At 60.3% G+C, this 55,842-nt stretch carries 41 protein-coding genes (1 of these 41 only partly in view); 23 read left to right on the plus strand and 18 right to left on the minus strand.

The features are described from left to right. From EB809_RS12620 to EB809_RS12630, 3 genes are all read left to right on the plus strand, one after another. Positions 1-301, plus strand: the final stretch of a protein-coding gene (locus EB809_RS12620; RefSeq protein WP_123635178.1) for a c-type cytochrome. 314 nt of this gene lie to the left of the window's left edge; 301 of the gene's 615 nt are visible here — the last part of the coding sequence; its start codon lies beyond the left edge, outside the window; it ends in the stop codon at positions 299-301. A 195-nt stretch (positions 302-496) separates the two neighbouring features. Beyond that, positions 497-1,129 carry a thiol:disulfide interchange protein DsbA/DsbL gene (locus EB809_RS12625; protein WP_123635179.1) on the plus strand — a complete coding sequence of 211 codons (633 nt, stop codon included), beginning with the start codon at positions 497-499 and terminating at the stop codon, positions 1,127-1,129. 35 nt (positions 1,130-1,164) lie between these two features. Further along, positions 1,165-2,034, plus strand: coding sequence for an endonuclease/exonuclease/phosphatase family protein (locus EB809_RS12630; protein ID WP_123635180.1), 870 nt, complete (start codon positions 1,165-1,167; stop codon positions 2,032-2,034). Positions 2,035-2,123: 89 nt separating this feature from the next. Here EB809_RS12630 and rpmG read toward each other — a convergent pair whose 3' ends face one another. The 3 genes from rpmG to radC all read right to left on the minus strand — a co-directional run bounded on the left by rpmG (position 2,124) and on the right by radC (position 3,413). Next, entirely contained in the window at positions 2,124-2,279 is a 156-nt protein-coding gene (gene rpmG / locus EB809_RS12635) for a 50S ribosomal protein L33 (protein ID WP_123635181.1), read from the minus strand. Positions 2,280-2,290: 11 nt separating this feature from the next. After that, on the minus strand, positions 2,291-2,527 hold the full coding sequence (rpmB, locus tag EB809_RS12640; protein WP_004579959.1) for a 50S ribosomal protein L28: 237 nt from the start codon (positions 2,525-2,527) through the stop codon (positions 2,291-2,293). A 208-nt stretch (positions 2,528-2,735) separates the two neighbouring features. Continuing rightward, on the minus strand, positions 2,736-3,413 hold the full coding sequence (radC, locus tag EB809_RS12645; protein ID WP_123635182.1) for a RadC family protein: 678 nt from the start codon (positions 3,411-3,413) through the stop codon (positions 2,736-2,738). Positions 3,414-3,639: 226 nt separating this feature from the next. On the opposite strand from radC, the gene coaBC reads away from it, so the two are divergent. The 4 genes from coaBC to argB all read left to right on the plus strand — a co-directional run bounded on the left by coaBC (position 3,640) and on the right by argB (position 9,082). Beyond that, entirely contained in the window at positions 3,640-4,851 is a 1,212-nt protein-coding gene (gene coaBC / locus EB809_RS12650) for a bifunctional phosphopantothenoylcysteine decarboxylase/phosphopantothenate--cysteine ligase CoaBC (protein ID WP_123635183.1), read from the plus strand. Between the two features lie 25 nt (positions 4,852-4,876). Continuing rightward, positions 4,877-5,338 carry a dUTP diphosphatase gene (gene dut, locus EB809_RS12655; RefSeq protein WP_123635184.1) on the plus strand — a complete coding sequence of 154 codons (462 nt, stop codon included), beginning with the start codon at positions 4,877-4,879 and terminating at the stop codon, positions 5,336-5,338. A gap of 80 nt (positions 5,339-5,418) precedes the next feature. Continuing rightward, positions 5,419-8,061: a phosphomannomutase/phosphoglucomutase gene (locus tag EB809_RS21250; RefSeq protein ID WP_123635185.1), complete on the plus strand. Its 2,643-nt coding sequence runs from the start codon at positions 5,419-5,421 to the stop codon at positions 8,059-8,061. 124 nt (positions 8,062-8,185) lie between these two features. Beyond that, entirely contained in the window at positions 8,186-9,082 is an 897-nt protein-coding gene (gene argB, locus EB809_RS12665) for an acetylglutamate kinase (RefSeq protein WP_123635186.1), read from the plus strand. Between the two features lie 8 nt (positions 9,083-9,090). Here argB and EB809_RS12670 read toward each other — a convergent pair whose 3' ends face one another. Beyond that, a complete protein-coding gene (locus tag EB809_RS12670; protein ID WP_123635187.1) occupies positions 9,091-9,528 on the minus strand; it encodes a PilZ domain-containing protein in 438 nt (145 codons plus the stop codon). Positions 9,529-9,688: 160 nt separating this feature from the next. On the opposite strand from EB809_RS12670, the gene EB809_RS12675 reads away from it, so the two are divergent. From EB809_RS12675 to argA, 3 genes are read left to right on the plus strand one after another with little or no spacing between them, the layout of a single operon-like run. Further along, on the plus strand, positions 9,689-11,068 hold the full coding sequence (locus tag EB809_RS12675) for an acetylornithine deacetylase (protein ID WP_123635188.1): 1,380 nt from the start codon (positions 9,689-9,691) through the stop codon (positions 11,066-11,068). Next, positions 11,043-12,227: an acetylornithine deacetylase gene (gene argE / locus EB809_RS12680; RefSeq protein ID WP_123635189.1), complete on the plus strand. Its 1,185-nt coding sequence runs from the start codon at positions 11,043-11,045 to the stop codon at positions 12,225-12,227. Before EB809_RS12675 ends, argE begins: the two co-directional genes overlap by 26 nt. Positions 12,228-12,259: 32 nt before the next feature. After that, positions 12,260-13,567: an amino-acid N-acetyltransferase gene (gene argA / locus EB809_RS12685; RefSeq protein WP_123635190.1), complete on the plus strand. Its 1,308-nt coding sequence runs from the start codon at positions 12,260-12,262 to the stop codon at positions 13,565-13,567. Here argA and EB809_RS12690 read toward each other — a convergent pair. Beyond that, complete coding sequence (locus tag EB809_RS12690; protein WP_123635191.1) at positions 13,564-14,664, minus strand: aminopeptidase; 1,101 nt, start codon at positions 14,662-14,664, stop codon at positions 13,564-13,566. The two genes, argA and EB809_RS12690, sit on opposite strands and share 4 nt — an antisense overlap. A 207-nt stretch (positions 14,665-14,871) precedes the next feature. On the opposite strand from EB809_RS12690, the gene EB809_RS12695 reads away from it, so the two are divergent. Together EB809_RS12695 and EB809_RS12700 are read left to right on the plus strand one after the other, a co-directional pair. After that, positions 14,872-18,633, plus strand: a complete 3,762-nt coding sequence (locus EB809_RS12695; RefSeq protein WP_123635192.1) for a DUF1631 family protein — start codon at positions 14,872-14,874, stop codon at positions 18,631-18,633. A gap of 153 nt (positions 18,634-18,786) precedes the next feature. Beyond that, entirely contained in the window at positions 18,787-19,653 is an 867-nt protein-coding gene (locus tag EB809_RS12700; RefSeq protein ID WP_123635193.1) for a phosphoribulokinase, read from the plus strand. Positions 19,654-19,920: 267 nt separating this feature from the next. Here EB809_RS12700 and EB809_RS12705 read toward each other — a convergent pair whose 3' ends face one another. The 4 genes from EB809_RS12705 to EB809_RS12720 form a co-directional block, all read right to left on the minus strand. Further along, on the minus strand, positions 19,921-20,766 hold the full coding sequence (locus tag EB809_RS12705) for a pirin family protein (RefSeq protein ID WP_123635194.1): 846 nt from the start codon (positions 20,764-20,766) through the stop codon (positions 19,921-19,923). Between the two features lie 39 nt (positions 20,767-20,805). Next, the gene (locus EB809_RS12710; RefSeq protein WP_123635195.1) at positions 20,806-21,408 is read right to left on the minus strand and encodes an FMN-dependent NADH-azoreductase; all 603 of its coding nucleotides are present in this window, start codon (positions 21,406-21,408) and stop codon (positions 20,806-20,808) included. A gap of 154 nt (positions 21,409-21,562) precedes the next feature. Further along, the gene (gene speD / locus EB809_RS12715) at positions 21,563-22,357 is read right to left on the minus strand and encodes an adenosylmethionine decarboxylase (RefSeq protein ID WP_123635196.1); all 795 of its coding nucleotides are present in this window, start codon (positions 22,355-22,357) and stop codon (positions 21,563-21,565) included. Positions 22,358-22,639: 282 nt separating this feature from the next. Beyond that, on the minus strand, positions 22,640-23,062 hold the full coding sequence (locus tag EB809_RS12720) for an OsmC family protein (protein WP_123635197.1): 423 nt from the start codon (positions 23,060-23,062) through the stop codon (positions 22,640-22,642). A 324-nt stretch (positions 23,063-23,386) separates the two neighbouring features. Between EB809_RS12720 and crp the strand changes: the two genes are divergently transcribed. Further along, positions 23,387-24,028, plus strand: coding sequence for a cAMP-activated global transcriptional regulator CRP (crp, locus tag EB809_RS12725; RefSeq protein WP_004579976.1), 642 nt, complete (start codon positions 23,387-23,389; stop codon positions 24,026-24,028). A 368-nt stretch (positions 24,029-24,396) separates the two neighbouring features. Here the strand turns inward: crp and EB809_RS12730 are convergent, their stop codons facing one another. Further along, on the minus strand, positions 24,397-25,461 hold the full coding sequence (locus EB809_RS12730) for a beta-N-acetylglucosaminidase domain-containing protein (RefSeq protein WP_123635198.1): 1,065 nt from the start codon (positions 25,459-25,461) through the stop codon (positions 24,397-24,399). A 57-nt stretch (positions 25,462-25,518) separates the two neighbouring features. Further along, positions 25,519-26,085, minus strand: a complete 567-nt coding sequence (locus tag EB809_RS12735) for a helix-turn-helix domain-containing protein (RefSeq protein WP_123635199.1) — start codon at positions 26,083-26,085, stop codon at positions 25,519-25,521. 124 nt (positions 26,086-26,209) lie between these two features. On the opposite strand from EB809_RS12735, the gene EB809_RS12740 reads away from it, so the two are divergent. From EB809_RS12740 to EB809_RS20950, 7 genes are all read left to right on the plus strand, one after another. After that, positions 26,210-27,385: a benzoate/H(+) symporter BenE family transporter gene (locus EB809_RS12740; RefSeq protein WP_123635200.1), complete on the plus strand. Its 1,176-nt coding sequence runs from the start codon at positions 26,210-26,212 to the stop codon at positions 27,383-27,385. A gap of 122 nt (positions 27,386-27,507) precedes the next feature. After that, positions 27,508-28,224, plus strand: a complete 717-nt coding sequence (locus EB809_RS12745) for a YebC/PmpR family DNA-binding transcriptional regulator (RefSeq protein ID WP_123635201.1) — start codon at positions 27,508-27,510, stop codon at positions 28,222-28,224. A gap of 124 nt (positions 28,225-28,348) precedes the next feature. Further along, positions 28,349-28,924, plus strand: a complete 576-nt coding sequence (locus tag EB809_RS12750) for an NnrU family protein (RefSeq protein WP_123635202.1) — start codon at positions 28,349-28,351, stop codon at positions 28,922-28,924. A 159-nt stretch (positions 28,925-29,083) separates the two neighbouring features. Next, a complete protein-coding gene (locus tag EB809_RS12755; RefSeq protein ID WP_123635203.1) occupies positions 29,084-41,158 on the plus strand; it encodes a putative Ig domain-containing protein in 12,075 nt (4,024 codons plus the stop codon). A 6-nt stretch (positions 41,159-41,164) separates the two neighbouring features. Beyond that, entirely contained in the window at positions 41,165-41,503 is a 339-nt protein-coding gene (locus tag EB809_RS12760; RefSeq protein ID WP_123635204.1) for a hypothetical protein, read from the plus strand. Positions 41,504-41,683: 180 nt separating this feature from the next. Continuing rightward, positions 41,684-42,169, plus strand: coding sequence for a hypothetical protein (locus EB809_RS12765; RefSeq protein WP_123635205.1), 486 nt, complete (start codon positions 41,684-41,686; stop codon positions 42,167-42,169). A gap of 157 nt (positions 42,170-42,326) precedes the next feature. Continuing rightward, entirely contained in the window at positions 42,327-42,482 is a 156-nt protein-coding gene (locus tag EB809_RS20950; RefSeq protein ID WP_165495659.1) for a hypothetical protein, read from the plus strand. A gap of 58 nt (positions 42,483-42,540) precedes the next feature. Here the strand turns inward: EB809_RS20950 and EB809_RS12770 are convergent, their stop codons facing one another. The 3 genes from EB809_RS12770 to EB809_RS12780 form a co-directional block, all read right to left on the minus strand. Further along, a complete protein-coding gene (locus EB809_RS12770; RefSeq protein ID WP_123635206.1) occupies positions 42,541-43,185 on the minus strand; it encodes a SagB/ThcOx family dehydrogenase in 645 nt (214 codons plus the stop codon). 45 nt (positions 43,186-43,230) lie between these two features. Then, positions 43,231-43,662: a GNAT family N-acetyltransferase gene (locus EB809_RS12775; RefSeq protein ID WP_123635207.1), complete on the minus strand. Its 432-nt coding sequence runs from the start codon at positions 43,660-43,662 to the stop codon at positions 43,231-43,233. Between the two features lie 94 nt (positions 43,663-43,756). Then, the gene (locus EB809_RS12780; RefSeq protein ID WP_123635208.1) at positions 43,757-45,463 is read right to left on the minus strand and encodes a GGDEF domain-containing protein; all 1,707 of its coding nucleotides are present in this window, start codon (positions 45,461-45,463) and stop codon (positions 43,757-43,759) included. 198 nt (positions 45,464-45,661) lie between these two features. Here EB809_RS12780 and EB809_RS12785 point away from each other — a divergent pair, with 198 nt between their 5' ends. From EB809_RS12785 to EB809_RS12795, 3 genes are all read left to right on the plus strand, one after another. Next, complete coding sequence (locus EB809_RS12785; RefSeq protein ID WP_123635209.1) at positions 45,662-46,762, plus strand: M14 family zinc carboxypeptidase; 1,101 nt, start codon at positions 45,662-45,664, stop codon at positions 46,760-46,762. 9 nt (positions 46,763-46,771) lie between these two features. Beyond that, positions 46,772-47,557 carry an alpha/beta fold hydrolase gene (locus EB809_RS12790; protein WP_123635210.1) on the plus strand — a complete coding sequence of 262 codons (786 nt, stop codon included), beginning with the start codon at positions 46,772-46,774 and terminating at the stop codon, positions 47,555-47,557. Between the two features lie 90 nt (positions 47,558-47,647). Further along, positions 47,648-48,265 carry a glutathione S-transferase family protein gene (locus EB809_RS12795; RefSeq protein WP_123635211.1) on the plus strand — a complete coding sequence of 206 codons (618 nt, stop codon included), beginning with the start codon at positions 47,648-47,650 and terminating at the stop codon, positions 48,263-48,265. A 478-nt stretch (positions 48,266-48,743) separates the two neighbouring features. Here the strand turns inward: EB809_RS12795 and EB809_RS12800 are convergent, their stop codons facing one another. The 4 genes from EB809_RS12800 to EB809_RS12815 form a co-directional block, all read right to left on the minus strand. Further along, complete coding sequence (locus tag EB809_RS12800) at positions 48,744-49,139, minus strand: hypothetical protein (protein WP_123635212.1); 396 nt, start codon at positions 49,137-49,139, stop codon at positions 48,744-48,746. After that, positions 49,139-53,932 carry an RHS repeat-associated core domain-containing protein gene (locus EB809_RS12805; RefSeq protein ID WP_411711070.1) on the minus strand — a complete coding sequence of 1,598 codons (4,794 nt, stop codon included), beginning with the start codon at positions 53,930-53,932 and terminating at the stop codon, positions 49,139-49,141. The genes EB809_RS12800 and EB809_RS12805 overlap by 1 nt, the downstream gene beginning before the upstream one ends. A 20-nt stretch (positions 53,933-53,952) precedes the next feature. Then, positions 53,953-54,729, minus strand: coding sequence for a DUF4123 domain-containing protein (locus EB809_RS12810; RefSeq protein WP_190294893.1), 777 nt, complete (start codon positions 54,727-54,729; stop codon positions 53,953-53,955). Then, positions 54,722-55,842: type VI secretion system Vgr family protein (locus tag EB809_RS12815; protein ID WP_123635215.1), on the minus strand; the 1,121-nt coding region annotated here is incomplete at its 5' end. The genes EB809_RS12810 and EB809_RS12815, both read right to left, overlap by 8 nt.

Raw genomic sequence — 55,842 nt, forward strand, 5'->3', positions numbered from 1 at the left:
GATCGGCAAGGCCAATCCGGATCTGGTCAAGAAAGGCGAGCAACTCTATCGCGGCGGCAACCTGGCCAGCGGCGTGCCGGCCTGTGCCGGCTGCCACAATCCCAAGGGTCTGGGTAACGAGCCGGGCGGTTTCCCGCGTCTGAGCGGGCAGCACCCGGACTATGTGATCAAACAGCTCAAGGCCTACCGGGCTGGCGATCGCAGCACCGGCGCCATGAGCCAGATCATGATGGACGTGGCTTCCCGACTCACCGAAGAAGAGATGGCCGCCGTCGCCAGTTACGTCTCCGGCCTGCACTGATCGGGTTCTGGCGATCGCATCACTGGGAACCCTCGCTTCGGCGGGGGTTTTCTGTTTCGGGTCGCGACGTTGCGTACCCGCCGCTGAGCCGTAATAATGCCACCCATTCATACCAGTCCGTGCTGCGGCGCGTGGCGAACTTTCCCGCAGGTTTGAGGTCACAAGCCCCTGCGACGACAACGATAGGAGTGAATAATGTCGACATTCTGGAAAGGCTGGCTTTGTGCGCTGCTTCTCCTGCCGCTGGCGGCCACCGCCCAGGCGGCACAGTTTCAGGAAGGTCAGGATTACGAGCGGCTGAGCTCACCGCTGCCTACCCAAAATCCCGACCACATCGAAGTCACCGAAGTCTTCTGGTATGGCTGCCCCCACTGCTACGCGTTCAAGCCCCTGATCGAAGACTGGGCCTCGAAGAAGGCGGATGATGTCGATTTTGTACTGGTGCCGGCGGCTCTGGGGCGGACCTGGGATGTCCACGCCCGTGCTTTCTACACCACCAAGGCCATGGGCGTGTTCGACAAGACGCACGATCTGCTGTTTGATGCCCTGGCGCGGGACCACAAACGTCTCAACAACGGCGAAAAGATTGCTGACTTCCTGGCTGACCACGGTGTGGACAAGGACGCGTTCCTGAAGACATTCAACAGCTTCGGCGTGAATGCCAAAATGCAGCAGGCTGAGGCCTATGTTCGGGGTGCACGGATCACCGGTGTTCCGACTATCATTGTCAATGGGAAGTACAAAGTCAGCGCATCCATGGCTGGCAGTCACGAGAACATGATCAAGGTGATCGACTACCTGGTCGACAAGGAGCGCAACGCGCAGTAACGCCTTGTCGCGGGCGGTTCGAAGGTCAGCAGGGCATGTACGAGCGAATTCGCAAACAGCTCAACGAGTTGATCGGTAATGCGCCGGTTCGGAGCGCCAGTGTCGGCGCCTGTTCCGGCACCGAACACGTGCCCGATTTCGAGCCGCACCGGCATATCCGTCTGCTGACCTACAATATCCAGGTGGGTATCAGCACCTCATCCTACCGTCATTACTTCACGCGCAGCTGGCAACACATCCTGCCCCACCGTCGGCGCATCGAGAATCTGGACAAGATTTCCCAACTGCTGCGCAATTACGATGTGGTGGCGCTGCAGGAGTGTGACGGCGGCAGTCTGCGCAGTGGCTTCATTAACCAGGTGCAGTACCTGGCCGAAGCCAGCGGCATTCCTTACTGGTATCAGCAGCTCAATCGTAACCTCGGTCGACTGGCCCAGCACAGCAACGGCTTGCTCAGCCGCTACCGACCGCTGGATGTCACCGAGTACAAATTGCCGGGCCTGATTCCCGGGCGGGGCGCTATCGTTGCTCGCTACGGCGACCCCAACGATCCCCTGGTGCTGGTGATGATGCACCTGTCCCTGAGTGCCCAGGCCCAGAATCGACAGCTGGGTTTTGTGCGCGACCTGATTGGCGAGTACCAGCACGTGGTCCTCATGGGCGATATGAACAATCACGCCGAGCAATTGCTGGGCAACACGCCGCTGTCGGAAACCGACCTGGTGCCGTTGCCGGAAACCGCCCACAGTTTCCCCAGCTGGCGGCCCGAGCGGGCGCTTGACCACATTCTCGTGAGCCCCTCGCTGGAAATCCGGCGCGCCGAAGTCATCAATCACCCGGTCTCGGATCATCTGCCCATCGCCATGGACATCGCCCTACCGTCCGGCTACGTCGCGAAATTCTGAAGCCCCTCTGAATCGGTTACCGGTCAAACAGGCACAAAAAAGCCGACGGTCACGAGGTGAGCGTCGGCTTTTTCGAAAGCGGATCAAGATTACTTGATCTTGGCTTCCTTGTAGGCAACGTGCTTGCGAACAACCGGATCGTACTTCTTGATCTCGATTTTCTCAGGCGTGTTGCGCTTGTTTTTGTGGGTCGTGTAGAAGTGACCCGTACCTGCAGATGATACCAGCTTGATCTTCTCGCGCATGATGCGGCTCCTTATACCTTCTCGCCGCGGGCACGAAGGTCGGCCAGCACAGCGTCAATGCCTTTTTTGTCGATGATACGCATACCTTTGGTAGAGACGCGCAGCTTCACAAAGCGCTTTTCAGTTTCTACCCAAAAGCGATGGTTCTGCAGATTCGGCAGAAAACGACGCTTGGTGTGGTTCATCGCGTGAGATACGTTATTACCGGTGACCGGCCGCTTACCGGTAACCTGACAGACTCTGGACATGTTTGCCTCCGACCTGAGCTCTTAAGTCCTGAAATACAGAATTCGTTATTTCGCGCCTCTGGGTGCTCGCCAGACGCCGCCAGAAAGGGACGCTTTTATACCAGAATGCCCAGGCCAACGCAAAAAATTGTTGGGAATTTGGCCAGTTTTTTCGGGCATTACTCATATGGGGGGCTGAATGACGGCGTTTTGTCGTCTGTATGGCGCTTTACAGGAGGCCCCGTTCGGCCAGCGACACCACCTCGCCATGTCCCACCACCATGTGATCCAGCACCCGGATATCCAGCAACTGTAGCGCGTCGGACAGGCGACGGGTCAGGCTGATATCGGCCTGGCTGGGTTCGGCCACGCCGGAGGGGTGATTATGGGCGAAAATTACCGCCGCTGCATTGTGATCCAGGGCCTGGCGGACCACTTCTCGCGGGTAGACGGCCGCGCCGTCGATGGTGCCGCGGAACAGCTCCTCATACCGGATGATGCGATGGCGATTGTCCAGAAACAGGCCGGCAAAGACTTCATGGGGATAGTGGCCCAGCCGGCTGCTGAGGTAGCGGCGAGTGTCCTCCGGCGAGCGCAGCGGATCGCCCTGGTGCAGGGGCGCATCGAGAACCCGCCGGGCCATCTCCATGGCGGCCTGGACCTGGGCGTATTTGGCGGTGCCCAGGCCGCGGATCTGGCAGAACCGATTGGCGGAGGCGGTCATCAGCTCCCGCAGACTGCCAAATTCATTGAGCAGCGACCGCGAAAGGTCCATCACGGGCTGGCCGGTGGTACCGGTGCGCAGGAAAATGGCGAGCAACTCGGCATCGCTGAGACTGCCAGGGCCGTGCTTGAGCAGACGCTCACGGGGCCGTTCATCCGTCGGCCAGGCGGTTGGTGTGGTCATCCCGATTCCCTCCGGGTCAATGCGTCCCCGGACCACAACGGCACTCCAGCGGGGGCCGTGTGATGAATATCGGGGCGCTGTGGCTTCCTTATAGATGCAGTGGGCGAATCCGTCGCCGCGGGGCAGCTTACCATGGTCGCCGGGCTGTCGGGAGGGTGCCTGTGGTGCTATCTTATGGCGTTTATGATGGCCCCGTTGTGTGGACCGGAACGAGATGGGAGAGGGCATGGCGCAGAAAAACATCCTGCTGGGCGTGACAGGCGGTATTGCGGCGTACAAATCTGCCGAACTGGTGCGGCTGCTGAAAAAGGCCGGACACGCGGTGCAGGTGGTCATGACGCACGGCGCCGAAGCGTTTATGACGCCGCTGACCTTCCAGGCCCTCAGCGGCGAGCCGGTGCGCACGTCGTTACTGGACCCCGAAGCAGAAGCCGGCATGGGCCATATCGAGCTGGCCAAGTGGGCCGATATGGTGATGGTGGCGCCTGCCTCCGCCGACTTCATGGCCCGTCTGGCCCAGGGCATGGCGGACGATCTGTTGACGACCGTTTGTTGTGCCACAACCGCGCCGATCATCCTGGCGCCTGCCATGAACCAGGCCATGTGGAGCAACGGCCGGACCCAGCGCAATGCCCGCTTGCTGGCGGACGATCCGCAGGTGGAGCTTTGGGGGCCGGATGCCGGTGATCAGGCCTGTGGCGATGTGGGCCCCGGTCGCATGCTGGAGCCGGATGCCCTGGCCGGTCGTCTGCTGGACCGCCTGGATGGCCCGAAGCCCCTGGCCGGCAGGCGTGTGGTGATTACCGCCGGACCCACCCGGGAGCCGATTGACCCGGTGCGCTACATCACCAACCACAGCTCCGGCAAGATGGGTTATGCCCTGGCCAGCGCGGCCCGTGACGCAGGCGCCGAGGTGGTGCTGGTCAGCGGCCCGGTTACCCTCGACTGTCCGGCCGGCGTGCGCCGGGAATCGGTGATCACCGCCGAGGAAATGCTGAAGACCGCGGAAGCGGCTGTGGCAGCCGGTTGCGATCTGTTCATCGCCACCGCCGCGGTTGCCGATTACCGGCCGGAAACCTGCGCCGGCGACAAGATCAAGAAATCTCGCGACAGCATGAGTCTGTCCCTGGTGCGCAACCCGGACACCCTGGCGAGCATTGCCGCCCGCGCCGACAAGCCCTTCACCGTCGGCTTTGCCGCCGAAACCCGCGATGTCGAGCATTACGCGCGGGACAAGATGGCGCGCAAGCATCTGGACATGATCGTCGCCAACGACGTCTCGCGCCCGGGTCTGGGTTTCAACAGCGACCACAACGCCGTCACCGTGTTCTGGGATACCGACAGCCGGACCTTCGAACCGGCCAGCAAGCAGGCCCTGGCACGGGACCTGCTCAGCCTGATCGCCCAACGCGCTTTTTCCACTGACTCCAATCTTTAACGAATGACAGATTAAGGTGTACTGCATGACCCGACAGACCTTCCAGGTTCGCATCCTCGACGAACGCATCGGCCGCGACATCCCGATGCCCACCTACGCCACCGAAGGCTCTGCCGGCCTGGATCTGCGGGCCTGCCTGGACGATCCGCTGACTCTTGAGCCGGGCGACACGACGTTGCTGAAGACCGGCCTGGCGCTGCACATCGGTGATCCGTCCCTGGCGGCGATGATCCTGCCGCGCTCTGGATTGGGGCACAAACACGGCATCGTACTGGGTAACCTGGTGGGTCTGATCGATTCCGATTACCAGGGCGAACTGATGGTCTCCTGCTGGAACCGTGGCCAGACCTCCTTCACCATCGAACCCGGCGAGCGGGTGGCCCAGTTGGTGCTGGTGCCGGTGGTCCAGGGCGACTTCGAAATCGTGGACGATTTTGATGCCAGCCATCGCGGGGACGGTGGATTCGGGTCGACCGGAACGGCATAGAAGGTGCGGTTGCCGAAGCAGGTGGCGACCAGCGATCTATACTGGCTACATCAGGATTCAAGAAGAACAATGGGATAACTATGAAGCTTGGCAAAAAGAAGACAGCAGACGCCGAGAACGAGGCAGCGCAGCCAAAAGGAAAAAGCAAGAAAGACAAGGCCCCCAAAGCAGGTAAGGGGCCCAACCTGAAGGGGCTGGCGAGTGTCGCCGGCCAGCAGGCGGCCATCGTCCTGCTGGCGGGGATTGCCGCCGCTGCACTCCTGTATTATCTGGTCCTCATGCCGGCCCAGTCGGAGCGCCACACGCTGCGCGCCGAACACGCGGCCGACATCGCCAAGACGCGCATCGACCAGCGCCTGGCCCTGCTGGAACAGGTGGTCATGGGCTACTCGCGCCAGGGGCATGTGCGCCAGGCACTGGAAGGCAACGCTGATAGGTCGCAGGTGCTGGGGGATCTGAAGCAGATGCTGCCCGGAACCCAGGCGGCGTTCCTGTTTCCTTACGGCGAGATCAACCGCCAGCCCGGTCAGGGCTTCGAGTTGAGCTTCGTCAACCTGGATCTGGCCAAGCAGGCGGAATCCGGGCGCAAGGTGCATCCGGATGCCTTCCCACGGGACGGCAAGTGGTATATCCAGTTTGCCGCGCCGGTCACCGATCCCGGCAGCCAGGCGGTCAAGGGCACCCTGCTGGTGGTGTTCGATCCGTCTGTCATTACACCGACGCTGGCTGCGAGCGATGCCGAACTGGGAGGCCAACTGGCGCTGGTCCAGAGCGTCTCCGGCAGCAGCAAGACGGTGGCCGCCAGTGGCAGTGGCGGCGGACAGGCGATCAGCCGCACGCTGTCCTCTCCCAACTGGTCAGTGGAATTCAAGCCCCAGCGCGACCTGAATCCGCTGGTGGATCCGATCCTGTCGCTGATTGTGGTGGTGGTGCCGTCCGTGATTGCCATGATCCTGGTGTGGGTGCTACTGGGGCAGGCCCGTTCTGATCTGCGGCGTGATGCGGCCGGCCTGATCCAGTGGGCTCACAAGGCCTTCGCCGGCGAGCGAATCAAGGCGCCGACCTACAAGTGGGATCTGGTGGCCTCGATCGGTGAAGTGCTGGGCCGTCTGGCGCAGGCGGTGGACAAGCGGATTGCCAAGGCCGAGGACTCCGCCAAACAGGCGGCACGTAAATCCGCGCCGGCGTCGGGACCGGCCGCCAAGGCCAAGGGCAGCGATGAGCCGCTGTTCGAGGAAAACGACATGCTCGACATCGACATGCTCGACAGCGACGAGGACGTTCTCGGCCTGGGCGGCGGCAGCGACGGCGAGGATCCGTTTGCGGTGGAGGAGACTCCGGCGGTCTCGGTCGAGATTTCGCCCTCCATTTTCCGCGCCTATGACATCCGCGGCATCGTTGGTGAAACCCTCGACGGCCAGGTGGTGCATGAAATTGGCCGGGCTATCGGCAGCGAGGCGCAGAGCCGCCAGGTGACCGACATCTGCATCGGCTACGACGGCCGCCATTCCAGCCCGGAGCTGGCGGATGCGCTGGCCCGCGGCATCATGAGCACCGGCTGTAACGTGATCAATATCGGCGCCGTGCCGACCCCGGTGCTGTATTTCGCCACCCACGAGCTGGGTACCGGTTCCGGCGTGATGGTGACCGGCAGCCACAACCCGGCCAACTACAACGGCCTGAAGATGATGCTGGCGCAGGACACCCTGTCCGGCGACGACATCCAGAAGCTGTTTACCCGCATCCAGACCGGCGACCTGGTCCAGGGTCAGGGCCAGTATTCCGAGCAGGACGTACGCCGACCTTACCTGGATCGCATCGTCGGTGATATTGCCGTGGCAGCACCGTTGCGGGTGGTGCTGGACGCCGGCAACGGCATCGCCGGGGAACTGGCGCCGATCCTGGTGGAAGAGCTGGGTTGTGACGTCATTCCGATGTTCTGCGAAGTGGACGGCAACTTCCCCAACCACCATCCGGACCCGGGCAAGCCCGAGAACCTGCAAAGCCTGATCGAGAAAGTGACGTCCGAGAAGGCGGATATCGGTCTGGCCTTTGACGGCGATGGCGATCGTCTTGGCGTGGTGACCAACACCGGCAAGGTGATCTGGCCGGATCGCCTGCTGATGCTGTTTGCCCGGGACGTGGTCTCGCGCAACCCCGGCTCGGACATCCTCTACGACGTGAAATGCACGCGCCGGCTGGCTTCGGTGATCAATGAAGCGGGCGGCCGGCCGATCATGTGGAAAACCGGCCACTCCCTGATGAAAGCCAAGATGAAAGAGACCGGTGCCCTGCTGGCCGGGGAAATGTCCGGTCATATCTTTTTCAAGGAGCGCTGGCTGGGCTTTGACGACGGCCTCTATGCAGCGGCCCGGCTGCTGGAAATCCTGGGCGTGGAAGATCGGGACAGCGATGACGTCTTTGCCGAATTCCCCGAGGACATCAGCACGCCGGAACTGAACGTCACCGTCACCGACGAGAACAAGTTCGCCATTGTGGACAAGCTCAGCGCCGAGGGGGATTTCGGCGACGGCAGCGTGTCCAACATCGACGGTGTACGGGTCGATTACCCGGATGGCTGGGGCCTGTGCCGGGCCTCCAACACCACACCGGTACTGGTGCTGCGCTTCGAAGCGGAGTCGGACGAGGCGCTGGAGCGCATCAAGACCGTTTTCCGCGAGCAGTTGCTGAAGGTCGCGCCGGACGTGGTTCCCGAGTTCTGACCGCGTACCCGGCTGCGGACCATTGCGTCGCCGCAGCCGGGGTTTACAATAGTGCCCTACAAACCCTGTGACGCTGGCCGTTAGGCGCCGGCGCATTTCCCGCAGCGCAATAAGGTTGAATTCCATGGCATTGGATCGTGATACCGCAATGCAGGTGGCCTCGGTACTGAGCAAGGGCCTGCCTTACATCCAGCGTTTTACCGGCAAGACCGTGGTGGTCAAGTACGGTGGTAATGCCATGGAGAACGAAGACCTGAAAAGCAGCTTCGCCCGGGACATGGTGTTGATGAAGACCGTCGGCATTAACCCGATCGTGGTCCACGGCGGCGGCCCGCAAATTGGCGACCTGCTGGAACGGCTCAACATCAACTCCCGTTTCGTCAACGGCATGCGCGTCACCGACAGCGAAACCATGGACGTGGTGGAAATGGTGCTGGGTGGTCAGGTCAACAAGCAGATCGTGTCGCTGATCAACCAGCACGGCGGCACCGCCATCGGCCTGACCGGTAAGGACGCCAGCCTGATCCGGGCGCGCAAGCTGGAAGTGGTCGACCGGTCGCCGGAAGTGACCCGCACCGAAATCATCGACATCGGCCATGTGGGCGAGGTGGAGGCGGTCAACACCGAGGTGATCAACCTGCTGACCCGCAGCAACGTGATTCCGGTCATCGCGCCGATCGGCGTCGGCCGTGACGGCACCTCCTACAACATCAACGCCGATCTGGTGGCTGGCAAGGTGGCCGAGGCGCTGGATGCGGAGAAGCTGATCCTGCTGACCAACGTGTCCGGCCTGAAGAGCAAGGAAGGCAAGGTGCTCACCGGCCTCAAGGCCAAGCAGGTCAATGACCTGATCGAGGACGGTACCATCCAAGGCGGCATGCTGCCCAAGATTCGCTGCGCCCTGAGTGCGGTGGAGAACGGCGTGGCATCGTCCCATATCATCGATGGCCGGGTGGCCCATGCCACGCTGCTGGAAATCTTTACCGATGAGGGCGTGGGGACACTGATTTCCCGCAACTGATCGGTCGGCTATTCATCGGACCAGTCGCCCTGGGCAAACTGGTGCGCGTAGCGCTCGATCCATTCCCGCGCGGCCTGGTCAATGCTCAGGTCGCGTCCCTCCCGGGCCAGCATGTCCCGGCGGTACTGTTCAATCTGGCAGATCTGCTCGACCATCCGGACCTGATAGGCATCGCCGGGACTGTAGAAGGCGATGCCGACTTCGAAGCCGCCGTCCTTGGGTTCGCACCAGACCACCTGGCCGCGGACTTCCAGTGGGTTGGGGCAGCAGCGAATCACCAGGTCCACATCCTGGCCGGGGGAGTAGGGCACGGCGCAGGAAAACGACAGGCCACCCCGGCTGAGATTGCGGATCGCCCCGGCACAGACCGTCTGACTGGTGGGCGACACCTCCAGGGGAATGTCGGCCGGGTGCCGGATATAGGCGCGTTCGTGGTTGTGTATCATGGACGGCGTCCCGCCTGCAGTGGTGTCTGGTTGGCAAACCGGGCAGTGGCCGGACGAGGCGCCGGCCCCCGGTTTTTTGCGCGATGTCCTTGCCAAAGTATAGGACCTGCGACAGTCTGATGTCCTGTGTGTTCCTGGTTAGGCCCAAAGAGTCGTTGGCATGAAAAAGCTGTTGTTGTCCCTGGTTTGTCTTCTTCTACTGGCGTATATCGGCTTCAAGGGAGCGGCCTGGTACCAGGTGCACAGCCTGCTGGAACAGGCCCATGATGCGCTTGAGAAGCAGGGCGTACTCAAGTGGGGCCGGATTGGCTCAAGCCTGTCGGGCCACATCTCGGTCTATGACCTGGAATATCAACCCTTCCTGTTGAATCAGCCGCTGCGGGCGACCCGCGTGACCTTTTCGGCGGATGCCGTGCCGGAGCTGATGGATGCCCTCGGCGGAGGTCCGCTGCCCGGCCACTGGACCCTGCGCGCCGAAAACCTGCACCTGCAGCTGGCGTCTCCCCTGATCCGCGACTGGGCCGGCCCGGGCAATGCGGCCATCAACGCCGGTCTGATCAACATCCCCTGCGGAACCGGCGCATTGGGCTTGTCCACCCTGATGTCGATGGGGGTGAGCCAGGTGGCCGGCGATCTCAGGATTGAACAGGACAACATGCTGGACGACACCGGTGGCCTGAAGATCGATCTCCAGGCGGGCAAACTGGGCAGCGCCGAAATCCGGCTGCCGGGATTACGCCTGGACCGTACGCTGGACGAAGACGGCAACCTGCCGGGCTACAGTGGCCCGGTGGATGTGGAATTGCGCGACGGCGGATTTATGCGCCGCCTTGCCGCCTATTGCGCCCGGGCCGTGGATGTGGGGCCGGAAGACTGGGCCGAACAGGCCACGCGGGTGTTCAGTGAGCAGCTGCAGGTCACCGGGTACCAGCCCAGCGACCAGCTGCGGGCCCTCTACAAGGTCTGGTTGCGCGATGGCGGTGAGCTCAAGGCGACATTGGCCGCCGGCGAACCGCTGCTGGGTCTGCCCGAGCGCAACCGGCCTGCCGGCGACGGGGCGGTCGATCCGACGTTGGGCAGCTTTGATGTGTTTTACAACGGCGCCCGGGTGCCCGATCTGTTTGTCCGCTATTTGCAGCGTCCTCAGGCCCAGCCGGCGGTGCTCCCCCAGTCCGGGCGTTCCGACAACGAAGCCGCGACCGACGGCCCGGCGTTCCGGCCGGCCGATCCCAGGCAAGCGGCGCGCTGGCCGGACCGGCGCGTACGGGTGACCCTGAAAAGCGGCCGCGTGGTGGACGGTCGCCTGTCCAATGTGACCGATAAACGGCTTGAGGTCACGCGCACCGTGGATGGCGGCGAGGTTGCCTATCCACTGGCCCGATCAGCCATTACACTGTTCGAAGTATGGCGTCGTACGGGCGATGTCGGCATCGAGCCGGCGCCCGAGACCGAGGCGGCGTCCCCGCTCCAGGCGGCGATGCCAACGACCACCGATGATGCCGGGACCGAGCCCCATGACAGTGAGCAGCACCAGCCGTAACGCCAATATGCCGGGCATCCAGGAGATGCTGGAGCGCCTGATCTCGATCCCCTCGATCAGCAGCGCCTCGCCGGAATGGGATCACAGCAACGAAGCCGTGGTGAATACCCTGGCCGAGTGGCTGGAGCCGCTGGGTTTTGCGGTCGAGATCATGCCGGTGCCGGGCATGCCCGGTAAGTTCAACCTGATCGCCACACTCGGCAGTGGTCCGGGCGGACTGGTCTTGTCGGGCCACACCGATACCGTCCCGTTTGACGACCAACGCTGGCAGAGTGATCCGTTTAAACTGACCGAGCGGGATGACCGCTGGTACGGTCTGGGCACCTGCGACATGAAGGGGTTCTTCGCGCTGGTGATTGATGCCGTGCGAAAGCTGGCCGACCAGCCCTTGCGCCAACCCCTGATTGTGCTGGCCACCGCCGACGAGGAAAGTTCCATGAACGGCGCCCGGGCGCTGGCCGAGGCCGGTCGGCCCAAGGGGCGATACGCGGTCATCGGCGAGCCCACGGGATTGAAACCGGTGCGCATGCACAAAGGCATCATGATGGAACGGCTGGTGTTCGAAGGGCAGTCCGGCCACTCCTCGGATCCCTCGCTGGGCCGCAACGCGATGGAAGGCATGCACGCCGCCATCAGTCAATTGCTGGCGCTGCGTAGCGATTGGCAGGCCCGCTACCAGAACCCCAACTTCAAGGTGCAAGTGCCCACCCTGAATCTGGGCTGTATCCATGGCGGCGATAATCCAAACCGGATTTGCGCCAACTGTGAACTGCATTTCGATCTGCGGCCACTGCCGGGGATGGATATGGATACCCTGCGCCAGGCCATCCTGGATCAGGTCGAACCAGAGGCTCGCAGCCGCGAGCTGGGCCTGCGCTTCGAGCCCTTGTTCGATGGCGTGCCGCCGTTCGAGACCTCGGCGGACGCCGAACTGGTTAAGGTCTGTGAACGGCTGACCGGCCACACCGCTGAAGCGGTGGCGTTTGCCACCGAAGCGCCGTGGCTGCAGAAGCTGGGCATGGAAACGCTGGTGATGGGACCGGGACACATCGACCAGGCGCACCAGCCCGATGAATACCTGGACCTCTCGCAGGTAAAGCCGGCCGTGGATATCCTCAGCCGTCTGATCCAGCATTTCTGTCTGGACGACCATCAATAACCCGATCATGAACCCCAAGGGAGACAACGCGTTTGAAATCGAATGACTGGCTGCACGGATTCCGCCATTCATCCCCCTACATCAATGCCCATCGGGGGCGAACCGTTGTCCTGACCCTGGGCGGGGAGGCGCTCGCCCACGAGAACCTGATCAACATCATCCACGACATCACCCTGCTGAGCAGTCTGGGCGTCAAGCTGGTGGTGACCTTTGGCGCCCGCCCGCAGATCCAGCAGCGCTTCGACCAGGCCGGCCTGGACTCCCGTTTCCACGATGGCCTGCGGGTGACCCCGGAAGATCAGTTGCCGCTGGTGATGGAAGCGGTCGGCGCCCTGCGTGCGCATCTGGAGAGCCGGCTGTCCATGGGGCTGATCAACTCGCCCATGCACGGGGCCCGCATCCGCGTGAGCAGTGGCAACCTGATCACGGCGCGGCCGGTGGGCGTGCTCAACGGCGTGGACTTCGGCTATACCGGCCGGGTGCGGCGGGTCGATGTGGAAGGCATTGAAACCCTGCTGCGGCTGGGCCATATCGTGCTGTTGCCGCCGCTGGGGTATTCGCCCACCGGCGATATTTTCAACCTGTCCTACGAGGACGTGGCCAGCCAGGTGGCCTCGGCCTTGAAAGCCGAGAAGCTGATCATCTTCACCGGTGAGGACGGCGTGCTCGACGAGTCCGGCCAGCTGATTCGCGAACTGACCGTGCGCCAGGCCCGGGAACGGCTGGCGGACGGCGATCTGGAAGGTCATGCCGCGGACCTGTTGCGGGCCGCCTGTGAGGCCTGCGTGCGCGGTGTGCGGCGCAGCCAGATCATCAGCTACACCCGCGATGGCGCCGTACTGCAGGAACTGTTCACCCGGGACGGTTCCGGCACACTGGTCAGCGACGACAACTACGAGCAGATCCGCAGTGCCCGGGTGGAAGACATCGGCGGCATTCTCGAACTGATCCAGCCGCTGGAAGAGCAGGGTATCCTGGTGCGGCGCTCACGAGAGCTGCTGGAGACCGAAGTGGACCGTTACACGGTGGTGGAACGGGACGGCACCATCGTCGGCTGCGCGGCGCTCTACGAGTATCCGGCGGAGAAGTCGGGCGAGCTGTCCTGCTTTGCCGTCGATCCGTCCTACCGCCGGGCCGGCCGGGGTGACGACATTCTCGTCGTGGTCGAGCGCAATGCGCGCAGCCGGGGCCTGGAGCGTCTGTTCGTGCTCACCACGCAGACCGAACACTGGTTCCGTGAGCGTGGTTTCGAACCCACCAGCGTGCAATCGCTGCCAGGGCCCAAGCTGGCCAGCTACAACACCCAGCGGAACTCCAAGGTGTTCGTCAAACGGCTCTAGTGGCTGGTTTGATCGGCCTCTGAATCCGCCACCACAGGCTGCCAGCGCTGATCCAGGGCGTCGAGCTGTTCCCGACGGGACGCCCTGGATGCCTCGGCCAGCGTCTCGACCCGCTGATAGAACGTCGGAAAGTGTCCGCCACTGTCTGCCAGTAGCTGTCGGAAGGCGGGCACGTCACTGTTGTACTGCCGGAACAGTCCCAGGACCGCATTGTTGACGTGGGCCATGACGCCGCCCAGCGGCCCGGGTTCCGGCCAGGTGGCCTCAAGCCGGCGATAGGCGGCTTTCAGTTCCTCCAGTACGGCGGCCTTGCGTGCTCGCATGGCATCCTCGGTCATCTCGTCTTGCCGGGCGTACAACGCTTTCAGGTGGCTGGCCGTGTCCTCGATCAGCGCCAGCGTCTGGGCGCGCCGCTCCAGTCGGGCCTGGGCTTCCTGGTATTTTTCCGGCTGGCCGGTGGCCTGCAGCCAGCGCTTGAGTCCCTCCAGTTCCACCGCCGTGGCGAAGCTTTCGTTAAAGCGGGTGTCGTCGGAAACATAGACCAGCTTGTGGGCCAGCTCGTGGAACATCAGCTCCACCATCCGATCATCCGGCAGGCGGGTCATGCCCGAGTGGATGGGGTCGTCAAACCAGCCCAGGGTGGAGTAGGCGGTCACCCCGCCAATGAACGTGTCGTTTCCCTGTTCGGCGTAGGGTTTGCGGGCGGCCCGGGCGTCGTCCAGGTGGAAGTAGCCGCGATAGGACTGGCAGCCGATGAAAGGGTAGCACCAGGTATGGGGATCCAGAGAAAATTCCGGCGCCACCATGAGGTTATATACGACGTAGGGTTGATCCAGGGCAACGTAATCAGAGAAGGTGTTGCCTACGGGCAAGGCCAGATCATCCCGGGCAAAGTCGCGGGCCTGCAGCGCCAACGTCAGTTTGTGTCGCAGGGCGGGGGGAGTTTGTGGATCGTCCAGGACCTCGTCGATGGGTTGGCGCTGCCAGAGCAGGGACAGCTGGCCGCTGGCGGCCTGCTGGTAATAAGCGATGGAGTTACAGCCGGATAGGCCAAAGATCAGTAGCAGTAATAGATAGATCTGGCTAAGCTTCCCCATGATGGATCCTGTCCGTAATGAGCGACCGAACCGGAAATAGCGCCGGTTTGTAAAAGCTTGTCAATGTGAGCGGCAGGCCACTGTCCAGACACTATAATGGATCATGGGTCGATTGCTTCATGATGTGAAGCATGTCACGGCAGGCGGAGTACCCTGCTCGGGCAATCCGGACGCCCTCTGCTTCTACTATTGCATCTTAGGGATTTGATGGAACGACGCGCCAGTCCTCGCCGACCGATCAAGCTTGCCGCGCAACTCCAGGCCACTGCGGAACAGACGTGGCCCTGTCAGATTGCGGATTTTTGCGCGGAAGGCCTGTTCATCCGGTTCTCCGCCGATACGGATCGCCGGGTCCGACGAGTCTTGTCCGAGCAGCAGCCCGACGAGCTGGTTGTTCGTTTCCGGGGCGCCGACGGGCGCAGTACCCATGTCCTTCACGTGCGTGTTGCGCGCCTCATCGAGGGCGCGATTGGCGTGTCCTTTACCCGCTCCAACCCGGATGCGGTCAATGCGATGCTCACCCAGTGCAGCGCCCACCGTGAACAGGAGCGTGCCCACCTCAAGCCACCCAGCGAGCGGGTGCAGTTTGTCCTTCATCAGTGCGCCAAGTCGGTGGTCCATCATATCGAGCCGTTGATGGCAGAATGCCTGCCGCGGATGGTCAGTGCGCTGAAGGAAGCGGCCCAGCAGGCAGGCTCCGATCAGCAGGCCAACGAACTGATGGATGCCGCCGGCCAGTTGGGATCGCGCCAGCGCGCGGTCTGGCACCAGATGATGCTGGCCCTGGAGTCGCCGCTCAAGCCGGAACGCCAGGGCGTGCCGGGCTCGGAACTGTCGCTGGTCGATAAGGGGGAATTCGAGGACTGGCTGACCATCAAGGTGATGGTCACCAAGGCCGATACGATGTACCGGGGCGATCTACTGCAACTGCGCATGCGACTGGACAAGCTGAACGTGTCCAACGCCACCGGTCACCATAATCCGCTGGGGCCGTCGCTGGTCTGTGAAGCCTTCCACGGCAGCCTGCAACACCTGAAGGTCAGTCGCGAGGTGGAAAAGGTGTGCCTGCGGGTCTTCGAACAGGTGGTGCTCAAAGCACTGGGACCGCTGTATCAGGAACTGAACCAGATCCTGATCCGGCATGGCATCCTGCCGGACCTCGACCTGACCAAATACCTCAGTGATCGGGCACCTCGCCAGGAGGAGCCCAAGCCGGCGCCCAAGCCAAAACCGGTGCCTGAGCCTGAGCCCAAAGCCGGCACCACGCCCGCGAAAAAGACAGACGCGCCCACCGGAGCCGAGAAAAGCCGTGCCCGAGGGGGGAGGGACAGCTTCCGGAACTATTCCCTCAGTGCCCAGAATGCCTTCGCCACCGTCCGCAACCTGCTGGCCACCCTGAGTGCCAGCCGTCTGGAGCGGGGTGATTCCCAACCGCTGCCTTTCCCGGTCAATGCCCGGCCTCTGTCCGCCGGCGAGTTCCAGCGTGAGCTGCAGAGTCTGCAGCGGATCCAGGCTGACACGCCGGATGCCGAACCCGCTGAATCCCTGCGCGAACGGGTGGTCGAGAAGGTCAGGGCCGGTGGTGACGTGGGGCTTGACGAAGAACAGCAGGAATCGCTGGATGTGGTGGACCAGTTCTTCCGCAGCGTGGTCGACAGCCCGCGCCTGAACGACTCGGCACGGCACCACCTGCGCCAGCTCGAAGTGCCCGTGCTCAAGGTGGTGCTGCGGGATCGTGCCTTCTTCGATGATCATAACAGTCCGGTGCGGGGCGTGATGAACCGCCTGGCCCAGCTCGGCGTGAAAGGGGGGCGTCTCAATCCCGTGGTCCAGCGCCGGGTGGATGAGATGATCCAGCGCATTGTCAGCGAGTTCGAGCAGGACACCCGGGTGTTCGAGACCGTTCAGGGCGACCTCGACAACCTGATCGAACGCCAGAACCTGGTCTACCGGCGCAACGTGGAGCGGGTCACCGCGGCCGCCGAAGGGGCCCAGAAGGTGTCCGAAGCCAAGCGCGCGGTGAGTGAGTTGCTGGATCAGCGTCTCGGCGGCAAGCGGATACCCAAGGCGGTGGTCAGCATGCTTAATGGCGGCTGGCGCGATCTGCTGTCGCTGACGTGGATTCGCCAGGGTCCGGACAGCCAGCTGTGGCAGGATTACCTGTCGGTGCTCGATTCCCTGCTGGCCTACGGCGAAGACCCCGAAGCCAACGTCAACCTGCCGGAACTGCTGCGGGTGATTCAGGATGGGTTGGCGTCCATCTCCAGCAACCACATGCCCTCGGCCCAGATTCGGGACGAGCTGAAAGCCTTCCTGGTCAAGCGTGGCCCGGAATCGTCGGAATGGGTGGACTTCCCCAAAGCGGAAAGCCCGGAGCCGGCACCCGAAGACAAGGCCAGCGAACGCCAGAAACGCAGCCTGCAACGCTGGATCGGCCGGGCTCAACGCCTGCAGACCGGCGAGTGGCTGCGCAACCAGGAGAATCCGAAGGAGCCATTCTACGTACGCCTGGTCTGGGTAGCGCGGGAGTTCAGTCGCTTCGTGTTCGTCAATCACCAGGGGATGCGGGTCGTCGAGCTGGAGCTGGAACCCTTGGCGCGTCAGCTCCAGCAGGGCATCCTGGTGCCGGACAGCCAGTACGAACGGCCGCTGGTGGACGAAAGCATCGATCGTATGGTGAAGCAGGTATACGACCAGCTGTCCTGGGTCTCCACCCACGACGAGCTCACCGGCCTGCTGGCCCGTCGGGAATTCGAACGTATCCTGGAACAGCATTTGTCCCGGTCCACGGAATCGCCGCTGGCCCTGGTGGAAATCGATCTGCGTCAGTTCCGGCTGTTGAACGACACCGCCGGCTACAAGCGTGGCGACGACACCCTGGCGCGGGTGGCCGAATGCCTGCGCCGGCACGTGGCGGAGGATCAGCCGCTGGCCCGCCTGGGCGGTAACGAGTTTGCGTTTCTCTGTACGGAAGATCAGGCCGAGGGCCTGGCCCGGGGCATGATCGAAGACGTCGAGGCGCTGGACCTGAGTTTTGACGACCGACGCTATCGCATCAGCGCCTGTGCCGGGATTGTGCCGGTATTGCCGGCGCTGGTCACCGCCGAGCGCTGGTTGCGGGCGGCGGACGAGGCGACCAAGGAGGCCAAGCGGCAGGGCAACGGCAAGATCGCCACCTACCGGCTGGATTCGGAGGTGCAGTCGCAGCAGGAACAGATCGCTGCCCGCATTGCCGGGCTGGGTAACCTGGACGACGAACAGGTGCTGCTGCGTTGCCAGAAGATCATCCCGCTGCATCCCGAAGCGCGCATGCCAACCCAATACGAAATCCTGATCAGCATGTACGACGATACGGGGAAGCTGATCACGGCGGCCGAGTTCGTGCGCATGGCGGAACGCTACAACCGGATGCAGGCGGTGGACCGCTGGGTGGTCGGGCACATGCTGGACGCCCTGCGGGACAGGCATTCCGGCGCCGACAAGCTGGGCGGTGTGTGCATCAACCTGTCCGGCTATTCGCTCAACGACGAATCGTTGCTGGAATTCATCTACGAGAAGCTGAGCGAAAAAGACGCGCCCATCGAGCGGTTCTGGTTCGAGATCACCGAGGCGGCGGCGATTCATAACCTGCAGGAAGTGGCGGATTTCATGGTCGAAATGAAGGAGCTGGGCTGTCGCTTCTGCCTGGGCAACTACGGCAGCGGTCCGACCTCCTACCAGTATATGCGCACCCTGCCACTCGACCTGATCAAACTCGACGGCGCCTTCACCCGCAACGTCACCCACAACGAGGCGGATCGGGCCATGGTCCGATCCATGGTGGATATGGCCCATTACATGGGGCGCGAAGTCATTGCCTCACAGGTGGAAGACCGGGATACCCTGGACGCCCTGCGTGGCCTGGGTGTGGATTACGCCCAAGGCTACATCATCGAGAAACCGCAGCTGCTGCATAACGTCCTGAGCTGACACAGCGCTTCATCCCCGCTATGCTGCCCACCTTGGGCATTGCCAAAACACGGCCGGCGCTGGTCGCCGGATCGCCATCGGCAAGGCCGCCATACCACAGACCTGCACAGGCCCGAGACGTCCTGCAGCTGCGCTGCCGGGACCACAGCGACTATGTCAAAACGTCATCCCATTATTGCCGTGACCGGTTCCTCCGGTGCCGGCACGACGACCACCGGCCGGATCTTCAGCCGCATCTTTGCCAGCGAGGGCATCCGGGCGGCCCGCGTCAGTGGCGACAGCTTCCACCGCTACACCCGGGACCAGATGACGGTGCTGGCGGAAAAGGGACGCTACGGCCAGCGTAACCACTTCTCCCTGGACGCCAACCACGTCGACCGCCTGGAAGGCCTGTTCTACGACTACAGCGTCAGTGGCAGCGGCCAGTTCCGGGAGTACGTGCACGACGAGGACCTGCACCTGATTCGCCAGGGGTATGAGCCCGGCACGTTCACCTCCTGGGCCCCCCTGCCGACGGACACCGACCTGCTGTTCTACGAAGGGCTGCACGGCGGGATCGTCAGTGAGCACTACAACCTGGCCCAGTATGTGGACCTGCTGATCGGCGTGGTCCCCATCGTCAACCTGGAGTGGATGCAGAAGATCTACCGGGACACCAACGAGCGCGGGTATTCCCAGGAAGCGGTGGTCAAGACCATCATCAACCGGATGGACGCCTACGTCACCGACATCGTGCCCCAGTTCTCCCACACCCATGTGAACTTCCAGCGGGTGCCGATGGTGGACACCTCCAACCCGTTCCTGGTGCGGGAAGTGCCGAATGACGACGAGAGCCTGATCGTCATCCGTTTTCGCGATCATCGGGACATCGATTTTCCGTATCTGCTGCAGATGATTCCCAACAGCCACATGTCGCGGCACGACACGCTGGTGATTCCGGGGACGAAGTTGCCGTTGGCGATGGATTTGATTGTGCGGCCGATGGTGTTGGAGCTGATGGCCCACAAGCAGTTTGCCTGAGGGGGGAGGAGCGTCTGAGGCAACGAAGGGCTGCGTTGTGCAGTGCTCACTCCTTCACCTACCAACTAGGTATGCCTCACTCGCTGCGCGCTGTACGCCTTGCCCTTCGTCGCCTCAGACGCTCCCCGAGCTCACGATAGGGCAACAGGCCAATGCGCCTCCTTACTTCTCGTTCCCTGAATTTCTATGACGCACAAAAAAAGCGCATAGGTCGAAAACCTATGCGCCAAGAGGGATCACGCAGGGTTCGTGATCGACCATGAGCGGTCAGGCGGTCAGGCGACCGTCCCGGTAGTCCTGCAGGGCCTGTTCGATCTCTTCCCGGGTGTTCATCACGAACGGTCCGTACTGCACGATCGGTTCACCAATAGGCTTGCCGGCGATGAGCAGCAGTTGCGCGCCGTTTGCGCCGGCGGTGACTGTGATGCGGTCGCCGTCACCGAGCACGTTGGCCGCGCTGCGCTGAAGGGCCGTCTCGCCCAGGCTGGCGTCGCCGTCGTACAGGTACAGCATGCCGTTATGGCCTTCAGGCACCGGCAACGTGACCTGACCGGCGGCATCCAGGTGGATGTCCGCGTAGATCGGCTGGGTACTGCGGTCCGCTACCGCGCCGCGATGGTGGTCACCGTCGATGGTCAACTCGCCCGCAATCAGCTTGATGCGGCCGCCGTCGAAGTTGATGTCCGGGATCTCCTCCGGCTGGATGTCACGGTAGCCGGCATCGGTCATCTTCTCCGCCGCGGGCAGGTTCAGCCACAGCTGGAAACCACGCATCACGCCTTCTTCCTGCTGGGGCATTTCCGAGTGAATGATGCCGCGACCGGCGGTCATCCACTGCACGCCGCCGTTGCGCAGGTCGCCCCGGTTGCCCAGGTGATCTTCATGGAGCATGTGCCCCTCGATCATGTAGGTCACGGTCTCGAAACCCCGGTGCGGATGCGACGGGAAGCCGGCGATGTAATCCGCGGCGTCGGCCGAGCCGAACTCGTCCAGCATCAGGAAGGGGTCGAGCCGTACCGAGGGATGCTGGCCCAGCGACCGCTTGATGCGCACGCCAGCCCCGTCGGATGTCTCGGCACCCGGAATAACCTGTCTGAGGGTACGTTCTGTCATGACTGACCTCCTTCCACGAAGGATAAGGGACTGCCTGGATCAGGCAGTCAGGGTTTCAATAGTACGCCCGGCTTCCTGCAGGGCACTCTCTTTCTTTTCGTCACCCATGTTCAGGCCCTCGGCGTAGACGAAATGCAGGTCGGTCAGACCCAGGAAGCCCAGGAACGAACGGATGTACGGCGTTTGCGAATCGTTCGGCGTGCCGGCATAGATACCGCCGCGAGCGGCCAGTACGTAAACCGGACGGTCTTCCAGCAGACCCACCGGGCCGTTTTCGGTATAGCGGAACGTCACTCCGGACCGGGCGATGTGGTCGAAGTAGGCCTTCAGGCCGGATGGGATACCGAAGTTGTACATCGGCACGCCCATGACGATGGCGTCCGCGTCCTTGATCTCCTGGATCAGGGAATCTGAATAATCCACCACCTGCTGCTGGTGGCCGTCGCGGTCGTCTGCGCCGGTTATGAAAGCACCGAAACGGGACGCGTCCAGGTGCGGAACCGGCTCGGCGGCCAGGTCGCGATAGGTGGTGCGAATCTCGCCGTGGGTCTCACGGAGCTGATCCAGCGTGTGTTTGACCAGTTGGGATGATTGTCCGTCCTGGCCAAAGATGCTTGCAGTAATGACAAGAATGTTTTTCATGTTCAATGCCTCCGGTGCGATGCAAAGGGTATGAGGCTATTGAACTGCGTGGGAGGAAAAGATGAAAACGGAGAATTCTGGAAGGTTTGTTCAGAATATTTGATGGAGGAGGTCGCGCGCCCCGAAGGGCGCGGCAGAACCGGTGTGGCGGCGCTTACTCCACGTTGCGGGAGTAGAAGATTTCCAGCATCTCCCGTTGCAGGCGTTCCGAGATGGATTGCGCTTCCTCGGGATCCAGGTCACTGGCGTTCACGCCGAACACATAGTTGTCCAGGTTGAACTCCTTGAGCTTCATCTTCGTGTGGAACAGGTTTTCCTGGTACACGTTGACGTCGATCATCTGGTAGGCGTTCTGCGTGTCTTCAGTCAGGTAGTTCTGGATCGAGTTGATGTCGTGGTCGATGTAGTGCTTTTTGCCGTTCACGTCACGGGTAAAGCCGCGCACGCGATAGTCCACGGTCACCACGTCGGAGTCGAAGCTGTGGATCAGGTAGTTCAGGACCTTCAATGGCGAGATCAGACCGCAGGTGGACACGTCGATATCCGCGCGGAAGGTGCTGATGCCCTCGTAAGGGTGGCTTTCCGGATAGGTGTGGACGGTCACGTGGCTCTTGTCCAGGTGCGCCACGATGGTATCCGGCAGCGGGCCCGGCGATTCCTCGTTGTCCGTTGGCGTGCCGTCACCCAGCTCGTGCTCGGCGATCAGCATGGTGACTGACGCGCCGTGCGGCTCGTAGTCCTGGCGGGCAATGTTGAGGATATTGGCGCCGATGATCTTGACCACATCCGACAGGATCTGGGTCAGGCGTTCGGCGTTGTACATCTCGTCGATGTAGTCGATGTACGCCTTGCGTTGCTCTTCGGTCCGCGCGTAACAGATGTCGTAGATGTTAAAGCTCAAAGACTTGGTCAGGTTATTGAAACCATGCAGCTCAAGTTTGGTTTCCATCACAGCCCCCCCGGTTAAGGAGATGAATGACAGCGGACACAAGCGCAACTGTGCCGCCAAGGCCGCCACCGGTGTCTGACCAGGATTGCTCACCTTTTGCGCAGACCGGCGGAGAGGGGGCGTATTATGCCTATCCGGTCTGTGGATGGATAGATCGTCCGCCCCCTTTTTTGTAGCGGTTTCCCGCAGTTCGTTCCCGGCCGGGATCCTGCCCGGCAACGGTCATCAAACGGCCAGGAAAACAGTGTAGTACCTCTGCTTCTGTTTCCCAGAGAAGGGCACTTAATCCGCGTCACGGATCTCGTAATCGTGGGTGATCTCGACGCCAGCTTTCTCCAGCATGATGGAGGCCGAGCAGTACTTCTCGGCGGACAGCGATACCGCACGTTTTACAAGATTTTCCTTCAGGTTACGGCCGGTCACGATAAAGTGAAGATGGATGCGCGTGAACACGGCCGGCACCGCATCGGCCCGTTCGGCCGACAGCTCGGCGTGGCAGTCGGTGACGTCCTGGCGGGACTTCTGCAGGATGCTCATGACGTCGAACGAAGAGCAGCCGCCCAGGCCCATCAGCAGCATTTCCATGGGGCGCGGGCCTTTGTCCTCGCCACCGTGATCCGGCGGGCCGTCAAGCTGGACGCTGTGACCGGTGCCACTGGTGGCGCGGAAGCTGGCACCGCCGGTCCAGTCGATGGTTGCTTTCATAGTTCGGTCTCCTGTGGATAAAGGCGCATGCTACCACAGCCGCGGGAACCGGCGCGCGATCGGGCATGACGGGCGCAAGTGGCGGAAAATCTGGACATTTGTTCTATACTCGGGAGGCAGCCCCCATCGGGCCAAGTTGCCGGGCTACAGCCTTCCTGTTATAAGTGGCTCGCCACTATCGGCATACCGGCCGGATCGTCAGAGCAACGACTCTGTACAGGGGAGATCCGGACACACCGGGCAACATAACAACGATCAGCCCACACGGACGCTGGGTTATTACAACAACACCGGGATTCGCCATTAAGGAGGCACAACAGCATTATGGCAACTATTCTCAGACCGGTTGAGCAGAAGACCAAACACCTCGACTACTTCCTGTCCCAATGCCACCGTCGTCGCTATCCGGCGAAAAGCACCATTATCTACGCCGGCGACAAGAGTGATTCGCTGTTCTACATCGTCAAGGGTTCCGTCACGGTCATCATCGAAGACGACGACGGCCGCGAGATGATCATGGCGTACCTCAACGCCGGGGATTTCTTCGGCGAGATGGGGCTGTTCGACAACATGGATTCGCGCAGTGCCTGGGTCAAGGCCAAGACCGAGTGCGAAGTGGCGGAGATCAGCTACACCAAATTCCGCGAGATCGCCCAGCAGGACCCGCGTGTGCTGTATTTCATCGGCGAGCAGATGGCCACGCGCCTGCGCCAGACCACCCGCAAGGTGGGCGACCTGGCGTTCCTCGACGTCACCGGCCGGGTCGCGCGCACGCTGCTGGACCTGTGCAAGGAGCCGGATGCCATGACCCATCCGGACGGCATGCAGATCAAGATCACCCGCCAGGAAATCGGCCGCATCGTCGGCTGCTCGCGGGAAATGGTCGGCCGGGTCCTCAAGACCCTGGAAGACCAGGGCCTGGTGCAGGTCAAAGGCAAGACCATGGTGGTGTACGGCACGCGGTAACGCCGCGCCGGCCCATGGTTTCGGAAAAACGGGCTGCGGCCCGTTTTTTTGTGGGCGATTGGGGGATCTGCGCTTTCTGGTGTCGTCCCGTAGGTTGGGCTGACGCAGGAAGCCCAACAGCGGAGGTTAAAGGTACCGCCAATACCATCGCCTGTCCCGGGACAGGCATGGATCAGCGATATTGGTCGGAAATGTGGGGCCAGTCAGGCATTGTTGGGCTTCCTGCGTCAGCCCAACCTACGCTACTACTGTCAGTTGTAGCAGACGCTTCAGCTTCTGAGCAGGCCGCAGGCCTGCCGATACCGCCAAGGGGGCCTGCGGCCCCACCGAAGCTAAAGCGTCGGCTACACAAAACGGCGGTATTTCCTCTACTGCGTCTGAACCGCCTCGTCGCTGATCCGGTAATACCCATCCAGCCACTGGATGATTTCCCGGGCGCCAGGATGGTCGCTCTGGCCAAAATGGCGCCTGAGTCGCGCTTCCCGCTCGCCCAACCGGTCCAGCCCCACATCCTGCAAGGCCATGATGTCCTGCTCCAGATACGCACCCAGCTCGTCACCCATCACTTCCCGGGCGGCCTTGCGGAAGGCGGCCATGTAGCGGTAGTTCTCCCGCTGGCGGTAGCTCGCGGCCAGGGTGATGGCGGGAATGCAACTGAGGGTGGGTTGCAGGGCCGGGTTGATCGCGTGACCGGCCAGATGCTCGCCGATGCTGGCGTGGCGGCCGGTGAATCCGCGCAGGTGCAGGAACTGGGACATGCGCGGCCCGTCGTTGACCGGGTAGTTGTCCCACAACAACGGTTTGCGGCGCAGCAGGCCGGCCACCTGGACCAGGTTGCCCGGTGAGATTTCCCGCGCGCAGACTTCTTCGCCGGTCCAGAAGATGTCCACTGTGGACGGCAGGTTTTCGCCCAGGGTTTCGAGGTAGCGGGCCGGGCGCTCGCCGAACACGCGATCCAGCACCGGATCGTCGGAATAATAGGTGGGGCAGATGATCAGACGCTCGGCACCGGAACGGTGGTGGATCCAGTCGATGATCTCCAGCTGCCGGCGGGCCAGTTCGGGCGTGCTGCCGTCCATATCGTCGAACAGGATGGCGAGATCATCGATATCCAGACTGTCGAGGAACGCGAGCTTTTCGGTCAGCGCCTGACGGGCCCGGTCGTCGAATTGGCGGTACACCTCGAACGGGCTCAGGCCGACACCAAAGCGCATGCCGTGGACTTTGCAGTGGCGGGCGAACCGGCGCAGGGCATCGGCTTCCTCCACCGGATGCAGCTCGTCCCAGCGCCGCCGCAGGAAGGCATCGGCCTTGGGCGCATAGAGGTAGAAGCCGTAGCCGTGCGGGGCCAGTCGGGCGACCAGATCGGCGCGGGCCTTCCAGCTCCAGGGCCGGCCGAAGAAACCTTCAATGATCCCCAGTGGCGTTTTCATGCGATTCCTATGCGTTTCGATATCCGACTAGGTTAACAGCCTGTCGGGTCCGGAACACTAGCGGGTGCCCGCGGGATAGTGGATCAGGTTGTGGAACACGGCGGGGGTTGCGTGCGGGTTGCGATAGCCATGCGGCCGATCCGCCGCAAAGCGGCTGGCTTCGCCGCTGGCCAGCGGATGCCAGCGACCCTCGATCAGCACCTCCATGGCACCGTCGATCACGGTCACATGCTCGATCACGCCGGGCTCGTGGGATTCGGACCGGTGCTCAAGACCCGGCGGTAAGGTCAGCTCCATCAGCTCGAAGCCGAATCGGGCTTCAAAGGGAAACAGTGCCCGGACCCTGAGATCATCGGAGGCCAGGTTGGCGTCGCCCTGGTCGTTGGAGACGAACACCGGCGCGTCCAGGGGCGCGGGCAGGGGGCTGATCAGCCCGGAGAAGGCGGTGTTGAAGCCGGTGGCGATTTTCCAGAGGGTGGCGACCGTCGGGCTGGATTCGCCCCGTTCGATCTGGCCAAGCATGGCTTTGCTGACGCCGGTGGCCTCGGCGGCACGGTCCAGGCTCCATTGCCGCTGCCGACGCAGTTCGCGCAGGGTGGTGGCCAGGTGAGTGGCGATCTCCATGAATGCGTGTCCTTTCTCTCGGGCGTTCGATCGTTCTGGTTGTGCGTTATAGCGCACAAATGCTACTGTCGCCCCAATCGTGCGCTATAACGCACGCGTTGTCCATCCAGCAGAGGAACAGAGCGTGTCCCGGCCGTCCCTATTTTCGGATCTCTCGCTGTCTCATCTGACGGCCGGCTTTGTCGCCGTGCTGGTGGGGTTCAGCAGCTCGGTGGTGATTATCCTGCAGGCCGCTGAAGCGGCGGGTGCGACGCCGACCGAGGTCAGTTCCTGGATCTGGGCACTGGGGATCGGTATGGGCATTACCAGTGGCGGGCTCTCGCTTTATTTCCGCGAGCCGGTGCTCACCGCCTGGTCGACGCCGGGGGCGGCGCTGCTGGCCACGGGGCTGACCGGCTATTCGCTGGCAGAAGCCACCGGGGCCTTTATCTTTGCCGCCATCCTCACGGTCATTGCCGGCTGGACCGGGTGGTTCGAGCGGATTCTCAAGCACCTGCCCCAGTCCCTGGCGGCGGCCATGCTGGCGGGCATCCTGTTCCAGTTCGGGTTGGATGCCTTCGCCGCCCTGCAGGGCGACTTCCTGCTGGTGGCCCTGATGCTGGTCACCTATGTGGTCGGCCGGCAGGTGCTGCCCCGCTACGCCATCCTGCTGGTGCTCGCCGTCGGCATGTTGATCGCCGGCTGGCAGGGGCAATTGCATTGGGACGGCTTGTCGTTGTCGCTCGCAACGCCGCAGTGGACCACGCCGGACTTCTCGCTGTCCGTGCTGATCAGCGTCGGGATTCCATTATTTATCGTCACCATGACGTCCCAGAACGTGCCGGGGCTGGCAGTGCTGCGGGCCAACGGCTACCAGACGCCGTTGTCTCCGGTGCTGACGGCCACCGGTCTGGTGACGCTGGTGCTGGCGCCGTTCGGCGGTTTTGCCTACAACCTCGCCGCCATCACTGCGGCGATCTGCATGGGTGAAGAGGCGGGTGAAAAGCGGTCGGCACGCTATCTGGCGGCGGTCTCTGCCGGCGTCGTCTACGCCATCGTGGGGCTGTTCGGCGCGACGGTCGTGGCCCTGTTTGCCGCGTTTCCCCAGGCTTTCGTTGTGGCGCTGGCGGGGCTGGCCTTGCTGGGGACGATCGGTAACAGTCTCCATGCCGCCCTGGACGATCCCGGCGATCGCGAGGCCGCCCTGATCACGTTCCTGGTGACCGCGTCCGGGTTGACGTTGTGGGGCATTGGCGCCGCTTTCTGGGGGCTGGTCGTCGGTGTGCTGGTGCGCCTGTCACTGCAACTGAGCAAAAAATAGAATGCGGGCGGCTCAGCGTGTAAAATCGGCGCTCTTTTGAACGGCAATTCCGACAACAGGCCCCACGCACTGCGCCGTTAGCATCGAACATCACGGGGCCGCCAGACACATCGGGGCAGGGTATGGGCAGAGCCTACCAAAACCGCAAAGATTCCATGGCCAAAACGGCCAATGCCAAAACCAAGGTCTACAGCAAGTACGGTCGCGAGATTTACGTGTGCGCCAAGCAGGGCGGTCCGGACCCGGACGGCAACCTGTCACTGCGCAGTCTGATCGAGCGGGCCAAGAAAGACCAGGTGCCGACCCACGTCATTGATCGGGCCCTCGACAAGGCCAAGGGCGGTGGTGGCGAGGACTACTCGGCAGCCCGTTACGAAGGGTTTGGTCCGGGCCAGGCGATGGTGATCGTTGATTGCCTGACCGACAACCCCAACCGCACCTTCGGCGACGTACGTGCGTGCTTCACCAAGACCAAGTGCAAGATCGGCACCCAGGGCAGCGTCAGCCACATGTTCGATCACTGCGCCATCTTTGCCTTTGCCGGTGAGGATGAAGAAGCCGTGCTGGAAGCGCTGATGGAAGCGGACGTGGACGTCACCGATATCGAGTCCGAAGACGGCAAAATCACCGTGTTTGCGCCCAATACCGAATACGCCAAGGCCCGTCAGGCCCTGATCGAGGCTTTTGGTGAGATCGACTTCGACGCGGATGAAATCCAGTTCCTGCCCCAGACCACCACACCGGTGACCGGCGAGGACGCCGAGATGTTCGAGAAATTCCTCGACATGCTCAACGACCTCGACGACGTGCAGAACGTCTACCACAACGCCGAACTGTAAGGCGCTTCGGCCGGATGGTGTCCCCATCCGGCCGGCCACTCCGTCCCCCACATTTGTAACGCCATTTCTTTGCACCGATAACGCGCTCGACTAAGCTCCTTTCGTAACCTGATGGAGTGTGAGCATGGGCGTACTGATTGTCGGGCTCGTCGTTTTCCTCGGCGTGCATTCCGTATCGATTTTTGCCGAACCCTGGCGCAACCGAACGCTGAAAAAGCTCGGCGAAGGCCCTTACAAGGGGCTCTATTCGCTGGTGTCGCTGGTGGGGCTGATTCTGGTGATCTGGGGCTACGGTCTGGCGCGCCAGGAACCGGTCGTACTCTACACACCGCCGACCTGGACGCGTCACCTGGCCATGGTACTCCTGCTGCCGGTCTTTCCGCTGCTTTTTGCCGCGTACCTGCCGGGGCGTATCCAGCACACCGTCAAGCATCCGATGCTGGTGGCCATCAAGCTCTGGGCCGTCGCCCACCTGCTGGCCAACGGCATGCTGGCTGACGTCCTCGTTTTCGGCGCCTTCCTGGCCTGGGCGGTGGTCGACCGTATTTCCCTGAAACGCCGGGTTCCGAGAGCCACGCCGGAGTTACCCTATCGTCCGAAAAATGACTGGGTCGCCATCGGCGCCGGGCTGGTGGTCTATCTGCTGTTTTTGGTCTGGTTGCATCGGGTGTTGATTGGGGTGTCACCGATAGGCGGATAACGACGTATAGGTTGCAAAATCAACTGTTGTGATCTTTTGTAAAAAAATGAATATTTGTTAATTTTCGCATAGAGAAACAGAAAAGCTCTCCCTATACTCATCTCACAATTTGGAACTGTGCCGAGCCGGAGCTGGGCATATTTGGATAGGGATGTTGCGATGAATAGGGTCGTAGGGCTTTTGGCTGCCCTGAGTTTTGTCTTTGCTCCACTGGTTCAAGCCGAGACTTTCAGCGAAACGGACGATATTACGATTGGTCCGGATTTTTGCTCACTCTATCCGTTAACCGTTTCCCAATCCCTACTCGTCAATGCCGCACCCGGCCAAATTTTTCGGGGCATCGAACTTGGAACTGGCCCTGGCAACTACAGCTGGCTCTCCTGGCAGGGGAAAAATGACACGCCGACTCTCGCCTCGGCGCTGATTCCCCCAGGAACCAGCCGCAGTTACCGGCATCCCGCGAATGACTTCGATAATCAACTCAACATTGGTGATGCTGTCCAAGGCGCACCCGGCGTAAAAAATGCCAAGGCCATTCGTAACAACATGGATGCCCTGTTGGGGCGCAATATTATCGTTCCGGTTTGGGGGGACCATGCAGGGCAGGGAGCTGGCCTGAACTACAGCGTTGCCCGTTTTGCGGTTATTCGCATTCAGGATTACAAGCTCAACGGACACGGCTACGTCAGCTTTGAGTTTGAGCGCTACACCCGCTGTTACAACCACCGTCCCGAATCGCTTGATAGCCAGGTCACCACGGATGAAGACACCGACGTTGAATTTGATCTGCAGGCAGAGGACGAAGACGGTAACACGCTGCATTATGAGATTCTGACCCCACCGCAACACGGTGAGATTGATCAGTCAGACGGCCACATTACCTACTCACCTGGCCTGAACTACGCAGGTGACGATTCACTGACGTTCCGCGTGCATGATGGTGAACAGCTTTCCGGGGTTGCAACGGTCTCCATCGATGTTTTGCCCGTTAATGATGCGCCGGTCGCCGATCCAGGTGCGGCCACCGGGCCAGAAGATACTCGTATTCCGCTGCACTTCTCCGGCCGTGATATTGAAAAGTCGCCCCTCGCGTTTTCGGTTGTCACTGCGCCTGAGCATGGCACCGTGGTTCAGTCCGGCGATGGTTTTGTCTACGTGCCCGACGTCAACTATGCGGGTAAGGATCGTCTGAAATATGTGGCCAATGACGGTGAACTGGACTCTCTGCCGGCTGATTACGAACTCTCTGTTACACCGGTCAACGATCCGCCGACGGCCGAGGATATTTTTGCCGAAACCGAAGGCGGCGATACCGTCGCCATCACACTCGTTGGCCATGACATTGACAGTGAGGACATCCAGTACTCGCTGGTAGATCAGCCCGCGCACGGCGTATTCACTGGCACGGCGCCGAACCTGGAGTACAAGCCCTTCCCACAGTTTGAGGGGCAGGAGTCACTGGCTTATCAGGTGACTGACGGTGAGCTCTTTGCGACAGCAACCATCACGATCACAGTTATTCAACCTAACCTGCCGCCGGAAATTACCAGCCCACCGCAAACTGAAACACCAGAGCGAGATACCTATTCCTACCTTGTGACGGCATCCGATCCCAACGAGGATGTGTTGACCTTTGGTCTTGATCGGGGTCCGGATGCCATGAGCCTTGATGCGCAGACCGGCGAAATCAGGTGGTTTGCGAGCCCGGAATTTACCCAATCCGTCCCGACGTTCAACAAGCAGTGCTATGTCGTGCCGACCGGCTCGGTCAAGGAATACGAGGACGGTGATGAGACTTCAGGCGCGGCCTATATTGCACCGCTTTTCTATCGGGTTAGAACCGCGATTTCCGACGCAAGTGATTACGTTGCGCCACAGGCTTTGGCATGGCACAAGCAGAATCGTTGTTTGGGCTGTCACATCCAGACGCAGTCACTTCTCGGGATGGAGTCGTCCAAGGAAAAAGCCGATGTTGATGAAGAGGCTGCTGAATATCTGCTGACCGAAATTCTTGGGAGTCAGTTGTCCGATGGAGCGATCCGGCGGTCTCACCCCAACTATGCCAAGAACCAGACTGCATTTGCTCTATGGGCGCTCAATGCGGTCCCGGATCGTGACCGGACCTTTGCTGTTCGCGAAAAAGGCTTGGAGTTTTTCAGTAATCGCGTCGTCATTGACGGCAAACGCGCCTATTGGACCACAGACCACAACAGCGGCTGGCTCCGGACCTCGCTGGCCATGACTGCCCTGGTGGCCCAATCGGCGTCAGACTATCTCTCCGATCTGGAGAAGCTGACGTCGCTGACGGCAAAGCAGCAGGAGCTATCCGATTTTTATCGCATGTTGATGCCGTCCATCGCCGAACACTTGTTGGCCGGCATCACAACGAATGAGAACGACAGCCTCCGCCGTGTGTTCAGATTAGTCGGTCTGGCAGAAATTGAACCGTTTATAGCAACCGATGCCATGCGGCTTCGTGTCGCCGACGCGATCGAGCTGCTGGATACGCAACTTCGCAGCCGACAGCGGGCTGATGGTGGTTGGTCTCGCAACGCAACAGGCGACGCCAGTGATCCGTTGACATCGGCCTGGGTTGGCCTGGCCCTGGATTACCAGGATCCGGAAATCACCGATGCCGCCATTACCGCCAACATCGAATACCTGCTTGATGCCCAGCAGGCAAACGGGACCTGGGACACCAACAGCGGCCTGTTTACCACCAAGCTGGCGACGACCAGTCTGGTCATGGCCTACCTGCCAGTTGCGCTTGATCACCTGGGTAATCCGGATGTCCGCCTGGGCCACGTCCTGATCCAGGATAGTCCAGATGGCTCCCAACAACTGAGCGTGCAATTGACCAACCGCGGTCTGGCGAATGTGACGGCGCCGCTGGAGGTTGCTTTTTATGCCGGCAGCCCTGAAGAGGGCAAGTTGCTTGGTAAGGCCGGTGTGGATGGACTGTCCAGTGGTTCCGATGAATACCCTGCGATCAGGGTCGCCGAGAGTGACCTGACCGACGACATCAGTGTTGCCCTGGAGTCTGCGGATGGCATTGAAGAATGCGAGATTGGCAATAACGCGACGCGGGCTGCGCTGGTCAAACTCCATGTCACGGATCCTGATGGCCTGTCGGATGCCCAGATCTACGCGCTCAACGTCGAGGACGTGAATGCGGCGCCCTCAATCGACAGCGAGCCGCAAACGGTGCTGGAAGGCGGTCAGTCATTCGACTATCAGGTTGAGGTTTCCGACACCGACGTTGGTGATGCCCACACGTTCACCCTCGTGTCCGGGCCCGAAGGCCTGTATCTGGATGAGCGCACCGGTCGCTTCACCTCCGCACCGGGCGCGCTGGCACCCGGTGAATACGATGTCACCGTGCTGGTGACGGATCTCCGGGGTGGCACGTCCGAGCAAACGTTCACGCTCGTCATCCACGAAAACCTGCCACCGCAGATTGTTACCCCGCCGGTCGTGGCTGGCAGCGAAGTTTCCGGTTACCAGTACGATGTTGATGCCATAGACCCCAATGAGGGGGATGTTCTTGCCTATGGGCTTGAGCATGCGCCGGAAGGAATGGGAATCACCGGTGATACTGGTCTTATATCCTGGGATGCCGACAGTCGGTGGGTGGATAACAGGACAAATGAAAATTTGTTCTGTGTCGGGGAACCAAAAGTCCTAGATGGCCAACTTGATCCAATCGTTAAGTGGCAATGGTACGACAATCGGGCCCGCATTTATGGTCCGACAATGGCTGCTCAGCTTACAGACGATAACGGTGATGGTGTCGTAGATTTCAAAGACTTTACCGATATTGTTGCTATAGGAAACGAAAACGGCAATGCCAGAGACGTTTTTGTTGTTGTGCTTGATGGTGCGACGGGCGAAGTTAAATGGCGCAGAGATGATCTAAACGTCACTGGGGTTGGTAGTGTCGCTGTCGCAGATCTGGATGGCGATGGTTTTCCTGAAATTGTTGTCCCCTCCTTTGATCGCACTGAGCTTCTGATCCTCAATCACGAAGGACGGCTAGAAAATCGCTTTGCCACCGGTTTACCGCGTTTCACAGACAGCTCGGGCACGCGAGATGCTGTAACAATTGCTGATCTGGATGGTGATGGAAGCGCTGAAATTGTTATGGGGCGGAACGTATTTAATGCAGACGGGCAATTGCTCTGGTCTGGCAGCAAAGATTATGGCGGGGATCGCTCGTATGGTCTTGTTCCAACGGCAGCCGATGTTAATTTGGATGGTGCTCAGGAAGTTATTGCCGGGCGCGCGATATACTCCGCAACTGGTGATCTGCTCAGCTTTGCCGATGCTGTGCCATCTGACGGTTTCACGGCTGTAGGTAATTTCAACCAAGACGATTATGCAGAAATCGTAATCGTGGGCGGTGGATATGTCACTCTGACATCTCATGACGGACAAGTGATCTGGGGGCCGAAATCGATTCCCGGTGGCGGTTTTGGCGGAGCCCCCACAGTTGGAGACTTTGATGGAGACGGTGAGGTTGAAGTTGGTATTGCCGGTGCACGTTACTACGTCGTGTTTGAAACAGACGGCAGCGTTAAGTGGCGTTCACCGACTCGAGATAGCTCTTCACACCGAACAGGATCTTCGTTATTCGACTTTGAGGCGGACGGCCGAATAGAGGTCGTATATGGAGATGAGTATTATCTTCGCATTTATGATGGTTCAACCGGTGAAATTAGAGTCGAGCTAGACAATCGTTCCGGCACTACACTTGAGTATCCAGTGATTGCCGATGTTGATAATGACCGGCAGGCCGAGATTATTGTTGGATCCTCAAGTTCAAATCCTGATCTGGCCTACGGATTACGAGTATTGGAGTCGGAGACAGGCTCCTGGGCCCCAACCCGAAGCATCTGGAACCAGCACGCCTACAACATCAATAACATCAATGATGACCTGACGGTGCCGGCCAGCCCGACGCCAAGCTGGCTGACCCATAACTCATTCCGTCTGAATACCTTCCCCGACCGGGATGCGCTGTCGTTGCCGGATATCACCGTGTCCGGCATCACCTACGATCAGGCGACCAGTACCGCCCGTGTCACTGTTCTGAACCGGGGGCTTGCGCCGGTCGACGGTCCGTTGAGCGTTACGTTCAGCCATGACCATTTCTGGACGGGTGAAGAGACGCTAGGCACCGTTACCGTCGACGGCCTGCAGCCGGGTGAGAGCACCCAGGCATCGCTCGTGGTCGATGATGCAACGATTATCCAGGCGCTCAAGGCGACTGTTGCCGGGAGCGAAGACCTGGTCGAATGCGCGACCGATAACAACGAAACCCGGGCGGCCATCGTGGACACCCGTGTTTACGACGAAGCCGGTCTGTTTGATCGCCAGAAATTTGCGGTCTCAATCGCCGATGACAATGACCTGCCCGTGTTTACCAGCCCGACGTCCAGCACCGACGTCGTGGGTGAGGTCTATACCTTCGACTTTGAGGTCAGTGACCCGGACAAGGGTGATGCACACCGGTTTGAGCTGACGGATGCGCCTGACGGTTTTGAGCTCAACGAACGCACGGGTCAGTTGAAGGCCGAAGGTCTGCCCGAGGGCATCTATAGCCTCAATGTGCGGGCGACCGACTTGTTAGGTGCCGTGGCTGAGCAAACCCATGTGGTCACCATAACGCCGCCGGACAATCTGGCACCGGTGTTTGACTCTGAACCGCCAGGGGCGATCCAGTCCGGCGAATCGTTCAGCTATACGGCTCAGGCCAGTGACCCCGACGGGGACGAGGTGGTTTATCTTCTGAGCCGTTCACAGCCGGGAATGACCATTGATGGCGTCAGCGGCATCATCCGTTGGACACCGGGTACGGATATCGTCGGCGTTTTCTCTGCGGAAGTGACCGCCCTGGATACCAGAGGGGCCTCGACCAAGCAGTATTTCCTGATCGAGGTTGCGGACCCGAACGAAGACAATCAGCCGCCAACCATTACCAGTTCGCCGCAGGGTGCAGTCTATGCCGGCCAGCGGTTTGACTATCAAGTGACGGCCAACGATCCGGACGGTGACGCGTTGACCTTCTCGCTGACACAGTCGGAAGCGGGTATGACGCTCTCGGAGTCCGGATTATTCTCCTGGCTGGCGCCCGCCGAAAGCGTCGGCGACACCGCCATTGTCGAGATTCAGGTGGATGATGGACGCGGCGGTCTGGCGAGCCAGAAGCTCACGCTGCCGGTCAACGAAAGCGCGAATCACCCCCCGCTGATAACCAGTACCCCGGAAACCCAGGCGCTGGCGGACAGTCTGTACACGTACCCGATCACGGCATCGGATAGCGATGGTGACGGCTTCAGCTTCTCGCTCGATCAGGCCCCCAACGGGATGGTTCTGGAGGGTAGCCAGATCAGCTGGACGCCGGCGAGCAGTCAGGCAGGGCAGGTCCATGACGTGGTCGTACGCGTCACCGACACTCGTGGTGCTGCTTCGACCCAGAGCTATAGCATTGGCGTCAATGCCCCGGTTGCGGCCAACGAGATCCCGGAAATCACAAGCCTGCCGACATCGCCCGCCATTGTCGGTGAGATCTATCACTACGATGTGATCGCCCGTGATGAAGATGGTGACAGCCTCAGTTATGCCCTCGACACGGCACCGGCGGGCATGACCCTGTCAGGCGAGGGCGCATTGCAATGGACGCCTGCTGCTGACCAGATCGGCGCCCATGACGTCAGAATCCGCGTGTCCGATGGCAAGGCCTATGTGACCCAAAGCTTTGTGCTGGATGCGGTCGACGTCAGCAGCAACAACTACCCGGAAATTACCAGCCGACCAACGTTTGAAGCCGTCGCTGGTGAGATGTATCTGTACCAACTGGTCGCCACAGATGCTGACGGTGATGCCCTGACCTATGGCGCGATGACACAGCCGGATGGACTGACCGTCAGTGCCGAAGGCCAGGTGACCTGGACACCGACGCAGGACCAGATCGGCCTGCACGATGTCGTTTACTTTGCTGATGATGGCAAGGGCCGGACGCTCCAGAGCACCAGCATCCGGGTACAGGAAGAAGCCTTGCCGCTGGATGCGACGGTGCTGGTCACTCCGGATAGCGTCAACGCGGGCGATACTGTGGTCGTCGACGTCTTTACCGAAGGCGGTCGCGGCGACTTCACCGTTGATGTCGATGTGGATGGCCAACCGCTCCCGGTGAATCCGTACGGGCGGACCTACTGGACTGCAGAAGGTTCTGGCCGTCATACCATCACGGCCACGGTCAGCGACAGCGAGAGTACCGTGACCCGGCAAGCCTTTGTCACGATTGAGGATGACAGCGATACTGTCGCGCCGGTCGTGACCCTGGAAGGACCGGAAAGCGGCACCATCGTGACCGCGCCGACGGATATCATTGGCACCATTACGGACGACAATCTTGTCGCCTACCAGGTCCTCATCGCGCCGTCCGGGGATGACAACTGGCAGGTCATCGCCGAAGGCGACACCAACCAGACGTCGGCGCCAGTGGCACTTTTCGATCCTAGCCTGCTGACCAATGGTCAATGGGATGTGGCCGTCATTGCCCTGGACGTCAACGGTCAATCCGCTTCCGACATGCTGTCGCTGCAGGTGGAGGGCGATCTCAAGGTCGGCAACTTCAGCATCACCCTTGAGGACCTGAACATCCCGATGGCAGGCCTGCCGATCCGGGTGACCCGCACCTACGACAGTCGCCGCCGATTCGAAGACCTGGACTTTGGCCATGGCTGGAGTATCGGTTATCAGGACGTCAAGGTAGAGGAGTCTCGGGTTCCGGGCAGTTACTGGACCATCAACCAGTACAAACGGGGGCCAATGAACCTGATTGTCGATTTCTGTGTCGAGCCCCTGGGTGCGCCGGTTGTGACCGTGACCCTGCCCTCTGGCGATGTGGAACGGTTTGAAGTCGGCGCCTCGCCGCGCTGCAACACCTACCAGGTTATCAAGGACGTCGACCTGGTATTCACACCAGTCGGCAATACCCAGTCGGAACTGGTGGCGCTGAACGAGAGTTCGGCCCGCTATGAGAATGGCATCCTGCTGGAGAAGGGCACCTTTGGGCGTGCGGTCGATCCAAGCCGCTATCGGCTCACCACGGCCGCGGGTTATGTCTATAACCTGAACCAGGATTTCGGTATCGAGACCGTGGTGGACCCGAACGGGCACACCCTGCGCTACACCAACGACGGCATCTTCCACTCAAGCGGCAAGGCCATCACCTTCAACCGGGACAGTGACGGCCGCATTCGCTCGATCACCACACCCAATGGCGATGTCCTGAATTACCAGTACACCCCGGAGGGTGACCTGGTGGCCAGCGCCGACGCCATGGCGAACACCACCGAGTACACCTACAACCGCAGCCACGGCCTGCTGGAAATCATCGATCCGCTGGGACGCCGTCTGGTTCGGAATATCTACGACGACAGCGGCCGATTGGTGGCCCAGGAAGATAACGAGGGCAACCGAACCGAGTTCAACCACGACATCGAAGGCCGCCAGTCCGTAGTCACTGACCGTAGAGGCAACACGACCCTTTACTATTACGATGACCGGGGCAACGTCACCACCAAGGTGGACGCCGCCGGCCAGACCTGGCAGTACACCTACGACGCGCACGGTAACCAGCTCAGCCAGCTCGACCCGCTGGGCCACACCACGTCGGCGACCTTCGATGATCGCAACAACCAGCTCACCCAGACCGATGGCCTGGGCAATACCGTGGCTTACACCTACAACAGCCGGGGTCAGGAGCTAACGATCACGGATGCCCGGGGCAATCAGTACAAGAACACCTACGACAGCGTGGGGAACCTGCTGAGTGTCACCGATCCTGACGGCAAGACCGCCGGCAACAACATCAACGCCGACGGCCAGGTGTCGAAGAGCATCGATGCCGGGGGTAACGCCACCACCTACACCTACGATGGTGATGGCAACAAGCTGACCGAGACCAACCCGCTTGGCGAGACGACCCGGTATACCTATGACGCCAACGGCAATGTGCTGACCGAAACCCGCGAGCGTGAGGTTAGCGGTAGCCCCGTTGCGGAAACCACGAGCTACGTCTACGACGCCAACAACCGGGTGACCGAGACCCACTACCCGGATGGCTCAACGGTTTACTCCGAGTACGATGTCGCCGGCAACCAGACCGCCACAGTCGATGCCCTGGGTCGCCGTACCGAATACGTGTTCGACGCCTTTGGCCGGGTCACCGAGACGCGCTACCCGGACGGCACCGTCGCCTACAAGTCCTACGATGCCGAAGGCAACGTTGCCACTGAGACGGACCGACTGGGTCGCATCACCCGCTACACCTACGATGCCCTGAACCGGGTGATCCGTACCGACTTCGCGGATGGCAGCCACACCAGTACCGCTTACGATGCCGCCGGGCGCGTGACGAGCGAAACCGACGCCAACGGCAACGTGCCCCGTTATGAATACGACGCCGCCGGCCGCCGCACGGCTGTCATCGACGCGCTGGGCAATCGCCACAGTTTCGACTACGACGCCGACGGCAACCTCATCAGTGAAACCGACGCCAACGGTCACACGACCCGGTATACGTATAACGCGCTGGATCAGCGGACCGAGACCGTCTACCACGATGGCAGCAAGGTCACTGAGGACTACGACGCCCTGGGCCGGCGCACCTCCCGCACCGACCAGAATGGCCGTGTCACCGGTTACGAATACGACGCCCTCGGCCGTTTGGTCAAGGTGACTGATGCCCTCGACGGCACCACCACCTTCAGCTACGACGCCGCCGGCAACAAGCTGACCCAGACCGACGCCGAAGGCCGCACCACCCGCTGGACCTATGACAACCAGGGCCGGGTACTGAGCCGCACCCTGCCCATGGGGCAGACCGAGAGTTTCAGCTACGACGCGGCGGGCAACCGTCTGAGCCACACCGACTTCAACGGCCAGACCAGCACCTACCAGTACGATCTGAATGATCGGCTGGTCCGCGTCACCTACGGCGACGGCACGGTGGAAACCTTCAGTTACGACGCCGCAGGCAATCGCGTCTCAGCGACGACGCCGGAAGGCACGACGACGTATCAGTACGATGCAATGAATCGGCTGACCAAAGAGATTCAGCCCGATGGATCCGTCCTCTCCTACGGCTACGACGAGGCAGGGAACCGCGTACAACTGGACGTCGTTACCGCCGACCAGACCCGCAGCACCCGCTACACGTTCGATGCCCTCAACCGGCTGGCGACGGTCGATGCGGGCCTGGGCGACACCGTCTACCGCTACGACAACGTGGGCAACCGGGCCAGCATCAGCTACCCGAATGGTAACCGTACCGCGTACGACTACGACGTCCTCAACCGGCTGGTAGCCCTGACAACGACAAATGGCAGCGGTGCGGTCGTGGCCGACTACCGCTACGAGCTGGACCCGACCGGTCGTCGCATCGGCATGCAGGAGCGCCACAATGGCCGCAGCACGACGTACGCCTATGACGAACTCTACCGTCTGACCGGTGAGACGATCACGGATCCGGTCAACGGTGACTACAGCGCCGAGTACCAGTATGACAAGGTGGGCAACCGGACCTACAGCATCATCGACGGTGTCCACACCGCCTATACCTATGATGCCAATGACCGCCTGACCCGGCAGGGTGGGGTGAGCTACAGCTACGATGCCAACGGCAACACCCTGACCGAAACGGAAGACAGTCAGGTCACCCGTTACCGCTATGACGGTCGCAACAAACTGGTCGAAACGACCCGGCCGGGCTACACCGCCAGCTACGGCTATAACGCCGATGGCATCCGTACCCGCAAGACCGAAAATGGCGCTACCATCCAGTTTGTGGTGGACAGCAACCGGGATTATGCCCAGGTACTGGCGGAAGTAAGCAACGGCACCACCGACGTCAGCTATACCTACGGCGACGACCTGCTGGCCCAGGAGCGCTCTGGCGGAACAACGTACTACCTCTACGACGGCCATGGCTCCACCCGAGCCCTGGCGGACGAGAGCAGCACTGTCACCGACACCTATCACTACGACGCCTTCGGCGTTGAGCTGGCCAGCACCGGCGACACTGAGAACGGCTATCGGTACACCGGTGAACAGCGGGATGCGGGGCTGGAGCAGTACTACCTGCGGGCGCGGTACTACGACCAGGGCGTGGGGCGGTTTACGCAGATGGATACGTGGGTGGGGCGCAATTCTGAGCCCGTTTCCTTGCATAAGTATCTTTACGGTAATGTAGATCCAGTAAATCGAATTGATCCTACAGGAAAATTCAGTCTTGGATCCTTTAGCGTTGCATCAACAATCAACGGTATTCTGACAACAGCCAATATAGCTAGCTCTGCATATGATGTTTTTCTTATAGCAACTGGCGAAGAAGAGTTTTCTGCAAGGCAGTTCGCCACAAGTATTCTACTGAGCCGCCTCCCTACTGGTGTCGCAGCTAAGATTCTCAAGAAATATAAAAATAAAACTGGCAAGGATCTAGTGATTCCCTGTATGCAGAACAGTTTTGTTGCGGGCACGTTGGTGCATACGAGTGAGGGCCTTAAGCCGATTGAGGCAATAGAGATTGGTGATTTCGTTTTATCGTACAATGAAACTACTGATGAACAAGTTTTTCAGGAAGTTGTCCATCTGATTGAGCATGAGGGTGACTATCAAATTATAAATGTTGAAGTAACTGATGGCACAATTTTACAAGCTACTCAAGAACACCCGTTCTATGTTGATGGTGAATGGGTAAATGCCGAGGATCTGCTTGTTACAGATTGGTTGACCACATTACATGGCCGGGTTTCTCTTTCTGAAGTAAGTGTGCAAGAAGGTCATTCGACTGTTTATAATTTTTCAGTTGCTAATACGCATACATATTATATCGGTGAGCCTGGATTCCTTGTTCATAACGCCAGTTGTGTGCCCTCAGTTGATAATATGTCTGAGTTTTTCAAGACAGCCTTTGGGGCCGGCATAAAATCGTTGTCTAGAAAGACAGGAAGGTTTTATGATAACCAAGCTATCTACAAGGTGAAAAAGAATGCTGGGTCTCTGAGGAAAGGTGACCATTACTATCTAGACGGTTTACATAAAGATCATCTAGAAGTTTTCGATAAAAATGGTCGCTTTTTAAAAGTTTTAAATCTTGATGGGTCCTTAAACGAAGCCAAAACTGCAGCAGCAGCGGGGCGATCCATCAGAGAGATATTGAAGTAGGTGTATATGGATAGGTTATTTTATTCAGATTTGTTGCGTGAGCTGGTTGCCGTGGCTGAAAATTTCTCCATCGATGATAGTTTGCGTGAGGAAGTTGAAGAAGATTTCAGCAGTATTGAAGAAGTTATTGATATATGTGGAAGAAGATTAAATGTCGATGGTGTAGTTAAAAATGTGCCTGAAATTCTAAAGGAGTTGGCTCAAGCCAACCGTGAAGGAGATAGGCAGAAGTGTTTAAACTCCATAGCTATGCTGAGATGTGCGATTGCAGATATTGCATCCGCTTTTTCTAACGCAATGGATAGTATGGAAAATCTGGTTGTTGCTATTAGAGATGACGAATAATCAGAGGCAGGAGAAAACAGGGCAGATTCATTTTTTGCCCTTCATATCGCGAGAAGGAAAAACCGGGGTTAGTTCAGATTTATTTTCACACCCAAAAACCGCCGGATATCAGTCCTTTTATGGCATCCAGCTGACTCAGTGACAAAGGAATGCTAGGTCTTACTTTCGAGGCTTCAATGTATGGATGCCGAACGTCGCGCTGAGCTGGAAAAGAAGCGAGAAAAGCTGAAAGCCGCTGCTGAAGCTCGCTCCCGCGCAGCGCTGATTGCAGATTTGACGACGGATTTGGATGCCCAGGGGATTGAGTTTCAGTTGGAGCTGGCCGACACATCCTGGGAGTGGGTCTGCGACCACTTCCCTGTGAACCATTGGGGCGGCATCGATTGGGCGTTGGCCGCCCGAAAAGTCCAGTATCACTGGGGCTCAGAGGAGCAGCGCCCCGAACTTGTAAAGCAACTTATCAACGCTGCTGGCCTGGAAGATGGGCCGGTTACGGTGATCTGGAGCAATGCGGATCGGCCGGCTGTATTGATGTCCTTGGGTGATGTGGAAGCCGTTTCCCTGCGGCTGCTGGATCAGGACTTTGATACCTGGATGATCAGCAAGGAGTCCAAGTGGTGTATTGAATGCCATCACGACGGTCGAATTGGAATCGTGTTGGCATAGCGCTTTATTGAAGATCAAAAGCCAAGGCATACATCAGCCACCAGAGTTTAGGTCCTCAGTGCGGCTGATTGTGAGGCATAAGTATTTTCAACGGATATCTGGCAGGGCAGTCGGAGCAGGTCTATGATGCAGGCTCAACCAAAAGAGGAGCCCGCTTATGGCCCGCAAAAAACGCACACCCACCCAACACAGCCAGGTCGAACGCGACCTGCGTTCACCGCTGTATCGCATGCAGGTGGTCAAGGACAAAACCCGTTACAACCGCAAGCGCGACAAGGCCGTCCGGTCCGAGGATTTCCGAAAGGCAGCGTGAATCGCTGTTTTCCGCAAATCCTCGGCCCTGTGCCGTTAGCCTGGGTCCCGCTCCCGTCTCAGTGGGCGGGGTGGCCCACACAGACCAGCGCCGTCGGCGCAAAGCCCGCCTCCAGGTCCAGTGCCTGACCAACACCCCGATCGTTGAATGCGCCGACAATCACCGACCCTAACTCCAGGGCGGTTGCCTGTAATTGCAGGTTTTCGGCGACCGCGCCCGTCTCGATGTACGCGTAGCGGATGCCCCGCTCGCCCTGTGGTGGCTGCTCGCCAAACAGGTGGGTCATCATCGACAGGTTGGCGCTGATCGCCAGCACCAGCGGCGCCTGGGCGAGCCAGGGCTGATCCTCGATCGCGAGGCTTTGCAGGGTGGCTCGGACATCGCCGATCCCCGTGGCGTGCAATTGATGGTGAAGCGGGTCATAGCGATAGACGTCCGGCACCAGTTCACCCACCTCGCCGGTAATGACCTGCAGTTGCAGCGGATAGGCCTGCTTGGCGGAAGGCGCGGTGCGCCGATGGGTTTCCGGGTCGTACCCCTGCCCGGCCCAGAGCAGTTGCGACAGGCTGTCGATGGAAAGAAAGCGCCGCGCAAATTGGCGACAGCTGCTGCGGGACGCCAGCGCGGTTTCGAGGGGCACCTCGCTATTATGGGGAGGATAAGGCAGGCCGATAGTGGATTGGGCAAGGTTGGCTGTTTCCATCGGTCGTCAGTTCCTTTTGCGAGTCGAGGGAAGTCTTAATGGATTTCAGGTCAGAGGCTTGAGATAGACGTGCTGGGTCTTGGTCAGGTTGAAGCCCTGATGCTCGTAAAAGGGGTGTGATGCCAGGCGCGCTTCGTTGGAGCGCACCACGATCTTGCCGAGACCCCGGGCGCGCGCCCAGTCCTCGACGGCGGTTACCAGGGCCGACCCCACACCTTTGCGGTGGCTGTCGGTGCCCACGATCAGGCCGACGATTTCCGCCTTCTCGCCGGACTCCAGTAGCAGGCGCCGTTCGGCCGCAATCCAACCCAGAAGCCCTTCACCCTTACCATCAGCGACCGCAACAAACCGATCCGGTTGTCCCAGCAGGCCGTCGAGCCGGCTGACGATGTCTTCCGTAGATGACGCATACCCCAGGGCCGTGGCGAGACGGGCAATGTCCGGGGCATCCTGGATCGTGGCCGGGCGAATCAGCATGGTGGTCTACCTGTCGGTGGATCGGTAGGATTCATCCTGCCCCATTGCCAGGATGACGGCAAGATGACAGCCTAGCGACGAGGCCCGGTTGACGCTAGCTGATGCGGGTCAGCTGGCCGCCTTCGGCGATGTAGAATTGATTGCGTCCGTTGTCCTTGGCCTGGTAGAGGGCGTCGTCTGCGCGCTGCAGGATATTCTCGATCGTGTCATCCGGGACCGCCAGGGCGCCGCCGATACTGACGGTGATGGCCGGCGTTTCGGCAGCGCTTTCTACCGTGCGCCGGATGCGTTCGCCGATGCCCTGCAGATGGTCGCCATCACAGGGGGCGAGCAGCACCAGGAATTCATCACCGCCCCAGCGAGCGGCGTGATCGTAAGGCCGAATACAGGTGCGCAGGCTGGCGGCGATCTGCCGCAGGACGCCATCACCAACGGCATGCCCCAGGGTGTCGTTGATGTCCTTGAAGTTGTCGATGTCCAGCCAGACGATGCCGAATGTCCGATGCTCGCGTCGAAAACGCTGGAACTCCTCGGCGAGCAATTCGTTCATGCCGCGTCGGTTGAGCAGCTCCGTCAGGTGATCTTTGCGGGCCAGACGGTTCAGGGCGTCGGTGCGCTCGCGAACGGTCTCCTCGAGCTGGCGGGTATGCTCACGAATGCTGGAGGCCATGACGTCGAAATGCTGCTCCAGTCGACCCATTTCATCCGAACGAGGCGATGGCTTGCGAGGTGACAGGTCACCCTGGCGAACCCGCTCCATGGCGGCTTCAAGCGAGATGATCGGATTGATGATCTGACGGCGAATAGCCAGGTTGAAAGCCACCAGCGTCAGCAGGAGGGCCACCGCAAAGACGCCAATCAGGGGCGCAAAGGTGGCGAGCGGCAGCAGCAGGTTCAAGTCCAGCAGGGTGATTTCATACCAACCGATGGACGGCAGGTAGGTGATGCCTGCCAGGTGCCGCTTGCCATCAACATTCACAAAACCGGTGGCCACCCGGTAGCCCTGATCCGACTCTTCCCGCAGAGCCGTCATGGTGCGGTGGAACCAGTCCCGATCAACAGGGCGGTCCAGCAGGAGGTCGACGGTCTTCTTCTGGCCTTCGGGTTTGACGAAACTGGCGTAGTCGATGTACTCGCGGTCGCGATAAAGCTGAATGGCGCCATTGGCATCCACGAACAGCGTGTTGATGCCGGGCTGCTCCAGATCCACGATTTGCTGCAGGAAAGGTTCCAGGTCCATGCCGGTCCCGGCCACGCCGACAATTTGGCCATCAACTTTCAACAGGACATCGATCCAGAGCTTGGTGACGCCAAGCGCCTCGTCCGGGTTGACGTTGAGGTGGAAATCCCGGCGCTGCTCGATCAACTGGTAAAACCAGATGTCCGCGGGCTTATTCGGGTCCAGGTGATAGCGCAGTTGCTTACCGGCGAATTCATTGGCGGCGTTGTTGTAGTAATAAGCGCCGTCATCCTTAAACGCCAGGAAGTAGTTGTGACCGGCGAAGTTATGGCGGAAACGTTCCATTTCGGCAATGGCGGCGGCCTTGAGCCCGTCGTCCTGGGGGTGCCGGGCCCATTTCTGGATGATGTCGGAATCCGTCATCTGGTGTGCCAGGCCGACTTCGCGCTCGATGTTCTGCAACAGGCGGGCGCTGTCGTACCGTACCTGGATGTCGGCGATATTGGCGCCCCAGCGCTCGATAATGCCTTCCGCAATACGCTGGAAGACGACCCAGGAGGCCAGCGAAGAGGCGACGACCAGTAAGGAGGCCAGCAGTAGAAAACGGGTTTTAAGCTTCAATGTCCTTCGGTTCCCGGTGAGAGCGGTCAGTTGGCGTGTGCCGTTGCCCGGAAGGCGTCCTGGTCAGTCCCTGAACGGCCATGATAGGCGAAGTTAGTAAACGATGACTACAGTTGCGAGCCGCTTTGGAGCGTTGTCATCGGGCTGTAGCATGGCTGGTTGATAATCGGGCCGTCGTTTACTGACCGGGAGTCCGCCATGACGGAGCTGCGGGACCTCACGCCCCACGTCGCCATTCCCCTGGAACAATCCACCCGCGATCGTCGCCAGCGTCGGCTGCTTCGGGATTACCTGCCCGAGCTGGTCGGGCTAGAGCGTATGCTGGCGGAAGCGCCGGTGGAGGTGGAGGCAAGCGTTGTCGAACGGATCACGCTCAAATCCCTCACGCTGCCGATCTACCGTATTGATATCGGCGCCAAATCGACCGAGGCCCCGGCGTTGTTGCTGGTAGGCGGTGTTCATGGTCTGGAGCGGATCGGCGCCCAGGTCACCATCGCCTGGCTGCAGAGCCTGCTCAACCGGCTACGCTGGGATCAGGAACTGCAGGATCTGTTGTCCCGTATCCGCATCACCCTGTTGCCCATCCTCAACCCCGGCGGCATGTTCCTGAACCAGCGCAGCAACCCCAATGGCGTGGATTTGATGCGCAACGCGCCGATCGAAGCGCAGGGCGCCAGCACGTTTCTGCTCGGCGGTCAGCGACTCTCGCGCCGCCTGCCCTGGTACACCGGGACGCCGGAAAAGGGCATGGAAGCGGAGAACCTGGCGCTCGAGCGTGTGATCCAGGATCTGCTGCCCGGCCGGCCGTTCAGCCTGGCGCTGGACTGCCACTCCGGATTCGGCTGGCAGGACCAGATCTGGTTCCCCTACGCCTATCGGCGTCGTCCCATGCGCAAGATCGCGTCGGTGATGGCTTTGAAACTGCTGTGGGAGCAGGCCTATCCCAATCACACCTACGTCTTCGAGCCGCAGTCGAAGCACTACCTGACCCATGGCGATCTCTGGGACTACTTCTATAAGCAGGTGAACCGGAAGGAGTCCGGCGGGTTTATTCCGCTGACGCTGGAATTGGGGTCCTGGCGCTGGATTCGCAAGCGCCCGCGCCAACTGTTGCGCCTGGAGGGGCTGTTCAACCCCATGGTGCCGCACCGTCATCAACGGGTATTGCGGTCCCACCTCAACTTTCTCGATTTCCTGATGCGGGCGACCGCGAACCACAAAAACTGGTTGCCAGGGTCCGAGCAGGAGCCCATGCTCAGGGAAGCGGCCATCATGCATTGGTACCGTGAATCGGGCTGAGGCGTTTGTATGCATTGGATTCTGTTGCGTGGCCTGACACGTGAGCAGGCGCACTGGGGTGTCTTGCCCCAGCGTCTGCGCGATACCTTCCCCGGGCACGACTTCCATCCTGTCGATTTGTCGGGAACCGGTACCCATTTCCGTGAGCCGAGCCCTGCGGATATTCCCGCCATCCGAGAGGCCGTCCAGCGCCAGTGTCAGCATATCCCGTACCCGTTGGGGCTGATTGCCCTGTCGATGGGCGGGATGGTGGCGCTCGACTGGGCCCAGCATGCCCACCCCGGAGACATCCAGCATCTCGTGCTGATCAACACCAGCAGCGGCTTCAACCGGCCCTGGCACCGGTTGCGACCCAAGACCTGGCCGACGCTGATGCGCCTGCTGACCGTACGGGATCTGCGTGAGCGCGAAGCCCAGATTCTGGCCCTGAGTTCCAATCGTCAGCTTAATCCCGCCACCGTCCAGCGCTGGTACAGTATCCAGACCCAGCGTCCCGTCAGTCCCCGCAATGCCGTTCGCCAACTTTGGGCCGCGGCCCGGTTCCGGCCAGCTGACGAGAGGCCGCTGCCGGATGCCCTGGTGCTGGCCAGCAAAGGGGACCGGATCGTGGACTGGTGTTGCAGCGAACGGCTGGCCGAGCGCTGGCAGTGGACCCTGCGCCTGCACCCGGATGCCGGCCACGACCTGCCTCTGGACGATCCGGACTGGGTCATCGAGGCGATACGCGACTATCTGGACACACGGGGCGTGCCGCTTGACGCCCCTGCGCCACCGAGGCAATCTCTGGGGCGATGAGCTTTCCCGCAGAAATCGGTTTTGCAAGGCAAAACAGAATCATCTGATACCAACAACAAAAAGACGTTCAGTCGACAGACAGGAGTCTCCATGAAGATCTTCGAAACCAAGACGGCGCCCAACCCGCGCCGGGTCCGCATGTTCCTGGCCGAAAAAGGCCTGCTTGACGAGGTTGAGTTCGTCCAGGTCGATATCCAGAAAGGCGAGAACCTGACGCCGGAATACGCGGCCATGAACCCGATGAAAAAAGTGCCGGTGCTGCAGTTGGATGACGGCACCAGCGTGGCCGAAACCATGGCCATCTGCCGCTACTTCGAGGAACTGCACCCGGAAACCACACCATTAATGGGTGAGGGAGCGTTGGGGAAAGCGCATGTGGAACAGTGGCTGCGCTGGATCGAGTTCTTCTTCTTCCTGCCCACCGGCATGTGCTTCCAGCACACCACCGGTTACTTCAAGGACCGCATGAACCCGATCAAGGAATGGGGCGAAGAGTGCGGCAAGAACGTCGAGAAATTCTTCCACTTCCTCAACAAGCACCTGGAAGGCCGCGAATACATCTGCGGCGACACCTTCACCGCCGCCGACATCAACGCCTTCACCACCATCGATTTCAATAAAGTGAACGATATCCGGATCAAGCCGGAGCAGACGCATCTGCAGGCGTGGTACGACCGGATCAAGGCGCGGCCTTCGGCGAAGGTCTGAAGTATGTCGTTGCCGGGCTGCCGGATGGGCGGCCCGGCAGAGTGGCGTTTCATACTATCCGGCCCTTTGCGTTTGCCTCTAGCTGAGAGGTTGCGACAGAGTGGAATGCGGGGAGGCCTGTCGAACCGCGTCCTACAGGCTAAATTATTGTCCAACGAATAATTTAGGGTTTGTTGGGAACCACTCTGCCAGAAGCATCAATTGGCGGCGCCGGTTGGGAGCGACGAGTTATAATCAATGCAATTGGGGAGCTGGATTGCTCATCAATGTATAGTTTGGCGGAATAGCCCGCCCCCTTAAATGCAACAAATTGGATCAACCTATCACTGGAGTTGGAGAGTGCTGTAATCGCTGCTTCAAAACCCCAATGTTCAATTTCTTCTTGGTCCGCAGACTCGTGATGAATTCGCAGTTGAGATGACTCAAGCTCTGGTTCGACTTCAATTACAATTCATAATCCGGACTTCCCATTTTGATGCTATAAGTTCTTTGCTTCATGCACGCAATCATGGTCATCAAAGTAAATAAGAAATGAAAGCTCCTCATCGGTAATCCAAAATGGAAAACCGGTGGTTTCGGATAATAAGCGTTCTAATTCTTTACCTGATTCAAAACTCCAGAAGTATGACTCGCGATCGTATATTCCTAGGACTGGATTGCCAGAATAGTGCAAGTTGCTTGTCTGTTCCCAGAACTTAGGCGAGTGTGCCTTCTTGCTGAAATCGAAGCTAGTTGGGTCCGGAAACTGAGCGTTGGATCCGAACTTCTTATTGATGCTTTCAATTATCCTTGATTTATCAGTGTTTTCTATTTTTTTTATCGAGATATTGTTGATTTTGCTTTCTTCTTCTATTTCCTTTGCAATAAAGCCCATTAATCAACTCCAATTCTATTTCGGGACACCGGGACGCGAGATAAAATTATATGTCCTCTTGCCGCACCACCCGAGCCTCTCTTGCCGGGAGTTTGATAACCCACATGAGGATCTGCTGGTCCGTCGGTAGATGGTACTAATGTCGGGTCATCGATGTTTACTTCCGCGCCTTTGTTTTGGCCTGAGATTACTCTCCATTCTGTCGGAAATGACTTTCCATTGTTATCTCTCCCCCACTTGGTGACAGTGAATTCTGCTTTGGGAACTCCTGTCAACTTGAATGCTTCTTCCAAGCCGGCGTGCATCTGCTGATGCGGGGAGCCCTCAAGGTTACGCCAATCCCTATCGACTTCAGGGTTGAACTTCCAGGTGCCTCCTTCGACAGCACCGGGGCATTGAGTTGGAACACAAGCCAACCCCAACGGATCCACCCACCCGGTCGGGTTTGGCACGTACTGGTAGTTGTTCAGACCACCCGCCAAGCCAATCGGGTCGGGCGTCATAAAGCGCCCGTTAGTGGGATTGTAATACCGGTGGCGGTTGTAGTGCAGGCCGGTTTCGGGATCGTAATACTGGCCCTGGAATCGCAGCGGGTTTTCGACCACCGCCACGTCCTGCCGAAGCACGTTGCCGTAGGCGCGGTAGATGGCGGACCAGACCAGTTGGCCTTGGGCATCCGTCATTTCCTGGGGCGTGCCCAGGTGGTCGAGTTGGTAGTAGTAGACGGTGCTCTGTTCCGGGCCGTAGCCGTCCGCCAGGGCCAGCGGGCGGAAGCTGTCCGGTTCGTACAGGTAAGTCCGGTAGTGGTCGCCGGTTTCCTCGGCGATCAGGCGGTCGCCCTGCCATACGAATTCGGTGCGCTGGCGGTCGCTTTCCTTGGCGATGCGGCGGCCGAAGGCGTCGTACTCGTAGCGGAAGCTGAGGCCGTCGGGGCGGGTGACTTCCACCAGCCGGTGTTCGCAGTCGTAGCGGTAAGTGGTGACCAGCTTCTGATCCTTACCGCGCCGTTCGGCGATCAGGTTGCCGAAATCGTCGTACTCGTAATGGCAGTCGCCGTGCATGGTCAGGCGGTTGCCCTGCACGTTGGCCTGGGCCGGCCCGGCGGCGCTCTCGGTCTGTTCCAGCAGATTGCCGGCGGGGTCGTGCACGAGGCGTTCGTAGACGTCGCCACGCACGCCGGTGAGGCGGTCGCGAGGGTCGTAGACGTATTCGCGTAGGCCCTTACGGCTGTCGCTGATTGATTGCAGATTGCCGCTGGTGTCGTAGCGGTAGTCGCGTTGCTGGACGATGCCTTGAGCTTTCTGTTGGTGTAGGCGGTGCTGGGTCAGGCGGCCTTCATCGTCGTATTCATAGGCACTGAGCAGGGCGCCTTGTTGACGCTCCATTTCCTCGCCGGTCGCGGACAGTCGATGGCGGGTTAGGGTCTCGCTATTGAGGTTGATGCCAGCCAGCAGTCCGGTGGTATCCCGTTCATATCCGATCGTTTGGCCGTCGGGTAAGGTCATTCCCGTCAAACGGTCGACGTCGTCGTAGTGGTACTGCAGAGTTGCCCAGCCCTGGTGCTCGGTACGCAGCAGCCCCTGCTGGTCGTACTGGAATGCCAGCGGCCAGTGGCCGTCGTCGACGCCAGTAAGCTGGCCGTCGGGGTTGTAGGCGTAGGCGATCTCGCGACCGTCCGGCAGGATCTTCTTGCTGAGCTGGCCGAGTGCATCGCGCTCGTAGACCGTGGTTTGCAGGGCTTCGTCGCTGGTGCCGTATTCGGTCTTCTCCAGCAAGTGACCATTGAGGTCATAGCTGTAAGCGGTACGACGACCGTCGAAGGCCGTCTCCTGGCGGACCAGTCCATTCGGGTAATAATCGATGCGATAGGTTTCGCCGCGTTCGTTCTCGATCTGGGTCAGCAGGAAACGATGGTGATCGTAGCGATATTTGAGTTCGCTGCCGTCCGGATTGATGCGACGGGACAGCAGGTGCAGGTTGCGGTCGTACTCGTAGCGGGTCTCGCGGCCCTGCTCATCGGTAAACCGGGTCACCTTGCCGAAGCTGTTGTAGGCGTAGCGACGCGAGCGGTTGCCCGACAGGCGCTCCTCGATCACGCGGCCCAGCGGGTCATGCACATACTGGGTGATGGCACCCCGGGCGTCCTTGCGGGCGAGCAGGCGGCCGAATGCATCGTAGCGGTATTTCTCGACCGCGCCGGTGGGCGTGCGCTCTTCCAGCAGTTGGCCCCTGTCGTTCCATTGCCAGGTGTGGAACCGCCCGTCAGGCAGGTCCATCTGGGTCAACTGACCACGTCGGTTGTAATGGTAGGCGGTGGTGCGGCCTTTGGGATCCGTTTCACGAGCCAGATCGCCGTTGGCTGTGTAGTCAAACTGCCAGGTCTGGCCATTGCGGTAGATGCTGGCGATACGGCCGTGCCTGTAAGCGAATTGGATCGGTTGGTTGTCCGGCCCCACCTTGCTCATCAGCCGGCCGCTATCGTCGTAGGCGTAAGAGGTTTTTGCACCCAGCGGATCGACACTGGCGGTCAGGCGGCCTTGATCATCGTATTCATTGACGTGCTCGGCGCCGTCGGGATCGATCTTGGTTTGGAGCTTGGCGGCGCCATCGTATTGCCAGTGTTCTTCACTGCCGTCGGCGTAGGTGACAGTGCAGGTGTGCTGCTTGTCATCCCAGGCGAAGTGGGTATCCACTTCCGGGCTGTCGCCCCATTGGTGCACACAGCGACCTTTGGGCGTGGCCTCGTCCCAGGCGAGGTGGAAGCTGTAGCCGCTTGCGAGGGTCCGCTTTGTGAGCATGTGGTTGTCGAAGGCGTAGCGCTCGGTATCGCCGGCGGCGTTAACCGCCTCGACCAGATCACCAATGTCGTTATAGGCGTATCGGTGGGCCGTTTGCAGGACGCTCCAGGCAGGGCCATTTTCTGTCAATTCACGATGCAGTAGGTCGACCTGAACGAGTCGTCCATCTTGGTATTCAAAGGCCAGTGCCTGATCCGATTCACTGGCCACTCGTTGAACTCGGCCATGCAAGTCGTATCCCACTCTGAGCTCATTGCCATAGCGATCGCTGATGCGTACCAGTCGTCCGCTGTCACCATGTCGCTCGAAGTGGTAGCGGGGCATCTTTTCGCCGGCGCAGGCAACGATGGTGTTGCCATCCCACCAAGCCGCCATGCCGGCTTGCGCGTTGCTGGAAAAGGGGGCCGCGTCCAGTGAGGGCAGGCGGGTGTTTTTCCCCTCATGGTCGTGCCAGGTAATGCCATCGCTGTCGAAGGTGAGGCTGTGGTTGAGGCTGTGGCGCCAGCCGTAGCCCATATCCAATTGCCGGTCACTTGAGCCGGAACGGTACACGCGCTTGAATTCGAACGGCAGCGGACCGTCCAGGCGGGCGTCGACCAATTCCAGAATCTCTTCGCCGGTGACTGTACTGACGGGGTCACCGCACGACTCGGTTGAATTGATGTCCTGTGTGGCTTCTCCCTGGTCGGTCGAAGAGGGGGAGTTCTCGTTCGGGCCCGCATCTCCGTTCGACTTTTCGGAGATCGTTGCGCTCTGCTGGTGCCCGGATTCCAGGGGAGCTGTCCGGTCGTTCTCTGCCAGGGAGGTGTAGGCAGAGTGTTGTCGCCTCATATCGCCGCCGGAAACGTTGGAAGAGGGCGAGAGGCGGCCATCACCGGCGACCTGCAGTCTCCGGTGATTGGTCCCAATGTCGTCCATATAGGTTTGGAAGCCTCTCGATAGACTCGCCATGAACTTGCCCAGATCCATGCTGTCTGCAGCGCCTGCTTCAGCGTGCCCAACAACGCGTGCGGCGGCCTTGGAACCGACACGGGCACCGTACTTGGTGGCGAGCCCTACGCCGCCGGTAATCAGCAGGCCGACAACAACATCGAATAGAATTTGACCGATCAGTTCACCCACCACCTCTGCGACCTGGACGGGTGTGAGCAGACGGAAATACTGACGAACGGTATAAATAACAATGAACAGGAATATCTCATCGTTAGCGACGAGGCAGGCCTTGAGGTACGCGTCATCCGCTTCTTTCAGCTTCTCGAACTGTTCTGCCATATCCTCTGGCATGTCTGAGAAGTCATAATCCAGAATGCCGCAAATGACATCGTAGATGCGCTTGAGGTCGTCGACGACACCGGTAAATCCTTCGGCCAACCCACTGACGGCGCTGCTGTAGACGGCATCGGAGCGTTGATCTTCCGGCAATGCCAGGTAGTTGTCCCAACGAGCACTGGCACCCCCCGTCCAGGCTTGTTGAAGCACACCGCAGCAGGATTCGATAAACCCGTCATAGCTGGCATACAGGGTATCCATGTCAGCCTTGGTGATGTCAGGGGAAAGGACAACGCGGTATTCCTTGCCGGGCGTAACTTTGACTTCCGCAAGACCGTTTGCGTCGGTCGTGCCGCTGGCGATGGTTTCCCAGTCGGTGGAAATCCAGCCTTCATCCTTCTCTTGGACTTCGAACGCGGTGTTGGGTATCGGAGTCTTTTTAATGTTCTCGTGGAAGTGAGCAATTTTCAGGGTACGCACGGCTTGGCAAGGCGCCACTGTTGAGGAGACGACTTCGTCCTCGTCAATGCCTTCGCTAGTGCTCTCGCCATTCACTTCGAGCACCTGCTCGTGGCTCAAGAAAATGGACTTGAGCCAGTCGTCCTTCCAGTCGTCGTAGTTCCTGACTACGGACTCTCGCAGTTCGCGGGTCAGCTCGTTAATGTCGGGTTTGCTGATGTCCGATGTGTCGTCGCTGGCGGCTGACTTTTCCATCCTGTGCGTCATGTTCATGGCGAATCCTTACTTCATCCTTGACGGCCGACCTCGTGCCGGAGGCGATCCTGCAATGTCTTAAAGGTGGCGGTGTCCAGCTCACTCACCGGCGATGTGCCAAGCAGCTTTCTTAACTGGCGGGCGACCTTCTGACGGGCTACCGGCTTCGGGTAGTCTGCGAGGGGCGACGGTTCCAGTTTGTCCAGTGCGGTAACTGTATTCTCGACCAGTTGATCGCGACATTCCGCGGCCAGCGCTTTCTCGACGGAAGCGGGCAGTCTGAACCACGGAAACGGTTGATCTTCCATCGGCTCCTTCGCCGGAGGTGTCTCGCGAAGCTGGCCGGTCTGATCCGCCCAAATACGTATGGGCCCCATCAGGCTGGCATGCTGATGAAGATCTAGTTGATCGACGATCAGGGCCAGAAAACGGGCGTCCCAATAGCGGAAGAAAACGTGCTTTTCGGACGCCAGCGTAATCTGTGTCAGGCTTCGTAAATGGGTGAAGACGCGATCCATTTCCTCAGTCGAGAGTGCAGCCCAGCCCCAATCGGGCTTGGACTCGTTTTTGAGCCAGCCGAGGAACGGGCTGTCTGCTCTCATAGTCGCCAGGTAAGGCATGACTTCCTGCCAGCTGGCGTAGGGGGTGCCCATGTAAAGCGGCAGCGCGTTCGAGCCGTCGTGTTCGAAATACTGGCGAACGGGCTGGCACTCGCTGGTACCGCTCAGCACCAGATAGAGGTTGTCGTCAGGTCTGCGACTGGCTAGCAGTGCTTCCGGCCCGACCTGGGTGCCAGAGTGCTCAGACATCGCAGATTCCGTTCTGGCAAGCAACGCACTCTTCGCAGAATGGCGCATCGGACTTCAGGTTGGCGACTTGTGGCGGTGTCAGCGGCAGCTGTGGCGGTGTGATGACGTCGTGCTCTGCGGGCTCGACATTCTGCGGCAATCCAGGCGCCTGCGCCGACTGCCCCGAACCGCTCCCCGGCGCCCCGCCGGAGTTGATCTTGAGCGTGGGGCCGGAGAGGGTGACGCCGCTGGCGTCGACTTTCAGGAAGCTGCCACCGGCGGCGATGGTGAGTTCGGCGCCGGCGTCGAGGACGACTTTGGCGCCGGCTTTGTAGTGCGCTTCACTGCCAGCCTCGGTGAGGGTGGCGGTGCCGGACTTCTGGTGGAACGTGCCGCCGACCGTCAGGCTCAGGTCCTTCCCGATTTTCTCCCGCTTTTCCCCATCCACGGTGCTGTGGTCGTTGGCCTGGATGTGGGCGTAGCGGTCGTTGTCCACGGTGAGGTGGCTGTCGTGGTGAATCACCTCGGTGCGGTCGTTCTCGGTGAGCAGGTCCAGGTCCTTCTGGGCGTGGACGTAGATCTGTTCCTTGTCCGCCTCGTCCTCGAAGCGCAGTTCGTTGCTGCCCTCGCCCTTGTGGGTCTGGGTCTTCAGGGTGGTTCGTGTCTTGTGCTCCGGCAGCGCGTAGGGCGGCGTGTTGGTGGCGTGGTAGGTGCGCCCGGTGATGATCGGCTGGTCGGGATCGCCATCCAGGAAGGAGACGATGACCTCGTGGCTGATGCGGGGCAGGGCCATGAAGCCGTAGCTGCCCCCGGCCCAGCCCTGGCTGACCCGCAGCCAGGCGCTGCTGTGTTCGTCGTTCTGGCTGTAACGGTCCCAGGGGAACCGGACCTTGACCCGGCCGTGCTCGTCGCAGTGGATCTCCTCGCCCTGGGGGCCGGTGACGATGGCGATCTGCGGGCCGTCCATGATGGGTCTCTGCGGCGGCTCCGGCCGCCAGGCGGTATCCCCCGGCACACTCTTGAAGGTGTTGCTGTAGGTGGTGGGCTCGGAACCGCCTTCCTCTTCCAGCGCCTGGGGCTGCTTGCCGGTGTGTTTGACCGTCGTGATCAGCCAGTCCCGGTTGAGGCTGTCGG

Origin of the sequence: Marinobacter sp. R17 (genome assembly GCF_003789045.1) — a bacterium.
Classification (GTDB): domain Bacteria; phylum Pseudomonadota; class Gammaproteobacteria; order Pseudomonadales; family Oleiphilaceae; genus Marinobacter_A; species Marinobacter_A mangrovi.

What these genes read in the sequence shown, in the direction of transcription:
- EB809_RS12730 (WP_123635198.1), bottom strand. Translation starts at nt 25,461, where the DNA reads ATGAAAACGCCACTGGGGATCATTGAAGGTTTCTTCGGCCGGCCCTGG.
- argE (WP_123635189.1), top strand. Translation starts at nt 11,043, where the DNA reads ATGACAGTGAGCAGCACCAGCCGTAACGCCAATATGCCGGGCATCCAG.
- EB809_RS12755 (WP_123635203.1), top strand. Translation starts at nt 29,084, where the DNA reads ATGAATAGGGTCGTAGGGCTTTTGGCTGCCCTGAGTTTTGTCTTTGCT.
- EB809_RS12810 (WP_190294893.1), bottom strand. Translation starts at nt 54,729, where the DNA reads ATGTCTGAGCACTCTGGCACCCAGGTCGGGCCGGAAGCACTGCTAGCC.
- EB809_RS12765 (WP_123635205.1), top strand. Translation starts at nt 41,684, where the DNA reads ATGGATGCCGAACGTCGCGCTGAGCTGGAAAAGAAGCGAGAAAAGCTG.
- rpmB (WP_004579959.1), bottom strand. Translation starts at nt 2,527, where the DNA reads ATGTCCAGAGTCTGTCAGGTTACCGGTAAGCGGCCGGTCACCGGTAAT.
- EB809_RS12670 (WP_123635187.1), bottom strand. Translation starts at nt 9,528, where the DNA reads ATGATACACAACCACGAACGCGCCTATATCCGGCACCCGGCCGACATT.
- EB809_RS12625 (WP_123635179.1), top strand. Translation starts at nt 497, where the DNA reads ATGTCGACATTCTGGAAAGGCTGGCTTTGTGCGCTGCTTCTCCTGCCG.
- EB809_RS12790 (WP_123635210.1), top strand. Translation starts at nt 46,772, where the DNA reads ATGCATTGGATTCTGTTGCGTGGCCTGACACGTGAGCAGGCGCACTGG.
- coaBC (WP_123635183.1), top strand. Translation starts at nt 3,640, where the DNA reads ATGGCGCAGAAAAACATCCTGCTGGGCGTGACAGGCGGTATTGCGGCG.
- EB809_RS12745 (WP_123635201.1), top strand. Translation starts at nt 27,508, where the DNA reads ATGGGCAGAGCCTACCAAAACCGCAAAGATTCCATGGCCAAAACGGCC.
- argB (WP_123635186.1), top strand. Translation starts at nt 8,186, where the DNA reads ATGGCATTGGATCGTGATACCGCAATGCAGGTGGCCTCGGTACTGAGC.
- EB809_RS12775 (WP_123635207.1), bottom strand. Translation starts at nt 43,662, where the DNA reads ATGCTGATTCGCCCGGCCACGATCCAGGATGCCCCGGACATTGCCCGT.
- EB809_RS12750 (WP_123635202.1), top strand. Translation starts at nt 28,349, where the DNA reads ATGGGCGTACTGATTGTCGGGCTCGTCGTTTTCCTCGGCGTGCATTCC.
- EB809_RS12805 (WP_411711070.1), bottom strand. Translation starts at nt 53,932, where the DNA reads ATGACGCACAGGATGGAAAAGTCAGCCGCCAGCGACGACACATCGGAC.
- EB809_RS12770 (WP_123635206.1), bottom strand. Translation starts at nt 43,185, where the DNA reads ATGGAAACAGCCAACCTTGCCCAATCCACTATCGGCCTGCCTTATCCT.
- EB809_RS12705 (WP_123635194.1), bottom strand. Translation starts at nt 20,766, where the DNA reads ATGACAGAACGTACCCTCAGACAGGTTATTCCGGGTGCCGAGACATCC.
- EB809_RS12800 (WP_123635212.1), bottom strand. Translation starts at nt 49,139, where the DNA reads ATGGGCTTTATTGCAAAGGAAATAGAAGAAGAAAGCAAAATCAACAAT.
- EB809_RS12785 (WP_123635209.1), top strand. Translation starts at nt 45,662, where the DNA reads ATGACGGAGCTGCGGGACCTCACGCCCCACGTCGCCATTCCCCTGGAA.
- EB809_RS12630 (WP_123635180.1), top strand. Translation starts at nt 1,165, where the DNA reads ATGTACGAGCGAATTCGCAAACAGCTCAACGAGTTGATCGGTAATGCG.
- EB809_RS12700 (WP_123635193.1), top strand. Translation starts at nt 18,787, where the DNA reads ATGTCAAAACGTCATCCCATTATTGCCGTGACCGGTTCCTCCGGTGCC.
- rpmG (WP_123635181.1), bottom strand. Translation starts at nt 2,279, where the DNA reads ATGCGCGAGAAGATCAAGCTGGTATCATCTGCAGGTACGGGTCACTTC.
- speD (WP_123635196.1), bottom strand. Translation starts at nt 22,357, where the DNA reads ATGGAAACCAAACTTGAGCTGCATGGTTTCAATAACCTGACCAAGTCT.
- EB809_RS12720 (WP_123635197.1), bottom strand. Translation starts at nt 23,062, where the DNA reads ATGAAAGCAACCATCGACTGGACCGGCGGTGCCAGCTTCCGCGCCACC.
- EB809_RS20950 (WP_165495659.1), top strand. Translation starts at nt 42,327, where the DNA reads ATGGCCCGCAAAAAACGCACACCCACCCAACACAGCCAGGTCGAACGC.
- EB809_RS12710 (WP_123635195.1), bottom strand. Translation starts at nt 21,408, where the DNA reads ATGAAAAACATTCTTGTCATTACTGCAAGCATCTTTGGCCAGGACGGA.
- EB809_RS12795 (WP_123635211.1), top strand. Translation starts at nt 47,648, where the DNA reads ATGAAGATCTTCGAAACCAAGACGGCGCCCAACCCGCGCCGGGTCCGC.
- EB809_RS12695 (WP_123635192.1), top strand. Translation starts at nt 14,872, where the DNA reads ATGGAACGACGCGCCAGTCCTCGCCGACCGATCAAGCTTGCCGCGCAA.
- EB809_RS12760 (WP_123635204.1), top strand. Translation starts at nt 41,165, where the DNA reads ATGGATAGGTTATTTTATTCAGATTTGTTGCGTGAGCTGGTTGCCGTG.
- EB809_RS12735 (WP_123635199.1), bottom strand. Translation starts at nt 26,085, where the DNA reads ATGGAGATCGCCACTCACCTGGCCACCACCCTGCGCGAACTGCGTCGG.
- EB809_RS12675 (WP_123635188.1), top strand. Translation starts at nt 9,689, where the DNA reads ATGAAAAAGCTGTTGTTGTCCCTGGTTTGTCTTCTTCTACTGGCGTAT.
- EB809_RS21250 (WP_123635185.1), top strand. Translation starts at nt 5,419, where the DNA reads ATGAAGCTTGGCAAAAAGAAGACAGCAGACGCCGAGAACGAGGCAGCG.
- EB809_RS12690 (WP_123635191.1), bottom strand. Translation starts at nt 14,664, where the DNA reads ATGGGGAAGCTTAGCCAGATCTATCTATTACTGCTACTGATCTTTGGC.
- radC (WP_123635182.1), bottom strand. Translation starts at nt 3,413, where the DNA reads ATGACCACACCAACCGCCTGGCCGACGGATGAACGGCCCCGTGAGCGT.
- dut (WP_123635184.1), top strand. Translation starts at nt 4,877, where the DNA reads ATGACCCGACAGACCTTCCAGGTTCGCATCCTCGACGAACGCATCGGC.
- crp (WP_004579976.1), top strand. Translation starts at nt 23,387, where the DNA reads ATGGCAACTATTCTCAGACCGGTTGAGCAGAAGACCAAACACCTCGAC.